At 56.6% G+C, this 47,227-nt stretch carries 43 protein-coding genes; 27 read left to right on the top strand and 16 right to left on the bottom strand.

Translation table 11 applies throughout. The features are described from left to right. Positions 1-192: 192 nt before the first annotated feature. Complete coding sequence (locus tag E4M07_RS26640) at positions 193-420, bottom strand: TraC family protein (RefSeq protein WP_136661459.1); 228 nt, start codon at positions 418-420, stop codon at positions 193-195. Between the two features lie 156 nt (positions 421-576). Here E4M07_RS26640 and traA point away from each other — a divergent pair, with 156 nt between their 5' ends. Next, the gene (traA, locus tag E4M07_RS26645; protein ID WP_169054418.1) at positions 577-4,314 is read left to right on the top strand and encodes a Ti-type conjugative transfer relaxase TraA; all 3,738 of its coding nucleotides are present in this window, start codon (positions 577-579) and stop codon (positions 4,312-4,314) included. Between the two features lie 53 nt (positions 4,315-4,367). Here the strand turns inward: traA and E4M07_RS26650 are convergent, their stop codons facing one another. Further along, the gene (locus tag E4M07_RS26650) at positions 4,368-5,540 is read right to left on the bottom strand and encodes an ATP-binding protein (protein ID WP_136661461.1); all 1,173 of its coding nucleotides are present in this window, start codon (positions 5,538-5,540) and stop codon (positions 4,368-4,370) included. A 210-nt stretch (positions 5,541-5,750) separates the two neighbouring features. Here E4M07_RS26650 and E4M07_RS26655 point away from each other — a divergent pair, with 210 nt between their 5' ends. The 4 genes from E4M07_RS26655 (at position 5,751) to E4M07_RS26675 (ending at position 9,133) form a co-directional block, all read left to right on the top strand. After that, complete coding sequence (locus tag E4M07_RS26655) at positions 5,751-6,377, top strand: DotD/TraH family lipoprotein (RefSeq protein WP_136661462.1); 627 nt, start codon at positions 5,751-5,753, stop codon at positions 6,375-6,377. Then, positions 6,374-7,264, top strand: a complete 891-nt coding sequence (locus E4M07_RS26660; protein ID WP_136661463.1) for a type IV secretory system conjugative DNA transfer family protein — start codon at positions 6,374-6,376, stop codon at positions 7,262-7,264. The genes E4M07_RS26655 and E4M07_RS26660 overlap by 4 nt, the downstream gene beginning before the upstream one ends. A 128-nt stretch (positions 7,265-7,392) precedes the next feature. Then, on the top strand, positions 7,393-8,463 hold the full coding sequence (locus tag E4M07_RS26665) for an ATPase, T2SS/T4P/T4SS family (RefSeq protein WP_169054419.1): 1,071 nt from the start codon (positions 7,393-7,395) through the stop codon (positions 8,461-8,463). Positions 8,464-8,782: 319 nt separating this feature from the next. Continuing rightward, positions 8,783-9,133, top strand: a complete 351-nt coding sequence (locus E4M07_RS26675) for a hypothetical protein (protein ID WP_136661465.1) — start codon at positions 8,783-8,785, stop codon at positions 9,131-9,133. Positions 9,134-9,156: 23 nt separating this feature from the next. Here E4M07_RS26675 and E4M07_RS26680 read toward each other — a convergent pair whose 3' ends face one another. The 11 genes from E4M07_RS26680 to E4M07_RS26730 form a co-directional block, all read right to left on the bottom strand. Beyond that, on the bottom strand, positions 9,157-11,445 hold the full coding sequence (locus E4M07_RS26680; RefSeq protein WP_136661466.1) for a DotA/TraY family protein: 2,289 nt from the start codon (positions 11,443-11,445) through the stop codon (positions 9,157-9,159). Next, positions 11,442-11,999 (bottom strand): hypothetical protein, encoded by a 558-nt coding sequence (locus E4M07_RS26685; protein ID WP_136661467.1) that lies wholly within the window; start codon positions 11,997-11,999, stop codon positions 11,442-11,444. Before E4M07_RS26685 ends, E4M07_RS26680 begins: the two co-directional genes overlap by 4 nt. 7 nt (positions 12,000-12,006) lie before the next feature. Continuing rightward, positions 12,007-13,110 (bottom strand): hypothetical protein, encoded by a 1,104-nt coding sequence (locus tag E4M07_RS26690; RefSeq protein ID WP_246660632.1) that lies wholly within the window; start codon positions 13,108-13,110, stop codon positions 12,007-12,009. 31 nt (positions 13,111-13,141) lie between these two features. Then, on the bottom strand, positions 13,142-13,423 hold the full coding sequence (locus E4M07_RS26695) for a hypothetical protein (RefSeq protein ID WP_136661468.1): 282 nt from the start codon (positions 13,421-13,423) through the stop codon (positions 13,142-13,144). Beyond that, on the bottom strand, positions 13,410-13,907 hold the full coding sequence (locus tag E4M07_RS26700; protein ID WP_136661469.1) for a hypothetical protein: 498 nt from the start codon (positions 13,905-13,907) through the stop codon (positions 13,410-13,412). Before E4M07_RS26700 ends, E4M07_RS26695 begins: the two co-directional genes overlap by 14 nt. 77 nt (positions 13,908-13,984) lie before the next feature. After that, the gene (locus E4M07_RS26705) at positions 13,985-14,665 is read right to left on the bottom strand and encodes a hypothetical protein (protein WP_136661470.1); all 681 of its coding nucleotides are present in this window, start codon (positions 14,663-14,665) and stop codon (positions 13,985-13,987) included. A 62-nt stretch (positions 14,666-14,727) separates the two neighbouring features. Then, on the bottom strand, positions 14,728-15,585 hold the full coding sequence (locus E4M07_RS26710) for a hypothetical protein (RefSeq protein ID WP_136661471.1): 858 nt from the start codon (positions 15,583-15,585) through the stop codon (positions 14,728-14,730). Further along, on the bottom strand, positions 15,585-18,605 hold the full coding sequence (locus tag E4M07_RS26715) for a hypothetical protein (protein ID WP_136661472.1): 3,021 nt from the start codon (positions 18,603-18,605) through the stop codon (positions 15,585-15,587). Before E4M07_RS26715 ends, E4M07_RS26710 begins: the two co-directional genes overlap by 1 nt. Positions 18,606-18,615: 10 nt before the next feature. Further along, on the bottom strand, positions 18,616-18,990 hold the full coding sequence (locus E4M07_RS26720) for a hypothetical protein (protein ID WP_136661473.1): 375 nt from the start codon (positions 18,988-18,990) through the stop codon (positions 18,616-18,618). A gap of 16 nt (positions 18,991-19,006) precedes the next feature. Further along, complete coding sequence (locus E4M07_RS26725; RefSeq protein ID WP_136661474.1) at positions 19,007-19,555, bottom strand: hypothetical protein; 549 nt, start codon at positions 19,553-19,555, stop codon at positions 19,007-19,009. A gap of 5 nt (positions 19,556-19,560) precedes the next feature. After that, positions 19,561-20,106: a hypothetical protein gene (locus tag E4M07_RS26730; RefSeq protein WP_136661475.1), complete on the bottom strand. Its 546-nt coding sequence runs from the start codon at positions 20,104-20,106 to the stop codon at positions 19,561-19,563. A gap of 267 nt (positions 20,107-20,373) precedes the next feature. On the opposite strand from E4M07_RS26730, the gene E4M07_RS26735 reads away from it, so the two are divergent. From E4M07_RS26735 to E4M07_RS26800, 14 genes are all read left to right on the top strand, one after another. Beyond that, complete coding sequence (locus tag E4M07_RS26735) at positions 20,374-21,516, top strand: hypothetical protein (RefSeq protein WP_136661476.1); 1,143 nt, start codon at positions 20,374-20,376, stop codon at positions 21,514-21,516. Positions 21,517-21,518: 2 nt separating this feature from the next. Next, positions 21,519-22,163: a type IVB secretion system apparatus protein IcmL/DotI gene (locus E4M07_RS26740; protein ID WP_136661477.1), complete on the top strand. Its 645-nt coding sequence runs from the start codon at positions 21,519-21,521 to the stop codon at positions 22,161-22,163. Next, on the top strand, positions 22,163-23,326 hold the full coding sequence (locus tag E4M07_RS29385) for a DotH/IcmK family type IV secretion protein (RefSeq protein WP_206057407.1): 1,164 nt from the start codon (positions 22,163-22,165) through the stop codon (positions 23,324-23,326). Before E4M07_RS26740 ends, E4M07_RS29385 begins: the two co-directional genes overlap by 1 nt. Then, positions 23,323-24,561, top strand: a complete 1,239-nt coding sequence (locus tag E4M07_RS26750) for a DotG/IcmE/VirB10 family protein (RefSeq protein WP_136661478.1) — start codon at positions 23,323-23,325, stop codon at positions 24,559-24,561. Before E4M07_RS29385 ends, E4M07_RS26750 begins: the two co-directional genes overlap by 4 nt. Beyond that, positions 24,558-24,908 (top strand): IcmT/TraK family protein, encoded by a 351-nt coding sequence (gene icmT / locus E4M07_RS26755; RefSeq protein ID WP_136661479.1) that lies wholly within the window; start codon positions 24,558-24,560, stop codon positions 24,906-24,908. Before E4M07_RS26750 ends, icmT begins: the two co-directional genes overlap by 4 nt. Before the next feature lie 69 nt (positions 24,909-24,977). Further along, positions 24,978-25,709 carry an autoinducer binding domain-containing protein gene (locus tag E4M07_RS29390; protein ID WP_206057408.1) on the top strand — a complete coding sequence of 244 codons (732 nt, stop codon included), beginning with the start codon at positions 24,978-24,980 and terminating at the stop codon, positions 25,707-25,709. 96 nt (positions 25,710-25,805) lie between these two features. Beyond that, positions 25,806-26,462, top strand: coding sequence for an acyl-homoserine-lactone synthase (locus tag E4M07_RS26765; RefSeq protein ID WP_136661481.1), 657 nt, complete (start codon positions 25,806-25,808; stop codon positions 26,460-26,462). A gap of 927 nt (positions 26,463-27,389) precedes the next feature. Continuing rightward, entirely contained in the window at positions 27,390-28,748 is a 1,359-nt protein-coding gene (locus E4M07_RS26770) for an AAA family ATPase (RefSeq protein ID WP_206057409.1), read from the top strand. Then, entirely contained in the window at positions 28,745-29,770 is a 1,026-nt protein-coding gene (locus E4M07_RS26775) for a hypothetical protein (protein ID WP_136661482.1), read from the top strand. The genes E4M07_RS26770 and E4M07_RS26775 overlap by 4 nt, the downstream gene beginning before the upstream one ends. Positions 29,771-29,996: 226 nt before the next feature. Further along, the gene (gene repC / locus E4M07_RS26780; protein WP_136661483.1) at positions 29,997-31,319 is read left to right on the top strand and encodes a plasmid replication protein RepC; all 1,323 of its coding nucleotides are present in this window, start codon (positions 29,997-29,999) and stop codon (positions 31,317-31,319) included. Beyond that, positions 31,316-31,657 (top strand): DUF123 domain-containing protein, encoded by a 342-nt coding sequence (locus E4M07_RS29735; RefSeq protein ID WP_246660633.1) that lies wholly within the window; start codon positions 31,316-31,318, stop codon positions 31,655-31,657. Before repC ends, E4M07_RS29735 begins: the two co-directional genes overlap by 4 nt. A 266-nt stretch (positions 31,658-31,923) precedes the next feature. Further along, the gene (locus tag E4M07_RS26790) at positions 31,924-32,157 is read left to right on the top strand and encodes an AbrB/MazE/SpoVT family DNA-binding domain-containing protein (protein ID WP_136661484.1); all 234 of its coding nucleotides are present in this window, start codon (positions 31,924-31,926) and stop codon (positions 32,155-32,157) included. Beyond that, positions 32,154-32,570 carry a type II toxin-antitoxin system VapC family toxin gene (locus E4M07_RS26795; protein WP_136661485.1) on the top strand — a complete coding sequence of 139 codons (417 nt, stop codon included), beginning with the start codon at positions 32,154-32,156 and terminating at the stop codon, positions 32,568-32,570. The genes E4M07_RS26790 and E4M07_RS26795 overlap by 4 nt, the downstream gene beginning before the upstream one ends. 11 nt (positions 32,571-32,581) lie before the next feature. Beyond that, entirely contained in the window at positions 32,582-34,156 is a 1,575-nt protein-coding gene (locus tag E4M07_RS26800) for a hypothetical protein (protein WP_136661486.1), read from the top strand. A 247-nt stretch (positions 34,157-34,403) separates the two neighbouring features. On the opposite strand, the gene E4M07_RS26805 is transcribed toward E4M07_RS26800, so the two are convergent. Then, the gene (locus E4M07_RS26805) at positions 34,404-35,171 is read right to left on the bottom strand and encodes a DUF2971 domain-containing protein (protein WP_136661487.1); all 768 of its coding nucleotides are present in this window, start codon (positions 35,169-35,171) and stop codon (positions 34,404-34,406) included. A 16-nt stretch (positions 35,172-35,187) separates the two neighbouring features. Further along, the gene (locus E4M07_RS26810; protein ID WP_246660634.1) at positions 35,188-36,156 is read right to left on the bottom strand and encodes a tyrosine-type recombinase/integrase; all 969 of its coding nucleotides are present in this window, start codon (positions 36,154-36,156) and stop codon (positions 35,188-35,190) included. 319 nt (positions 36,157-36,475) lie between these two features. Between E4M07_RS26810 and E4M07_RS26815 the strand changes: the two genes are divergently transcribed. The 8 genes from E4M07_RS26815 to E4M07_RS26850 all read left to right on the top strand — a co-directional run bounded on the left by E4M07_RS26815 (position 36,476) and on the right by E4M07_RS26850 (position 45,376). Next, positions 36,476-37,438 carry a DUF1403 family protein gene (locus E4M07_RS26815; protein WP_136661489.1) on the top strand — a complete coding sequence of 321 codons (963 nt, stop codon included), beginning with the start codon at positions 36,476-36,478 and terminating at the stop codon, positions 37,436-37,438. Further along, the gene (locus E4M07_RS26820) at positions 37,435-38,034 is read left to right on the top strand and encodes an SMC-Scp complex subunit ScpB (RefSeq protein ID WP_136661490.1); all 600 of its coding nucleotides are present in this window, start codon (positions 37,435-37,437) and stop codon (positions 38,032-38,034) included. Before E4M07_RS26815 ends, E4M07_RS26820 begins: the two co-directional genes overlap by 4 nt. Continuing rightward, positions 38,031-39,953 (top strand): TIR domain-containing protein, encoded by a 1,923-nt coding sequence (locus E4M07_RS26825; RefSeq protein WP_136661491.1) that lies wholly within the window; start codon positions 38,031-38,033, stop codon positions 39,951-39,953. The genes E4M07_RS26820 and E4M07_RS26825 overlap by 4 nt, the downstream gene beginning before the upstream one ends. Then, on the top strand, positions 39,950-41,509 hold the full coding sequence (locus E4M07_RS26830; protein ID WP_136661492.1) for a hypothetical protein: 1,560 nt from the start codon (positions 39,950-39,952) through the stop codon (positions 41,507-41,509). Before E4M07_RS26825 ends, E4M07_RS26830 begins: the two co-directional genes overlap by 4 nt. Positions 41,510-41,720: 211 nt before the next feature. Further along, positions 41,721-42,386 (top strand): hypothetical protein, encoded by a 666-nt coding sequence (locus E4M07_RS26835; RefSeq protein ID WP_136661493.1) that lies wholly within the window; start codon positions 41,721-41,723, stop codon positions 42,384-42,386. Positions 42,387-42,749: 363 nt separating this feature from the next. Continuing rightward, on the top strand, positions 42,750-43,592 hold the full coding sequence (locus E4M07_RS26840) for a type IV toxin-antitoxin system AbiEi family antitoxin domain-containing protein (RefSeq protein ID WP_136661494.1): 843 nt from the start codon (positions 42,750-42,752) through the stop codon (positions 43,590-43,592). Beyond that, entirely contained in the window at positions 43,579-44,499 is a 921-nt protein-coding gene (locus tag E4M07_RS26845; protein ID WP_136661495.1) for a nucleotidyl transferase AbiEii/AbiGii toxin family protein, read from the top strand. Before E4M07_RS26840 ends, E4M07_RS26845 begins: the two co-directional genes overlap by 14 nt. A 253-nt stretch (positions 44,500-44,752) precedes the next feature. After that, positions 44,753-45,376 carry a hypothetical protein gene (locus E4M07_RS26850; RefSeq protein WP_136661496.1) on the top strand — a complete coding sequence of 208 codons (624 nt, stop codon included), beginning with the start codon at positions 44,753-44,755 and terminating at the stop codon, positions 45,374-45,376. A gap of 842 nt (positions 45,377-46,218) precedes the next feature. Here the strand turns inward: E4M07_RS26850 and E4M07_RS26855 are convergent. Further along, positions 46,219-47,118 carry a hypothetical protein gene (locus E4M07_RS26855; RefSeq protein WP_136661497.1) on the bottom strand — a complete coding sequence of 300 codons (900 nt, stop codon included), beginning with the start codon at positions 47,116-47,118 and terminating at the stop codon, positions 46,219-46,221. Positions 47,119-47,227 lie beyond the last annotated feature (109 nt).

Raw genomic sequence — 47,227 nt, forward strand, 5'->3', positions numbered from 1 at the left:
TCTCCACAGACATGGCGCAGGATCGGGCGACAGCAACCAGGTTGACGACATGGCGCAGGCCGCCTAATCATGAAACCGCAACGCTGCCCGTTCCTTTTTCAACAGAGAACGGGACATCCCCTGCGTGTTTCCATGCGCCGGCTTGCGTGCTTTACCCGCTGCATGGCCTGGTCCTGGCGCGCGATCTTCTGATCAATACGTTTCAGTTTTGGGAACTTCGGCTGTTCGGTGAAATCGTGCGGCCACGGTTTCGAACGCCTCCAGCAACTCGACGTCGGACACATTGAGATCGGCCAGGCCTGCGCGTTTAGCGATCCGGGCAATATGGTTCGCGCGCGCATCCACCACGGCCGCGCGCTGTTGCTTCAATTTGACGATCTCCGTGTTGATATCGGCGACGGTTCGGATTTGGCGGACCATGACAGCCTCACTGCGGTTTGATTTTCGGTCTACGGCCACGATAGCGCAGCGGCGAACACAGGGCAAGGGTGTGATGGGAATAAATTGACAACGGCGCACTTATACGTCATGACTGACATGTGCGGCGCAAGCGCCGCTTCTTTTTGGGCCTTCGGCATGGCGATTTATCATTTGTCGGCACAGATCATCGGAAAGGCGGGCGGCCGCAGTGCAGTCGCGGCGGCCGCCTATCGGCATTGTGCGAAGATGAGCCGCGACGAGACGGGTGAGGAGATCGATTACAGCCGCAAGGCAGGTAATGCGCACAGCGAGTTTGCGCTGCCGGCGGACGCACCGGACTGGATTGCGAAATTCGCGGGCGGCCACAGCGTCGAGGAAACGAGTGCCTATTTCTGGAACGCGGTCGAGGCCAATGAGAAGCGCCATGACGCGCAGCTCGCGCGGGAGATCGTGCTGGCGCTGCCGGTCGAACTGACGGTGGAACAGAATATCGAGTTGATCCGGGATTTCGTTTCGCTTGAGTTGGCGGGGAGGGGGATCGTCGCCGATTGGGCCTATCACGACATGCCCGGCAACCCGCACGTGCACATCATGACGACCTTGCGTCCGCTCACTGACACTGGGTTCGGACCAAAGCGTGTTGCGATTGTCGGCGAGGACGGCAAGCCTCTTCGCGATAAAGACGGGAAGATCAGGTACGAGCAGTTTTCGGGCGGGCTGGAGCGGCTGCGGGACATGCGCAAGTCCTGGGCGGAGATCCACAACTCGCATCTTGCCAAACACGGCTACGAGGTGTGGATCGATCACCGGTCATTCGAGGCCATGGGGATCGACGCGGTTCCGACGACGCATCGCGGGCCCGCGGCCGACAATATCGACGAGCGCGGCGAGATGTCGGAACGGATGGAAACGGCGCAGGAGGCTGCACGCGCCAATTATCGGAAATATGCGGCCGACCCTTCGCTTGTGTTGAAGAAGATCACGATACAGAAGGCGGTGTTTACGCGTCACGATATCGCCCGGGAGATCAACAGGACGGAGTGCAGCGCGCAAGAGTTCCGTGCGCTCTATTATCGGGTTGGTGCGTGTGACGAACTGGTCGCCGTCGAGGCGCCGGGCTTTGATCCGTTCACCGGGGAAGAGAGTTCGGAGGCGCTTTTGTCGACACGCACCGTGGTGCAGCTCGAGCATGAAATGCTTCTCGACATCGAGGCGTTGAAGGATGCTTCCTTCCAATCGCTGAGCGACAAACATCTTGCCGCGGCCTATGAGCGGTTCGAGAAGGAACGCGGATTTGCGCTCAACGACGAACAGAAGAATGTCGTTCGTCACCTGACACGGGACAATGCCTGTGCGGTCGTTGTCGGATATGCCGGTGCCGGCAAGTCGACAACCATGGATGCCCTGCGCGTCGCCTTCGACCGCAAACAGGTCCGTGTGATCGGTGGCGCGCTCGCCGGAATCGCGTCGGACAATCTGCGTGAAGAAGCAGGAATTGCAAGCCGTACGCTGGCGTCCTGGGAGTATCAGTGGAGCCAGGGTCGGATGCTTCCGGACAGCGATACGGTGTTCGTGATGGACGAGGCCGGCATGGTGTCGTCCGATCAGATGGGGCGCATTACACGGGTTCTTCGCGAGCGTGGCGCGAAGATGATCGTCCTTGGCGATGCCAGGCAGTTGCAGCCGATCCGGGCCGGTGCGGCCTTCAGGGCATTCGCCGATGTCGCAGGTTATGTCGAGCTCAACAACGTTGTCCGGCAGACCGAGGACTGGATGCGGGATGCATCCATCCGGTTCGGGCGCGGGGAGTATGAGGCGGCGGTTGATGCCTATCTTTCTCGCGATCGCGTGACCTGGGCCGGTGACGAGCAAAAGGCGATGTCACAATTGATCGATGATTGGGCCGGTTATCACCGGGCCGGCGCGGATGTGGTCATCATGGCGCATCGCAACAAGGACGTCATCGCGCTGAACCATCAGGCGCGTGCCGCGTTGAAGGCGGACGGCGCGCTTCAGGACGAAACGTCATTCGGCACAGCGCGCGGCGAACGAATGTTTGCCGAGGGCGACACGGTGCTTTTCCTGCAGAACGAACGCAGTCTGGACGTCTTCAACGGGTCTGTCGGCACCGTGACGGAGGTGGCCAGAAACCGCCTGACGGTTCTGGTCGAGGGACACGGTGAGCCGGTCGTGGTGCGCGCCAATGAATACAATCAGATCGACTACGGTTATGCGCGAACGATCCACAAGGAGCAGGGGTGCACCGTCGATCGGAGCTTCGTTTACGCGTCGCCGACCATGGATGCGCAGCTGTCCTATGTCGCCTTGACGCGACATCGCGAGGACGTTCAGGTCTATGCGGCCCGGACTGTGTTCAAGGACGATCGGCGGCTCAAGCAGGTCATGAGCAGAGACCGTCTCAAGGATACGACGGTCCTGCATCGCGGTACCGAGGATTATCAGGATACCATTCGTGGGTTTGCCGAGCGGCGTGGTTTTCCGACAACGGAATCGATCCGGGAGTTTGTCGCTGCCAATGTCCAGAACATGCGCGAGCGGTTCAATCGGGTCAGTGCGGCTTTCACCAGGATCCGCGCGCCCAGGCGGTTCGATCCGGGTCAATCCCGCGATGCCAGAGTTACGTCTCGGCCTGTCCCTGACCGGGCCCAAGCAGTGCAATCGAATCCGGTTCGGATTCCGGAAGTGTCAGAAGGCCTCGCCCATTCGCTCAACCGGCTCGCTCACAATGCCAAGCCGATTGTGGTGGGTGCGGTTCGCCGGCGCGGCTTTGTTCGATCGGCCGACTACGAGTTGCACCTTGCGGGCAGCGGGCCCAAACTCCAATCGTTCAACGAGACGATCAGAGGCGTCCTGCCGGCGTCGCAGATCATCGCGCAGGGTCTGGAACGGCCGGATACGGATGATGCGCTGTTGCAGCCTTTGTCCGACGACTGGAAAGACTTCATGGTCGAGAACTGGCCGCAGGTGTTCGCAGCGCAGCGGGCTGAGAGGGACCATGCGATGATTGAGGAGCTGAAAGAGCGCGTTGCCGGGCAGAAGATCGAGAATTGGTATGAAAGCCATCTGCAACAGACCAGGGAGCGTTTCGTGCCGGAAAAACCATTGATCCCGGCCGCGGAGATCGATCCGGTTCCGACGGCCGCAGAAGTTCGCGCGGCTGTCTTCGACGATCCGAACATGCGGCAGACCCGCGCGGTCGCCCGTGACGTCATCGCACAGGTCTATGGGGCGAACTGCAGGGCATTGGAGACCATTTCCAGGCGATATCTTGACACGGGTGACAAGGCATCGATCCTCGCCGACGTGAAAGCGAACCCGGAAATGTTCGGTGATGTGCGGGGCAGCGTTCGGCTCGGGTTCGCCAACGCCGAGCGCAAGGAGGCCCTTTCCCATATAGGCACACTGGAATATGTCGTCGGCAATTATCTCGATCAGGCGGAACGGTTGGCACCAAGGATTGAAGCCAGGATCGTGGAGCACAGATCCGTGCTGAGAGAACCGGTTGCAGACCTTTCGCCGGCGGCGGAACGGTTCGTCCAAAGGGCCGCCCGGATCGGTCGGATGGACGCCGGGCCGGACAAGTACACCGCCCTGGACAGTCTTCTGGAGGACAAGGCCTCCGTGAAGGAATTGCAGCGCCTGCAGGATGCGTTAACCGCTCGGTACGGTCTCGGCGAGCGTGCTTTCGCGCGGGGCATGAAGGACGACGACGGTCTGCGAAATCTGCCGGCCGTCGATCGCAGCCGAATACAGGAGAAGGCAGTGCTCGTCATGGGGTCCTGGACAAGCATTGTCGGCACCGTGCAGGACAGGCGCCGGATTGAGCAGAACCTGGAGCGTGGCAAAGACCAATATAAGGGTTATGAACGATAGCGCCGTCCTTCAGTACGCGTGTTCATGCCGGTGTCATGCATATATGTCGAATGTCATGATTGGGTTCGCTTCATGAATTCATCGAATAGCGGCACTGTAAACGCGGCGAGGCCGTATCGGGGACTGTAAATCATGCCGTTGTTGATGAGGGCGTCACGGGTCGGCCCGAGCTGTGAAGAACTCTTTCCCATCGCCTTGGCAATCTCGCCTGTGCGGTGTGGGCCCGGGCCAAGACCGGCCATGGCCATCAGATAGGCTTTTTGGGGTTCGGACAGGCGCTCATAACGTGATCGAAAGAAATTCTGATCAAGCCGGCGTATGGCCGACTTGCTGGCGGCATCAATATGGGACCGATCAATGGGCGAGCCCTCTGCAATGTTCCAGGCCTGGTAGCCCCATTCCTGCAAAAAATACGGATAGCCCTTGGTTTGCTCAACGACAGCGTTTACCGCGCCCTCTGTGTATTCGACATCCGCTTCGGAAGCAGGGCCAACAATTGCCCGCCGCGCTTCAGCCGCATCCAGCGGCCCGATGTCTGGATATTCGAAGAGCCTTTCAGAATAAGACTTGGCTTCGCCGGTCAGTCTGACAAGAAGGGGCAGGCCCGCGCCGACAACCAGGAACGGAAGCCTCTTTTGATCGGTGCGATGGATCGCCATGATCAACGCTTCGAACTCTTCGGCCTGCAGATTCTGGATTTCGTCAATCAGCATCACGATTGAAGTGTTTCTGACCCTGGCCGCCTCGCCGGCGGCAACAAACAGCTCCGCCAGATCCCTGGTCAGCGTTCCACTATCGGCAGTTCCCGGTTCTGCATCGACATCCACCGAGAATTCGACATCCTCATATTTCACCTTGATGGCGCCGACGAAGCTTTTCAGGACCCGAAGCGCATGTTTGACTTTCTCACTGACACCCTTGATCCGGTCCAGTTTCAGCAGCGCCGCCCTTAAGGTGGCGACAATTGTTTTCGACAGAGGTTCATTGGTGCTGACTTCGATGAAGTCGGTTATCGCCCCGTGCTCTTCCGCAATTGCCTGGACTTCATTGAGAAGAACTGTTTTGCCGACACCCCGCAAGCCGACGAACATGAAGCTGCGGGCTGACTTGCCGCTCATGTTGCGCTGGATGGCAATGCGAGCTTCGCCCGGTATGGCGTCGCGTCCGGCCAGCTCAGGAGGCGGTGTTCCGGCACCAGGAGCGTAGGGGTTTGTCTCGGGGTTCATTCTGTCCTTATAGCGAGTTTATCAATAGCGGGCATAAACTCGCTATAACTGATTCCGGACCGGAACATAGACGGTTTATCCAGGGTTGGCATAAACCAACCAAACGGGCATCCTTCTGCGGCGATCGTCGGTCCGGGTTTTGACGCGCTCGCATTATTCAGTTTTTCACCTTTACGTTCCGAATGGAAATGCATTTTTGCGTGTGCAATCATGCAACTTACCGGCATAAAACAGGAAAAGTTAAAGCCAGATATTGCATTAAGCGTGGAGTTGGATATTGCATGTTGTATTGAATTTCTTTCCTGCCGGAGATCCTTGCAATTGCGTATCCTCACCATGCCGTTCTTGTCGGCGATTCAACTGGGAATAGTGGGATGTGCAACCTCCGACGATCCATCCGCCGGCAGTGTGAGCAGCCTGATAAATAGCGAAATATCGATCGTTGACCGGGAGATTGCCGATGCGGGCCTCTATCCCGGTGTTCTTGAAGGCTATGCCAGAGAGTCCACGAGAATCATCAACCCCGACCATGTGGTGGACGAAGCCTTGCTGGTTCCTGTCAACGGCGAATTTACCGGCACCGTGGAGGACCTCGTCAAGACGATCGCCGCGTCGATCGGCTACAGCACCGCAGCCGAGGGCGAAAAGCCCGGCGCTCCCATCATCGTCGTTGTCGTTCAATACGAGCTGCCGGCAATCGGGATCCTGAGAGAGGGGTTCCTTCAGGCCAAAGGCCGCGCCCGGCTTGTGATCGACCAGACAAGTAAGACGATGACGATCGTCTACCGGCGGCCCGAGCGCAGTCCCGTGCCAAATCTGGAGGACTGGGTCATATGAACCGCTGCAGTGCCTTACTCATATGCAGCGTCCCGTTGTTTTTGGCTCTGTCGGGCTGTCAAACAACCAGCGAATCCGAGCTGGAGGAACCGGCTCCGATCGCGATTGGCGGGCCCGACCGTTACAAATCCAAGTCAACGCCAGCAAGTTTCTCAGAATTCAAGAGCAAAACACGCAGAGGCGACTTTGACGCGGAAATGGATCAGGAGCGATATGGATTGCTGCGGGAAGCGGCGGTCTCATATGCCGCCCAGGCCGGATATCAGCGCCGTGTGTGGCAAATCATGCGGGAACTGGAGCGCGATAGCGCGAAGCTCTCGCAGTCCTTCGATTTCAATCGCGTGGCTTATCGGGCGCCGCGCGAGACGGGCTATCTCCTTCCACCGGTGGTCAGCCACGCGACGGCCGCCATCAATGTCGCCGAAACCGGCCGGTCCGCCGTTGCCACTGACGAATATTATCGGATCGAGATTCCCGGACGTCTTGTATCGGTCGTTCCGACGTGGCGCGATTACCTGATCATACCACTGGAAGAGGCGACGGAACCGGGTGATGATTTCCTTCCGCAGAACCGCGAAGAAAGAAGAGTGTTCGACCAGTTTGCAGCCAAGGGCTGGCAGGCCGGCGTCGATCAGGCCAATGAGGCGCTCGAACTAAACCTCGCTCGGCTGAAACGCGATTATCTCGGAATGGTCGAATACCGGAAAATGGTCCAGGCAGGTCTGGTCGAGGAAATGGTTGTCCGGTCGAGCGAGCAGCGTTCGGCCGGCGAGGGCGACGAACTGTTCATTGGGGAGAGGCGTGTGAAGATCGTGAGTGCTGCGCGTCTCGTGCGCAATCCAAACCATTGGAAGCCGCTGGAGCGTCGCTATTCGGTCGCCAAATGATCGATGTCGACCGCATTGATCTCTCGGCCGTCGATCCGGACAGCATGGAAACGACGGTCCTGAAATCCGAGCCCAGCAGTTACGACATCGATCTTGACGCCTTTGACCATTTCCTCGTCGGCGCCGCGATGAAAGGCGCTTCCGACATCAATATCGGCGGCGACATGCGGATCCGCATCCAGGTCAACAGTCACCAAAAACTGGCATCGAAGCGCGAGCTCCAGTTCAAGGAAGTCCAGGCGATGTTGGCCCACCTCTACAAGGGCAACGACGCGTTTTCGTTGATCAGCGCCGGAAGACAGCTCGACTTTTCCTATGAGAAGAAGATCGATCGCGGCAAGTCACAACGCTTCCGCGTCAACGCCACCGGTGAACAACGCATTGGAACCAACGGCGTACAGATCACGCTCCGCGCGCTCCCCGATAAAACGCCGACACTCGATGATGTCGGTATGGAGCAGGACCTGCGCGACAAGCTGGAACCGCCGGCCGGCATCATCGTCGTCGCAGGCGCTACGGGGCACGGCAAATCCACGACGATGGCCGCGATGACACGGTGCCACCTCGAGAACATGGCCCAGTCCCGCAAGATCATCGATTTGCAGGCGCCGATCGAATACACGTTCAGGGACATCAATACTGACAGACGAGGGATGGCATCGTTCATCAGTCAGTCAGAGATTGGAATCGGGCGCAATATTCCGACATTCGCGGCAGGAATCCGCGCTGCTATGCGGCGAGCGCCGGCGGTCATCAATGTCGGCGAAACCCGGGACACCGAAAGCATGCAGGCCTGCATTGAAGCCTGCCTGACCGGCCACCTTGTCAACACCACCACGCATGCCGGGTCGATCGCCGAGGCTCTGCGGCGAATGGCGTTTCTGTTTCCACCTGACGAGCAGGAAGCGCGTTCGTTCGATCTGATCACGTCGCTGAACCTGATCATATGGCAACGGCTGGTCCGGATAGCGGGAGGTCAAGGCCGCGTTGCGCTTCGGGAATACATGGTCTTCAACGACCAGGTTCGTGAGCGCTTCCTGGATGTGAAGCCGCTTGAGTGGTCCCGGATTGTTCGCAACGTGTTCACAGACGCTGAGAGCGATAAGAACATAACGGCCCGGACGATGGCGCAATCGGCAGAGCGCCTGGTCGAATCCGGCGAGGTGGACCGAGAAGAGCTGAAGGCATTCTTGAGATGATGGCATTAAGGTCGTGCACAACGAGCTGCAGGTGGTCGATGAGATGGCCACGATGCAGTTGTTGAGTTTCCATGGTCGGTCTCCGTTTAGGTTTTGTTTTTGGATTCTTTTGCGGAGTATCTACCTCACGGACTATGGTCGAAAAACTCCCGAAGTCTACGAGAACGCTCCTGAAACGGAACATCAGGAGCGGTAATTTTTTGGGCGCGTTTCCCCAACTGTTCGATCAGCTTTACCAATGGGTCAGGCGTTCAGCAAAACAGGATTCACAATCGAGAATCGAACGTTTAAGATACCATTCAAGCGAAAGGTACTGTTGATGCTGAGATGGCTGAAAAAGACGCGTGAAGGACATGGTTGTAAGACCTACTGGCTGCATCGTATCGGCACCCTTACCGCTATTGGTTTGCTCATCTATTGGTGGCGCGCAGCGAAACATTTCATCGACAGCCTAAATGCCGGGCTGGAAGGTTGGGTGAAAAGCGGCTCCTTTTTCCTGGGCTGGATCGAGGGTCTTTGGAGTGCAGTGGAGTTTGCGCTCGCGCAACCAATCTATCTTATTCAAGTCGCTGTCTGTTGCGCGATCGTCACGGGCAAGGAGGCTCCAAGGTCAAATTCACCCGGACTGATAAAGACAATGCTGGTCACGCATTTTCTTCTTCGCAAATGAGTCCGGAGGAAGACAGCTCGGTTCTAACCCTTCGTGTCGGTCTTTTGGGCTTTGTTGGCTAGATACCGTTGGTATTTTTCCTTTCCCCTTGCTCCCAGTTTTTGAGTGCCTCCACTCCCGGCAGAACCAAGCTGAAAGCTGCCCCCGGCTCCAAGAACGGTTGTCCGAGCGGCGGTGGCGGCGGCCAGATCGTCGCCGATCCCATCAATCCACTTAAACACACGAGCCGGGAACAGATTGATCAGGCTGAACGACCAGTCGATGATCACGACGTAGATCACGCAGACGAAAACAGTCAGCACGATCATCGTAAAGATCTGAGTTATCGTACCGAAAGAGCCCGGGTCGGCAGCCATTTGCGAGCTTAGTGCCGCGAACAGCATACCGTTGAGTGCAAAGGCACCGATCCGGAAAAGGATCATACCGATCAGGAAGCCGAACACCATCAGCATCGGGGTTAAAAACAACATCAACAGCAATGACCAGCCTTTGCGCGATATGTTCGATGAAATTCCATGGCCATCCATGGATAGCATGGCGACCGCCCAAAGCGGGGCGGCAAAAACAGCTTCGACGACCAACAGCATGAACGCCAGGATCGCCAGCAACCAAATTATTGCGGGCAGATATGGCAGGATAAAACCAATGAACACAGCTGCGAATATCCCGATCTGAAACAGAAAGCTCGTCAGGCTCGCGAAGGTACTGGCAGCGGCACCCGCAACCGGAATGGAGGATGCCAGTGCCAGTCCACCAATCGCCCAGGCGATGTAAAACATCACCGTCGAGGAATAGGCCATCAAGCCAATCATCGGGTCGGACGTGATCGAATCCGGTGAAAGAAGGTTGACCCCCTTCAGCAGATTTGTCGGAGGAGGCAGAAAATTTTCCGGGGAAGAGGAATCATCTCCGGCATATGCGCGTTCTGTAATAAATTCTCGCATCCCAGCCTTTGCCGCGGCTTCATTCCACGCCGAAACGCCGGCGTTATAGGATGCTCCGATACTTGCGAGGATTTTTTGGGCGTACCTGTCTGCGTTGCTTTGAAACCAATATGTTCGACCAAGTTCGTTAGCGAGGGTGTTTTGAACGCCTCCGTTTATTGACGTTGATATGAGTGTTCCAGGTGTTGCGCTCGGGAACATCGATGCCACGGCATTTGCATCACCAGATATCTTGCTGATGAGCATGTAGTAAGAGCCCGCCATCATCCAACCGCCGGTCTTCAGATCGCCTGAAATAGCTGTTGGCGCGGATAAAGCTCCACCGCTATCCGAACCGATGGATTGGATACGTTGGGTAATGGGGGTTCCGCTTTCGGTTTGAACCAACTGCCCCAACGCATCAGGGTTGACGATTGAGTTCACGATCCAAGAGTGTTGCTGTCTCAGCAGAGCGAGCATTGCGCCCAGGTCAGGAATATCATCGGCTGACACCGGCTCGCGGTTCGAAATCTTGGCGACAACAGCTTCTGCGGATGGCCGCATGATGTTCTTGAGCTCGTTGATGAGCCGCTCGAAATTGGCATTTATGGATGCCATGTTCGAGGTCGGGCTGACACGTTTGAGGGCTGCGGTCGCGGCCGGCAAAGTGACGGATCCGCAAGCGCCCGTAATACCGGGCGTTGAATAGGTCATGATCCGCGGCGTGTATTCATCGATCAGCGGTGTTTCCGGCGCCGTCCGCAGGTTGCCCCAATCACCGTCACTGACCTTGTTCAGTGCGCCTCCCTTGTCGGCCTCGTGGTTATAGGCCGCCCGGCAGAACTCCATCCGCCACATTTGCTGTAAGAACCGTGCTTCTGCGCTGGCGTAGTCGGTGCCAACAATCGGGACTTCATCGGCAATTATGAGATCAGCAGTTTGGTTCCAGAAAAACGAGCCAGTGCTGGTTCCAGCGCGTACAACATAGGAAATACCGTGTTGAATACCGTTATAGCCGTTTCCAAGCGGAATCAGGAGAGCAAAGGCGGTGAGGACGCGGATCGGAACCCAGATCGTTGATTTCTGCCCGAGAATGACGCCTTCATGCGCTGAATCGAGTGTCCCCTGGAAAATATTGTAGAGCAGAAAGATCGCGCCGATCGCGAGAAACAGGATGTTGAAGGACAGTATCAGGAGCGAAATCAACGTTCGATTGTTCGCTTCCGGGCCGGGGAACAAACTACCGAAGATCAGATTGAAAAAGGTGTTCGACCTGTCATCCCCTTCGCCTCTGAAAATGTCAGGTACACTGATCTCTTGCGCCACTCCGACATCGGAAAGGGCAAGTGTGAGCAATCCCACGCAGGACCAGAATAGGCAGCGGTTCATTTGCCGTCGTCCCTCTTGTCCGGAGGCAGGATGATCTGCACGTTTCGTGGCAGCCGCGTCGACAGGTAATCGTAGAACCCGCCAAAACGCTTCTGTTCGATGATCCAGGCGAAATAGTCCGCGCGAATTGCCCGAAACAGAGAAAACAGGAATAGCGCGATCAGCCCTATCGCAAGGAAGGCGGAGATCCGAAAAAAGACAATCCCCAACGGAACAGCGAGAATGGAAAGCAACGACGCATACTGAAACACGAACCTTTGCTGCTGCCAGCCATGGAGTTGTTGTTCAAGATCGGTTCGCGACATGTTTTGCGACAGGTCCCTGAAACGCTCCACACCACCGTCGCGATATCGTCCACCAAATCCCTTCCAGTCGATCGGCTTTGGCTTCTGTTTGCCGGCTATATCTCCGATCCAGTCGGCTCCTGCAGTAGCAGTGGAGAAGGCTCTGTCGATCCGGCCGCGACGAAACATCCAACCTGCCGCGCGTTGTGCTCGCCCGTGCTCTTCAGGTTTCGGTTCATTATCTCCGGTATTGGGATTATTGGATATCACGGCGCACCTAATCAGCCACGGGTGCGCCGGTGCCCGCCCCTTCCGTTCCATCAATCTTTGTCGACAGAATTGCTGCACTGACTGTGGCGTCACGGCGCTCGAGATTAAACCGCTCCCAGTTGACATAGAGATTGAGTGCCTGTGTCAGAGCCAATTCTCTCATGACCGCATCCGGCGACATCTTTGCCAGCTGCTGATGCCAGTCAGGATTCGGAAAACGTGAATGGACAAAAATGTCCATCGCCTGCAACTTCGACACCTTGTCTCCAACGTTGTTCGGATAAGCCGGACCGGCTGCCTTCTTTGCCCAATCCGCAAGCGCACCGCCGCCCGTGGGTGCCGCCAGATCGCCGAGATAGGTGAACACGGCATGAGAGGCCGAGCGCCGGGTCGCATCAACTTGCCGAGAGGCAATATGCGCGAGTCCGACTGTTGTTTTTGCCTCCTCTTCGGTGATGGGCTTCGGCGGTAGCGGATCGACCATATTATTCACCATGCGTGCGAAGGCCTGAGCGACTTGCTGGTTAGAAGTATCGAGCGTCATGGCTTCCGTAAGGAGGCGAACGTCCGAAGTCGGATCCGCGAATCCGCCAACATTGCGTAACGCATCTCGATCCACCACGATCTCCTGGGAGACCGCGAGGAGGCCTGCGCGCACGCCGGCGCCGGCCGCACCATTCCCGTACGATCGATTGCGAGAAAGGTTCGAAATGTCGATGCCGCCGACACCCTGGCTCGTCTGCCCGCCGCCGAAATTGAGAATGCCGGAGAGGTCGATACAACCGGACGCAGAGGGGTCGTACCGGCCGCCCTCCGCCAGCGCGCGAATTTTCTGACGTTCCCGCAGAACGGCGTTTTGATCCCGTCCTTCAGCAATCCGTCGTGCTGCCTCCGTCTCGCGCTTGGAGTATGCTGAGAGCTGCGCCACACCTTTCAAAATGCTGTCGACAATGTAGTTCCCAACGTCGGTCGTATGGTTGTTGATGTCGATGCGGGCGCGGGTGACAATGTTCTGGACACCGGCACATGAACAACGTGCCAAGGCGTCAGGCACTGAGGTCACATGGAACAGTGCTGCTCCGGTGGCGACGATACAAAGTTTCCGGGCCATGCCCCTCCAAGGCAGTAAGCCGGAGCTTTCCTTATTGGTCCGCATGGCCGCCCTCCCCCGCCGACGTGCTTGGTCCGCCATCTATTTGTTTCCTGCCCTGCATAATATCGTTGAGTTCATCAAGGTTGTTCCGGGTGACACCGCTTCCCTTGACGTTCGTGAGCCCGCCACCAACTCTTGGCTCTCTGTCTTCCGAAAACAGGTTCTCCGGAACCTGGAACGTCGTGAATTGGAACAGGACGAATAGTGCTACGATGACGGCAGCCACAATCGCCACCAGTACCTTGGGCCAGGCGAGTTTATTGAGCGTCATTGGGGGCTCCATAAATGTAGCGGTAAACCGCGTCGAGATTATTTTCGGTGACGGTGGAGCCGTTGATCGTCAACCCACCGCCCACGCGGCCTCCTCCAGTGTTCAAATCGACCCCGCCGATGGCCGTCGTCGAACCGCCGCTCAATCCGCCGATCGGAAGGAAATCAAACGAAGGCAATTGCAGAAGAGAGCTAATTTGAGCGGTGAGTTCGTTGAGCTTGTCCTGTGCGAATGAGCATATTTGGTTCTCGGCTTGCGAAACCGCGCTCTGGAAGAGGCCGGCAAGGTTCGGAACCTGAATGGCGATATCGAGATTGAGGCTCATCAGATTGTCGAGACAGCCGAGCGCTGCTATGGGCTGAGGCGGTCTGAGCGCCTCTTCACCGCGCAGCACTTCCGATTCGATGCCGGATCGTATCGCCTCGGCAAGGCCTGTTTTGACGGTGTGGGAACACCCCTGCGCCTCGGCCGGAAAGAGCTGCAATATCTGATCGGCCGCGGCGGCCGGTGCCCCGGGTCCCGCCAGTATCAGCAATAGAGCAGCAGTGCGGACTGCCTTCATCACGAGCCTCCTAGAGTTTTTCTGTCGCCTTGAAACGGCGGTGTTTCGCGTATCAAAACCGGCCTTTTAGGGCCGAATCCCGGAAACCCTTGGGTCGCGCCATAGGTTCCCCCGGTACCGAAGGAATCTCCGAACCCGCCGGCATAGCTCGTGCCACTGGCACCTCCGATCCGGTTCATGATGTGCGCCTGAAGTTCCTCGTAAGAAGAAAAGCCGTTGGCCGACAAATAGCGGGACGGCAGGACAGTCGGGTCAAACCCGCTTGCCACCCAATCGTTCAAAGCGCCGGCGCCGAGAAAATGCGCGGCTGTCAACAGGCCGCTCTCGGTGAAGGTCACGCCGCCTACTGTTTGCCCGACGAGGCCCCTGGCGGCCGACGAGAGAGAGCTCCAGTTACGGGTTGTCAGCGTGCCGAAGGCCTGGTCCTGAAGCGCGTGACCACTCGAGGTATGCAGAAAATCGTTCAGTGAGCCCACACCTTGAGATACCGATTGCGACGTCCATGAATAGCTGGACCAGCTGCCGCGGCCACCGCCATTGTATTGCACGTATCCGAGGCTCTCGAGCGTGCCGGCCGTTATCTGATAGGCGCCGGCGGCGGTGCCACCCTGGTTGTTGAGCGCGCCGTAGTTTCCGCCCGATTCCCGGGAGCGAATGAGATCGGCATACTCATTGGCCAAAACGACAGTTGCGCAAAGCGCGAACGCGATGGCGGTTGTACCGGCAAAGAACCTGTGTCTCTTCACTTCACGGTCCCCGCGATTGAAACCGGCTGGGGTTCGATGGTTTCGAGAATGGCGCCGGTTGCGGGGGAAATCACCGCAACGCCGTTCCGGGATAGTGTCTCAATCCCGCGGTATCCGTGTTCGTCACGCAGGGTCTTTGACACGCCAATCGCTCCGTCGATGGAGTAAATCTTGCGAAACGACCGGCCGTCCTTGTTGACCACAAAGGCAGGACATGCGGCTTGGCCGCAATAGTATGGGGAGTTGACGACGATCACCTTCTCGCCGCCGGTCTTCAGGGTCATTTCATGGACATAAACGTCTGGCGGTCCAAAGGACGTGGCAGTCACAGCATCGATGTCCTCGCCGAGCTGTCTGTTGACCAGTTGGAGTTCCTCCTCATTGGCCCTTCGCTCTGTCACACCGTCCATGTTGACCGACGCGGCATAATTCGATCCGGTCCAATTCCATCGCCGGCCGTCTTCGACGATCGACTTCATTCCCATCGGACCGACCGTCGTCAGACCGAGATTGTCAGTGGCCGGCCGCCGGTAGATCTCCAGCCATTGCTCATTGAAGAAGAGCGCGATGTTGTAGCAGTCCCTCTCGCAATTGCGTCCAGTACCGACTTTCAGGAACAACTGCTCTGGGTCGTCATTCGGCTCTTCCAGCCAGACCCGGATCGCTTTCACATATGTGAAAGTGCGCCCGTACATGCGCCGGGCAATGTTGAGTGCCGCCGTGTCGCTCTTGTCGAACGAGAGCTTCTCAACCGCCAGGCCGGTCGTGTCGATCGGTTTGTCGTCGGCGAACGCGAAGGAGAAAAAGGCTCCGCTGATGAGGATGGCGAGAAGGCTGTGGCTCAGGATTTTCATCAATGAAATGCTCCTTTGACGAGTTCGTCCGCCATGCGGCTGATGACATTGGAACGTTCCGCATCGTCGACCATGCGGCCGGTGGCCATGACGGCTTCGAGCTGCATTTCGATCTCCGGTTTGGCCGATCCGCTGGGAAAGCGCCTGGCGAGGATCCGACGCGCCTCGGCGCTGCCGAGCCGCTCATAAAGGATCGAGCGCAGTGCCGTGTCTTCGGCCGTCGTCGATAGCGCCCACAATTCGATCGGTCCGAGCTGGTTGTAGAAATGCTGGACGTATGTCTGGTCCTTGAGTTTGAAAATGGCGACGATCGGAGCCCCCTCCCCCGCCTCCGGACCCGAAAGCCGTGAGATCACCGGTTTGAGTGTCGCCGGCAGATCGTATGTGTCCATCACGGTGCGCACGCTCTCGGCCGTAGGCACGTTGCACAGGAAGATGTTGGTCGCCAGCTCGCGGATCGAATGGTCGAAATCGCCGATCAGCTGGCTGGCGAGCGAAATCTGAACACCGGCCTTTCGGCCAACGCGCACATCCGCAACGACCTGGTCGCGGATGCCAAGGCCACCTGTCAGGTGGTACTCGTCAATGCAGATACGCTTGTGCATCTGGCGGTTGTTCTGGAAGCGCAGCAGGTGATACCGCATCACACCCTCGCTCAGACCGAAGTCCTTGATCTCGTCCTCGTCGAGCCAGAAGTCCGAGGTCACGGTTTGCCGGGCCATCATGTACATGACGGCGGTCTGCCGGCGGCCGCGCTTGCCGGTGGCCTCCGTGACGCCGGCGAGATCAAGAGCAATGATTCGTGCATTGGACACGTCAAACCGGGTCGGGCTGGCCAGGATGATGAACTGTTTGATGGCTGCGGTTATCTGCCGTTGGAACGCCGACACCATCAGCTCATTGGTCGATTTGACCCGCATTTCCAGAAAAGGCTCGCGAACCGTCTCGCTGTTGGAGAGCGCGACCAGGTCGCCGAGGACCGGCACCGCAAGACGCTGCGCGAGTGCCGCAGCGTGGTATTCCTTCACCGAAAAGAGGAAGTCGGTGATTTCCCACCAGGACGTATTGTCGTCGATACCGAAGCCGTATTTCTGCAGCGTCTCGTCGACGACCAGGTCTTGTGTCGGCGCGTAGCGTTTCGGGTTCTCTTCATCGGAATAGTAACGGTAAGCCTCATCGACGCAGGCTTCCGCCAACTGCGAGATGCCGTCATACGGCGCATCGGAATCCTCCGGCGTGCAGATCAGGCCGATCAGATTGACCAGGAATGCGCGTTCGTGGGCAAACGGGCGCCGGCAACACAGCTGCGTGTCGAACGGGTTGACCGCGTAGCGGGCTTCCATCTTGAGGCGGTGGAAGACAGCCTCATGACGCCGGCCTGGTGGAAGCGCATCGCGGATCAGGCTGATCAGGCCGGACGAAGACGGCCCGATGTCGATGATCGAAATGCGCGGCAGGATGGCCTTGCCATCGATGGTGGCGCCGGCTTGCGGGGAAAGAGCGACACCGAGGTTGATGGCATTCATGAGGACGGATTTGCCGGATCCGGGCGTTCCGACCATGATGTCGACCGAGGCGTTCTGTTTGGAGGACCCCGGTTGATAGGGAAATGACTTCCCGTCGGCCGTTCGAAACACGATCGATCCCCGTTCCCAGGGACAGGCAGGCCGAACGATCGGCGCCATCGCGAGGACGTCCAGCAGGTCAGCCGCGCAGCTTTCAGCTGTCGAGGAGGTCGACAGGGCAAGCGCACTCGACATGACGCAATCGAGCGGATCCCCGACCAGCGAGTTGGTGTGGGAATTGCCCCAGCTTTTGACCATTTCCTGGAGCGACGAAACCTGGGTGCGAAGCGTTGCCTCGTCGCCGGCCGGCGCCCAGGCACAGAACGAAGCACGCCACCGAACCACGGTATTGCCGTCTCCATCGGTCTTGCGCAGCCGGTCGAATGCCTCCTTGATCCGTCCGTTGTGCGTCGGGGCGGTCCACACGAGCAGCCGTGTGAGCTGCTCCTTCAGGACCTGCCCGCTGAAACCGCTGCTTTCGATGAGGAACGAGCAGCGCCACGAGATCTTTGTACCGTTGGCGATGACCCGCTTGATGAGGTCATTGAACTGGACGACGATTTCCGGCGGCAGCACAATGTCAAAGCCGGAAAACACCGTGTTGCCGATCCGCACGATCTTGCCGTCGACGACTTCGGCATTGTCCGGGAACAGTTGACCTGAGAGTTTTGGCCAGACGAGATTGGACAGATCGCCGCGCCTGAAATGCCGCTCGAGTGTCGGCATGCGGATGCGCAAATAGTCTGATGGCAGAACCACCCTCCAGTCCGATTTGAGACCAAGAGTGTCCGGAGAAATCACCCTGCGAACAACATCGAGCGCGTCGTGCGCATTCAGCAGATCGACAACGATACCGGCGGCACTGAACTCGCGACCCAAAGCATCGGTGAAACTCTCATGCCGAGTGGCAAGTCCCTGTAGAGCGCTGTCCGGTATCTGCCCTAGACTGAGCGGTGGTGCGCTGTTCAGCACATCCACACGCTTCTTCTGGCTCTGATTGCGGTCCTCTGTTGTCAATAGCGAGGGCCGCGTCCACAGGGCGAGATAACAGCGCTCTCCAAAGACACGGTGCGGCAACAGGTTGCGGCGCTCATTCAGCAGGTCATCGAGCGCAAGGTCGTTGTCTCGGGCAATCCGGGCCGTATCGTCGATGATCGCGCCCACTTCCCGCTCTCCCAGGTCGGGCGAATGGCCGAACCAGAACTGCAATGCCAGACCGTGTCGGGCAAAGAACGGGCTGAGGCCGACACGCAATCGGTCACAGGCCTCGGTGACATCCTGTTCGCCAGGCAGGGAGCGGAACCCGTCCAGACGAAAGACGGACACCATCGATCCGTCATCGGCGACAAGTGCATGTTTGCCCGATGACGTTTCCAGCCGGCAATAGGCGTCCAGCGTGTTCTTGAGCGCCGTCCTGCCGAAATAGCTTGCCGCCTGATGCCAGACCGAGACCATGGTTCCTTGCCTAGTTCAGCGAGCGAAGCTGCCCGTCGACGGACGATGTATCGGCGCCGGTTCCGAAAATCGACGCAACACCGACATTGAGGAATGTTGGGACCGCCACCATGCAGGCGGCGGCGATCGACAGCATGATGATGCGGCCGGTGTCGACCGAGTTGTCATTGTGGGTTCGCGAGCGCTTGATCATCGCGAAGACCGCCATGATGGCGAAGACAATCCCGAGCAGGAACGAGATCGTTCCGGCAATATCCGCCGCCGGACCCAATTGCGTGGTGCGCATGTCGGTGAAGATGTCGCCGAAGGTCTGCGCGTAAGCGACACCGCCGGAGAATGAGAGAAAGCCGAGGCTGACAAGAGAGCGTTTGATGGGGATCGACATGGCAATTCCTTTTGCTTTAGCCAAAGAGAAGGTTTTCGAAGAGGCCGACGGTTCTTGGCAGGTCGATGGCCATCACGCCGGCGATCATGTGGATGAAGCCTTTCCCGAGCAGGCCCTGCGCCGGCATGTCGGTTGATTTGATGCACAGGAAAAGGCCCCTCACGACGGCGAGCAGACCAATGAACTGGGCGATGCGCACGAGCGCGATCAGAATGGCCTCTCCCGGCGTTCCCGAGACCGGCGACAGCATTTCCGGCGCATAGGCCATGATTTCGGATGCCGCGCTCGCCGTTGTGTTTTCGGCTCCGAAAAGCGAGGCAACCCAGGCCGACAGCGTCAGATCGAGCGCAATCAGCAAAAGACCGAAAAAGATGTATCCAAAGGCCTGAAAGTAGCCATGGCGCCGGTGATGCGCATGCGCCCTCTCCTCCCCCACGAGCAACGCCAGACGAATGCCCCTCACAACGATAATAATGCCGGCGACAAAACAGAAGGCCGCCACGAAGGCTTGTGCCGGCGTCAGAATATCCGTTACACGGGTGAAGAAGGCGGTCAGTTCGTCCATCTACCTTAGCCGCCATCGGATTGTTGGTGTCCAGCTGTCAGTGGTGTGTTTTCTGACCTATCCGTTTGAGGTTTGGCATTGACCGGTGTGACCTGCACACGCTGCGGTCGATCCACAGCAAATGGCGAAGGTCCGTCTGCGGAGCCAGGGACAGGATTGCCAGTGAGGTTGCTGGAAGAGAACAGTTGATGGATGGCATTTGCATGAGAGGCGTTTACAGCCCTGTGGCGTTTGATCCGGTCGATCAACCGGGGCAGAACCCCTCCGGATTGTGTCAGCAACCGGATTTCGGCGCGAAGCGCCTGTTCCTGCTGGAGCAGATAAGCAACGTCGCTGCGCAGCCGGTTGATCTCGCTCGCCATTGAATCGGTGCCGGCACCTGCACAGGAAGCCGGATCCGGTTTATTGAATGCGTAGATACATCCAAAGCCAACAACCGTGAACACCGTCAGAGCCGCCACAATCCTGGCGATGCCGGAGTAAAAGTCACCCGAGCCGGGCGGCGGACTGCTCAGCAAGACGCTCGCGTGGGGAGCCGTTTCGCCAGGCATGCGAAATCCGTTGAGAGAGCTGCCGGTCGCGATGTCAACGAGCCCAGTTTTCCGCATCGGTTTTCCAGACTTTTGTTCAATACAAGGTTTACGGTTCGTTGAGAGATACGCTAAGGAGTTGAATATTGCAATGCAATATCCGGCGTTATGTAATGCATTATATAGCATTAAATAAATGCGTTTTCTGGCGTTAAGACTAGACGCGGGCACCACAGCGCATCCTGATGCCGGCCTACATGTATCGACACCGCGGAGGAATGAAGCGTGATGAACAACCACAAGAACCCCGAATGGGCAATGCTTGCCGCGGCCGCCTTGCTGTCGTTCTCCGCGCCAACCTTTGCGCAAGAAGCCATACACAATGACGAGACCGTGCTCTGCCAGGGCCAAACCAGCTGCGAACCAGGCCCGATTGCGGCAAGCCATCCGGCGCCGCGGCCGCTGATAAAGATCGGGACGATGCAGGCCTGGGCGATGATGGGCAAAAACGGTGACCCGGTCCTTGCGCTGACGACAGAAGACGGCCTGACCATCATAGGGAAAGTTCTCGGGCCTCAAGGGGAAGACATCTCGGGCGCTCTCTTGGCCGCGGTTCCGCGTTTTGCGCCGCAGGCTGTTTCGACGTCGCCTCCGGATCAACCAGGTCGTCCCAAGCTCTCCTTTCCCCTAGACAGCGAACCGCAAACGTTCGTCTCAAATGGACTGAGGCAGTTGGACACCACTCCGAAGGCGACAGTAACAACGACTGATACACCCACTTCACGTTCCACATCCCTACAGAATGTCAATCCAGTGTCGAACGAGTCGGCAGATCGGGTCTCCATCGACCCAAATGCCGATGTCACCTCACAGAATGAAGGTCCAGACGCCGCGGCGGGTCCTGCAGCGGTAACGGCCGTCGATATCCCAAGCCCTGAAATCCAGGCCGGTTTGAATAAGTTGCTTGAGGAAGCAACCTCCGAACGCATGTGGTTCCAGGCGGCAACACCACAATCCGGTGCGCCGGTGATCTACATGCTGGCAGATCCGGACTGTCCGCACTGCCAATGGTCAATTGATTCCATGCATTCGCTGATCCTTGGCGGACAAATTGATCTGCGGATCATTCCGGCTCCCATCACGGGGCCGCCCGCGCTCAGAACCACGTTGTCAATCCTGCACAGCAAGGATGTTGCCGGCACGTTTATGAACCACATGACATCGAAGAGCAGAGGAACTCCGGCTGTCACGCAAATGGATGCCAGAACGGCCGACAGGGACGTTGTTCAATCGGTCGGTGACAATGTTGCGTGGATGCGGCGCAACGGCATCGGGAGCGTTCCGTTCTTCCTTTACAAGGATGCCAAGGGAGCAACGTTTTCGCTAGCGAACCTGCCGCAAAACATACTCCAGATCGCCGAGAGCTTCTGACCATGAGCGATAATGAGCACTCGGCCGCCCTGGAATCTATCCTGCGCAATGCCCGGACCTTCGAAGCCTCGAACAGGGTCCTGCTCAGGGCCTGTACATTTCTCGGACTCGCAACGCTCGTCCTGGGCGTTGCCGTTGCCTGTCTCGCGACGAGCCGTCCGGAGCCCCGGTATTTTGCGACAACGACACAGGGACAGCTTTTGCCTTTGGTGCCGTTGGACAAACCACATCAATCAGCGGCCGAAGTCACGAATTTCGCAGTCAAAGCCGTCACGACCTCTTTCACATACGACTTTGCCAACTACCGGGCCGATTTCAACAACGCCTTGCAATTCTTCACCAAGCCGGATGGCTGGAACGAATTCGTCGATGCGGTGCACAAAAGTCAAATGCTCGAACTGGTTCAGGCGAAACGGTTGAACACGACCGCCGTGGCCAACAACGCGGTCATCGTTCGCGAAGGCATCAATGCCCGCGGCGTTTATGAATGGGTCGTGCAAATGCCGATCCGCGTTACCTACCAGAGCGCTTCGGAAGTTACGGGCCAGAACTTTCTCCTGACCGTCAATATCGAACGCCTGCAGACCTATGAGTCGCCCTACGCGATGGCGATCTCGAGATTCATTGCCGCTCCCGGAGGTGCGTGATGGCAGTCAAACACCTGGTCCCGATAATGGCGGCCATGATCATTCCGAGCGGTGTCTGCGGGCAGACAGTGATCCGTGACGCGCAGGGAAACGAGACCGTTCCGCCACCCACTGAAGTAGAAAGGCCCCTGCCCCGCCCGGCGGACCGGCCGGTTGCGACTTTGCCGTCCGCGACCGTAACGGTGCAGACCGGTGAAAATCAGTTGCCGCTTGCAGACCGGAACACAGGCGCCGGCGAACCGCTCACCCGGAACGAGATCAATCAGCGCCGGCAGGCTCAGCAGCCGGCCAATCAGACGGCGGCTGGCGATTTTCCGATCGTCGGCGCCCGGGATCTTCTGAAAAGCCTGGATGAGCTGGACAAACCGCTGACCCCGGAGGAAATCACCGCGTATGGCGCGGCCATCCAGAGCCAGTTTCCGATGTCCCCGGAAATGATCAGGGACTTTCGGCGGCGTGTCGATGAGAACCAGAAAGCCGCGGCGACGCCACCGTCCGGCCAGTTCCCCAACGCGATAAATGATGCGAAACGCATTTCGCTTGCCTCGGCCCAGGATCCGGAGATCCTTTTGACAGGCCCTGATACCGTCAGTGTGATGGCATTCTATGACAGAACCGGTGCAGCCTGGCCGATCGCCTCCTATGTCATCGGCAAACCGCGATCCTTTCAGACCTACGCCATGCAGGAGGGTTCCAACCAACTGGCGGTGACGCCGCTTGTGCCGCATGGCTTTTCCAACATCGTCGTCTCGCTGGTCGGCGAGGACCGACCATTGGTATTCGATGTCCGTACGAACAGCCTGAACACACACTACCGTCGTGACTTCATCGTCGACGGTTTGGGCCCGAATGCCAAACGCGATCCGATCGGCGATCCTTCAGCAAAATCCACGCCCCGGGCTTCCGACAACGTCATGATGGCGTTTGCGACTGCGGCGGATATTCCGGGTGACGCAATCAGGCTCAAAACCGATGATCGCGCGGTCCAGGCATGGAGATATGGCGGCGCCATCTACCTTCGTTCCGAGCACACGATCATTTCACCTCCCGCGATAAAGGTCCTTACCGGAGCAGGCCAGGTCAAGGCCTACAAGATCCGGCCAACATCGGTGGCACTGATTTCCGTGAACGGCCAGGTGTCCAAAGTGAGGATCGAGCAATGAGCGAGACCAATGACAGACAAAACAAAGGCCCCGACGCCTCCTCAGGTGAGGCCGGATCCGTCTCGCGCAGGAATTCGAGAGGGCTGCTGTCCTTCAGGAACATAGCAATTGCCGCCATTGTGGTTGTCGGCGGGGCTGTCGCCTATGAGGTCTGCAAGGATCCGGAGTCCTTCGGTTTCAGCCGATTTGCCAGGACACCGAACATTGACGACACGCCGGCGGGTCAACAGCTGGAGACATCGCAGCGCTACCGGGACAACCTCGACCGGCAGAACATCGAAGGCGCGCAAGAAGCGCGACGCGTGGGCGGGTCGTTCATCGCGACTGCCGATGAACCGCTCAGAAACATCGACGACAAACCGGCGCCGACCGAGGTCAATGCCTTTCGTCCCCTGCCCCCGGCAAACACGCCCCGGCCGGAGCCGCAAAAGACAATCGTCGTTCAACCCCGTCAACAGGCAGCACCACCGCCAAGCGCACCCCCTGCCCCGGACTACAACCGGATCAATCAGCTGGCGCAGATCATGGCAAGCCAGCAACAGGCCCTTCTTGGCGCCTGGCAGCCGGGCGCGTCGGCCGTCACCGTGGTCATCGAACAGCAGCTCCATGCTCCTGCGGAAGCAACAGGATCCGGTGACGGCACCGCGTCGCGGCCGACCAGCACCCTTCAAGGTGGAACGCCGCCGGCAATACGCGCCGGCGACGTTGTGCCGGCATCCACGATCATCACGAATGACAGTGATACGCCCGGCCCCGTTGTCGCGGAACTGCGCAGCGGCCCGCTCGAAGGCACACGCCTGATCGGCGGGTTCGAACCGAACCGGGCCAACACGCATATGCTCATTGAATTCAAGACCGCTGTGCTGCCTGACGCAAGCCAGGTCCCGGTCTCGGCCTATGCCGTCGATCCGCGCCAGAAATCTCTTGCAGTCCGATCGGACATCGAGCGCCGCTATGTTCAACGCTACGCGCCACGGCTCGCGGCCGCCTTTGTCCAGGGGCTTGGCGAGGTTCTCTCCAGGCCCGGATCGACGATCGTCGGAGCCGCGGACACTGTCACCGTCACAAGTCCGGCCGCCACGTTCGAGCAGGGCGTTTACGGAGGCCTTGCGGAGGTTGGCGGCAGCCTGGCCGATGAACTTGCTTCAAGCGCTCCCAGGGGCCCGCTCATCAGCCTGAAATCCCGGCAGATCATCGGTGTGCTCTTCACCGGCAATGTGGAACAGCCCAATTGAGCGATGAGCGCTACAACATCTTCCGCTCGACCGTACACTGGCGCTACACCATGAGCAGGCCGTTGCTCACCTTCTTCGACGCCCGCCTGATCGTGTTCATCGTGCTCTTTGCATTCCACATCCGTTGGTGGACGTTTGCCCTTTTGCTCCTATCCGTTGCATTGCTGAGTCTTGCCAATTACATGAGCTACACAGTCGAGAATGTGGTGCGTCTTATCCGGTCGAAGATCGCGGGCCCGATCAGGACGGCAGTTCCATCGACAAGACTGCGTCCGATGGCGGACTACGGGGCAGAGGCTTTGAGGGATAGCGCACACAAGAGCGCAGGAAGCAAGCTGGTCGAGTAGACCTGGCGCCACACCATTGTTCTCACGGCGGATACGGGGGCGAAGCGATCTGCAAAGGGCGGGCAATAAATGAGCAATCGGGATGCGAACCTGGATGAAATGACTGCACGAATTGATTCGCTGGAAAGGCGGACCGGGATCGAGTTGTTGCTCAGGGAGATTATCGAGAAATACGGCCTGAAGAACCTTGCCTACCTTGGCGTTAATCTGCGCGACGTCACAGACCAAACGCCCTGCCTTGCAGTGACCTGTTCAGATGCATGGGTTGCCCACTATAAACAAGGCAGATTTGCAAACATTGACCCCGCCATCAAACAGGGGCTGCGGAGCATTCTGCCGATCGACTGGCAAAATGTACGCGACACGTCGAAGGAAATTCGCAACTTCTTCGGCGAGGACCGTGCGTTTGACGTTGGGCGAAATGGCTTGACGATACCGATCCGGGGCCTGCACTCGGACCGTGCGCTCGTGACATTTACCAGCGACGAACCCGACCGGGAATGGCAAGTGACGCGTCGACACCTTGCGCATGACTTTCAGGAACGCGCGACGCGCCTTCAAATGACGACACTTCGCAGCGAGCGCATCGAAAGGCAGGACATTGCGCTTTCGAAGCAACAGATCATCTGTCTGAAATGGGCGACGCATGGCTACAAGACCCGGCAAATTGCCGACCTCATGGGCACCTCATGGGCTTGTCCGAAAACACCGTTAAACTCTACCTGCGGCGCGCCCGCACGAAACTCGGCGCGACCAACACGACGCAGGCCGTCGGGAAGGCAGTGGAATGTGGTTTGCTGACAATTGTCGAGTGACTGCACCTGAAAGGGCAGGTTTCGAAAAAAGCGCCATGGTCGTAAATCTTCTCCGAAACAACTCGTTCGATCGGAGAAGAAAATGATCCGCGTTATCAATGGATATGAAGCCGGCCGGCATTCGGACGTTGTCGATCAGATGCACCGCATCCGGGCTCAGGTCTTCAGTGATCGTCCGCAATGGGACGCGCGGGTCAACAACGGGCGGGAAATCGACCGGTTCGATAAGGAAGATCCATTGTATCTGGTGTCAATCGATGAAAGCAGCAAACAGGTGCAGGGATCGGTTAGACTCATGCCAACGACCGGCCCCAACATGCTGCGAGATGTCTTCCGCGAGCTCCTCGAGGACGGCCTTGCGGTGGAAAGCCCCGTCATATGGGAAAGCTCAAGATTCTCCGTCAATCCGGACCTTTCCCATCGCACGGACGACGGGACATCTAAACCACTGCCGAACCGCGTCACGACAGAATTGCTGCTCGGCATGGTCGAGGTGGCGCAACTCGCCGGGATCCGATTCGTCGTGTCGGTCTTCGACGCCAGAACGGTCCGCATGTTCAGAGCGGCCGATTGTCCTGCCGAAATCCTTGGTAAGGGAAAAAAGTTCGGACGGGTAATGACCTACGTAGGCCTCTTTGAAATCAACGACAATCTTCGATCGCGAATCGCAACAGCCGGATCGATTGATGGGTCCGTTCTTGAAAAGCAATTCCCAGAAAAACCAATTGAGGTGGCCTGAGCGGGCCTCAAATTCAAGGACCCTGGGAATCGGCTGCGTCGACTTCCACTGAAGTCGCTCCAGATCGTCGACGTACTGTTCATTGAAAACGTGGATGCCCTGCTCTGAGGTCGTTGTGGATGGCAGAAGAACGGGGCAACCTGTTTCCTACAACGCGGTGATGGCGTTACGCCATAGTGCGACCTCGGTGTCCTGTATGTAGATGCCCGTTTTGGCCTCTCATAGCCCGGTTTGCGCTCTACATTAGTTGCGTGGACGTTTATCCTTCTCATCATCGCAATCCGTATTGTTCACGCGCGTCAGGTCTGTGACTGTCGCGTTTTTTTGTTGGCACGGCTCCGTCGCGCCCTGCCCTATGCCCGTTTGGGGCCGTTGGTTGATTGCCGAGCAAATGCAATGCAATCCGCAACCGAAAAGACGGCAACTGGTGGAGAGACCTGAGCTGTCGATTCTTGAACGCGTTCAAGATCACCGATTGAGTCTTTGGGAATGCGTCCTAATTGATCTTATGACCGTCCGCCGCCGTGATCGACGATACACAAGGAGCGGGTTCATCTCGTTAAGCGATGCGCGCGGCCTCCCGAACCTGAAGCGGAAACAGTTCTTGGTTAGGGAGGCTACACCGTTATCGAACGGGTCTGGTGTGGTCTTGAGCGGGCTGCGCGGCTTTGCTTTTGTCGGCCATCTGTCCTTGCACGTAAGACGAGCTGGCTGACGGTATGGCCTCAGAATCATGTTATAGAACTCGAGGTCCCATTTCTTGAATGTGTTCGAGAAATGGTATCTGTCCCACATTTGATATCGGTATAGGCCAAAAAATTAGCCTGGATTGCCGTAGCACAACGATCTGTTCACATTTTATTCCAAATCATTATACTATGCGCGAGAATCGATTCTAACTCGCAGCACGCGACTACGGGAAAAAACATGAGCGGCAACCTTGAGCAATTCCTGACCGAGCTGTCACGCGGCTTGGACAAGACAATGGTCGCGGTCAACAAGGAAGTAACGCTTCGCCAGCGAATACACCGAAGCTGGTCGATGCGGCAATGCGCGCGGTTCCTGAATGTGGGCGTTCCCTACCTCAACAAGTTCGCCAAACAGAGCGAGGATTTCCCGACAGGCCAGTATGTCGGTCGGGAGCGGGTATTCACGATTGATGAACTGATGCACATGCGGGCCCTCCTTGCAGGCACCGCAAAACGCCCATATGACTACCTCGCGTGGCGAAAGCCAGACGAGCCGCTCCCGGTCATCTCATTCGCAAGCCAAAAAGGCGGAACAGCGAAGTCACTGACGGCTGCCCACTTCGCGCAATATCTGAGCCTTCACCATGGCATGCGTGTCGGCGTTATGGATGCCGATCCGCAAAGTACGCTGACCTTGTATTTTGTCGGTGGATCCGGTCTTCCATCCATGCCGACCGAAGAAACACCGACGATGGTCGATTTCGCTGGCCTTTTCGCATCTAACACCGAACCATACACGGACTACGATCCAGAGGACTTAGACAGCTTCTTCCTGAAGACTTCCTGGCCGGGTATTCGTCTTGTGCCAGCTCACGGGGAAACCTCCGAGGGCGAAATCCAGATTGCCCGGTTGGTCAGCGAACGTCCGAAAGGAAAGAACTTTTACCGGTTTCTTCGTGACTCGCTGGAGCGTTGGCGCGATGCCCATCCGCCACGTACGCCGCCCAATGAGCTCCTACAGGACGGTCGGGTTAATCGGGATAAGTTGTTTTCCGCGCTTACGGAGACGCTTGACTGCATCATCATCGACTATCAGCCAGCGTTGACCCTGTTTCAGCTCAATAATGTTGTTGCGTCGACATCGTTGGTGATTCCTCAGACGATGAAGGGCTTTGACATTGCTACATTGTCGACCTTCGTGAACGGACTGCTCGGCATGCTGCAACACATCCTGCGCAACGAGCGCATCGATATCGGATCAGGTCCGAACATGCTGCTTCCGACAATCGTACAGCGGACCAACAATCAGGATCTCAACCAGATTTCCAATCTGCTGGAACACTGTCCGGCAGAAGTGCTCCCGGTCTTTTACCTGCGCTCGGACTCGATTTCCAACGCCTCGGACGTTTACCAGTCCGTTTATGAGTTCCTGGCCGATACGCCGGGCAAACGAAAAGGCATCGACAGGTTCATTGAAAATGCCGATGCCGTAAACGACGCGGTCGTCGCACGGCTTTGGCCAGGCCGTGAACGCGGGTACGCGGATGCGTGGATCGAGAATTTCTACTATGACGATGAAGAGGACGCATTACGATGAGAGGTATTAAGCGTTCCCTGGTGCGAAAATCGGCGGCACCGGCAAAACCCGATGTTACCGAAGTGGACGACAGGCAAGAAGCGACTCCACCGGAGTTTCGACGTGCTACTGCCGGCGCCGGAAGCGCCTGGAAGGCCGGTGCAGTGGCCCAGGCTCAGGCCGGGCTCGACGAGGCGCGCCAGCAGCTCGCTTATGACATCCTGGCAGGGTACCATGTGCTGGAAATTGATCCGGCTGTGGTCACAGACAAGATTGGGTCCGACCGACGGAGTGACTGGATGGAACAGAGGGAGTTCCTCGAGTTCATCGACAGTATCCGGGATGACGGACAGGAAATGCCGGTACTTGTTTGGCCGGAGGACCCGGACTGGCAGCCCGATCCGATAGATCCGTTGAATCTTGAACGCATTCAATTTCTTCTCTTGGCGGGGCGCCGGCGAACGGAAGCAGCCCGGCGTCTCGGGCGTCCGGTCCGTGCTGTCCTTGCATCACAAAAACGCCGGACAGGCACCGATGACACCTTTGAGATGCTCGTTTTCCGGTTTCGCGAAAATGATGAGCGTGAGGATCTCAGCGCATTCGAACGTCTCCTGTCGATCGGGGAGATGTATGAAGAGCTGAGTCATGCCTCACCGGAAAAGGTGAAGGCGGTCGACTTTGCCAAACGGGTCGGCGTGCACGAGAGCATCGTATCCAGAGCCAGGGCAGTTCACGCGTCTAAGCACCAAATCTTGAACGCGTTCAAGAATGCCTACGAGCTCAGTTTTGGTGAGTTGCAGAAGGCGCTGGCCGAGCTTTCGACACAGTCCGGAGCAGAGCGCAAAAGTGCCAAACCAAAGCCCAAGAAACTGAAGGTCATACGCAAGGTCGGCTCGCGCAACCTGGCGGTGGAGACCGGCGGCGGAAAGCTATCGATCAAGACCACAGGCGTGAAACTGGGCCAAAGCGAACTGGAATCCCTTGGGGACCTGCTCGCGGAGTTTTTGGAGAAACACAGATCGAAGGATGAGGCGGAGAGATAGCTACCGCTGCAACGCCTTCAGACGTAACGAGGTCAGAAACAGGAACAAAATATGCGGTAATTTAACGGCAAAAGAAAAGCCCCCAAACCGGCGGTCTGAGAGCTAATCTAATTTCAAACGCAAGCCTTAGATAGCACTCCCCGCGAATCGTTGTCAACTTTAAACACCGATTCGGTGAGCAAAACTCTTTTGCCTTCTTTCCAGCGAAGGAGGTCAAAAACCTATCATGACACATCACGGTTGGCGCAAGCCAACGCCGGGTCTTGTCGTAGCTGAGCAGCACGCACAAGTCGGCGAACGGTTATCTGTACCCAAATCAAAGGCCATTGTTGCAGTCAAGAAGGTCGCGGCAGCGATCGGACTCAAAGCACCCGATATGCTTTTGATCGACACGCTGGCAGCCGTAACGCAACCCCAGGACTGGAAAGAAGGGCAGCGGCCGATTGTATGGCCATCCAATGCCTATCTGATGGAACAGTGCGGGTTTTCATTGCCGGCGCTGAAGCGACATCTCAGGCGCCTGGCAGAGGCAGGTGTGATGTCCTTCATCGACAGTCCGAACGGCAAACGCTGGGGCAAGCGGGACGATGAGGGAAACATCCTGGAGGCCTACGGCCTTGACCTTGCGCCTTTGGCCGCTCGCACGGCCGAGTTCGAGGCCCTACATGCCGAAATGGTCGAAGAGAGGGCGTTATGCCAGTCCTTGCGCAATAGCATCACGATCTCGCGCCGTGTCATCCGCGCCAAGATCGAAAAGGCGCTTGAGAATTGCCTGAGGGGGCCGTGGAGGGATCTGCAGGCCGAGTTCGAACTGGCGTTGGAACGGCTTCCCCGGCGCTCTGAGACGTCCCACATGCTCATGGACTTGGCTGATTGGTTCGGGGCTCTGAAGGAAAAGGTCGAACAAGCCTTCACGGCCGCGTTCGGTTGGCCCGAAGAATCCGATGTCAGGCCGGCCGATCGCACCTCTGATACACAAACCCAAAACGCTTCTTTTTCACAAAAAATGAACCCCACGGGGTTCGCAGCCGATCCTCATATACAAACTACAAACGAACTTTATTCCGTAACAAGTAATAGCTTTGAAAACAAAGCCGCGCGATCTGCTCCTCACGAGAAAGAAGTGCCACTATCGGTTGAAAACGATAGTGCAGATTTGGATGATATCCAGTGGTCGACCCATGAAAACAAACGAACGTCGGATGTTGAATTGACCACCGTGATGGCTGCCTGCCCGGAATTTGGAGATATGGCGCGTGCCATGGTCGGTGGTTACGTGAAAAACTGGGACGATCTACATCGCGCCGCCGGATTGTTACGGCCTTCCTGCGGAGTATCCGAGGACGCCTGGAACGTGGCTCAGCAAAAACTCGGCCCTTATGTTGCCGCGGCGGCCATTGCGCTGATCTACGACAAGCACGCAAAGGGTGAGGTGGTCTCGGCCGGCGGCTATCTGCGCGGGATTGTCGGCAAGGCGCTTGAGGGAGATCTCCATCTCGAACGGAGCTTCTATGGGCGACTGAGCCAGATACAAGGATCCCATTCATGAGGCTGGACCCGTCTGCCATCCAACGATTGCTGCCCGATACCCCATTGCATTGGTATGGGTTGGAAAGGGCGGGACAGTATCCGGCCGGCCCTGGCGCCTATCTCCTGACGATCTTATCCGACAAGACAGCCCCGTTTTGTGCGCCGAAAATCGGTTCGATCCACGTAATGGATGGTTTATACGTCTATGCCGGCAGTGCGCGCGGGCCCGGCGGGTTGCGAAGTCGGCTCAAGCGCCACTTTGCAAGGCAGAAGGCTATCCACTGGCATGTCGATCAGCTGACCGTGGCATCCCAAGAGATTGGAGCTTTTGGCGCCGTCTGGCATTTCGGAGTGTGAATTGGTCAATCTGCTCACCGCGACAGGTGCGTTTCATTCGGCGATCGATGGGTTTGGCAGTTCAGACTGCCGCCGGTGCACGTCCCATCTCCTGATGCCTTTGACAGACTGACATGGAGCCGGTCGCGTCGGCGCTAGCCAGCGCATCTCAACCACCTTCGGCCGCAAATAGAGGATGAATTAAGGATCGAGGAGGTCTTGGAAATCTTGAAAAAACCGGAACAAAGTAATACCTTTAAAATTCTAGTCCTTACCGAGGTGCTGTCATGAGTACAACCGTTACTGCCAAGGGGCAGGTCACCATCCCGAAGGCGGTCCGTGACCTGCTTGGCCTGAAGCCTGGCAGCCAAGTCAGCTTTCGCCAAACGGCCGACGGCAGGATCGAGCTGCTGCTGGCGAGTAAGACGCGCAAGACGAGGCGTTTTCAGAAGTTGCGAGGACACGCGGGGCAGGGCCTGAGCACTGATGCGATCATGGCGCTGACCCGAGGTGAAAAGTGACCATTGTCGACACCAATGTTCTTCTCGATTTGGTGACTGACGACCCACAATTCGCGGAGTGGTCAATCGCGCAGCTGGAGGCTGCTTCGCTGAACGGTTCTCTGATCATCAACGATGTTATCTATGCCGAATTGTCTGTTCGTTACGATGCGAAAGAGGACCTGGATATGTTCATAAACGAGGCCGGCCTGAAGCATGAGCCTGTTCCGAGCTCGGCCTTGTTTCTGGCGGGTAAAGTGTTTCGGAAATATCGGAAATCCGGCGGCGTTCGAACCGGCGTCCTGCCGGATTTCTTTATCGGAGCCCACGCCGCGGTGTTGGAACTGCCGCTTTTAACGCGAGATACCGGTCGATATCGGACCTACTTTCCCACAGTCGATCTTGTTGTGCCTGAAAACAGAAAGCCGACTTAGAGGGACAAACGATGGGCCGGGTATCTCGCGCACTTTATAAGAGGAAGTACAAGAAGAGGCGAGCGGCGCTCGACGACATGCTCGCGCGGTGTGATGAGGTCGCTTTTTTGCAACTGGCATGGGCAGTCAATGCACTGCAATCCGATAAAGGCGTCGATGTTCGGCCCTATTTGCATTTTCCCCCGGAGGCGGCGACGACCTCTGTCCGGGACCAATATACTGTGCACAAATGGGATATCGAAACGCTCATCACACTCTTGTTCAGCAGTCGGAAGGCAGCGCGCCGACGAGGTGAATCGACGCAATATCGGTATGACGAATTCGCCACCTTGTCCAAGGCCGTGAATCTCCTTCGCGATGCCGAAAACTGTGAAAGCGGCGTTATCGTCGACGACAGCAACATTCTGATGGAGATGCACCGCATCGGTCACCGGCAGTTCGGCTGGCAGAGAGGATTTGCCACAACGGAAAGACTGTACCGCTTCGCATTCGTGTACACGCACGGCAGCTGTGCGGATTACTTCGAAGAAACCAACAATCTGAGTATGCAGGATTTCCTCAAGGTTGGGTTCCTGCTCTATGCGCAACTCCACCACTTTCCCTGGTCAGGTCCGGGTGCAGTCAACGAACTCGGCATAGATACGCCGCTCATTGAAAAATGTCTGCCATTGTTCTCAAGATCACTCACCGAAATCCGAAAAGAGGCGCTTGCCTTGATCGAAGCCCAAAGAAAAAAGGGGCATGCTCGTATCGCATATTTGCCAAGCGTATTGCGCCAGTTTCCCATCGTTACGGATCCGACCGGCAATACGTACATCGCTCCGCTGCCGCAACTGATCATCTTTCGAATGACGGCGGGGTTATACTACGACATAAGGAACGGTCCTCCCAATCTGATAGCCGAGGCCAACGATAGGTTTGAGCAATATGCCCGGCAGGCACTCCAGAACTTCTTCCCTCGGTTTACGGTTTTGCCAAGCCAGAAATACGGTCCCAAAAAAACACGCGTCGACTCTCCTGATATTCTCATAAAGGATGGCTCATCCATCAATGCGGTGGTGGAGTGCAAGGCCTCCAAATTGACCTATGAAGCGCAGTTTTCAGAGAACCCGATAGAGGACGCGCACCAGGGATACGCCCAACTCGTAAAGGGCATCACCCAAATTTGGAGGTTCTTTTCGCATGCTCGGCGAGGTGTTTTCTCCGAGATCCCGGTGGCCGATGACGCAGTTGGCATCGTGCTTACCATGGATTCGTGGATGCAGGCCTCCAAGGAACTGCAACAAGACGCCCTCGGTCTGGCTCGTGATGCGCTAAAGGAAACTCCGGATGTGATTGAAGCCGATATGCGGCCGATCATATTTTGCTCGATGCAAGATTTGTCGGATATCATGTTTGTATCAGATGAGGATCGGTTCGTTGCGACCCTGAAGAACGCCTCGCTGGAAGAATATCAAGGCTGGCCGCTGATGCAGGTGCGGCGTGAAACATGCGGAGAGCAGTTATCCCGCGAGTTTCCGTTTGATATCGGTGAATTGCTACCTTGGTGGGAACAGCTTCACAACAACTCTGAAAGGCGTGCCTAGACAGCGTAGCAGGCGTTTGATTGCCATCACTCCAGGATTTTCTTGCTGGCCGCCGTTTTCCTCTGTCAAATCGCGGGTCAGCGCGGCCTGAGCATAATATAATAGGCTGATTGTTCCTCGGAGATGGAAACCTTTACCGCCACGCTGCGACCTGCGACTGAATTGAAGCCAACCCGACATGTAGAGACAGTTTTTCAACAAGCTGGCAGAGCACAGCGGGGAACGCGAAACCGTCCCTTGCGCGGCTTCAGCTGTGCCTCTTCAGATCGATCGAAAACCGATGCTGGTGCAGCTGGGCACTATAGCAATCGACACTTGGGTGCTCGGCGATCGTCTCTTTAACCTGCGCATCGGTCACGCGAGCACCAAAATAGATCTCAGTAATGCTGCCCGCCGGCAGATGGAAGCAGTGGAGCGGGCGCCCATTCGAATCGATAACACTCCAAGAGCCACTTTCATTTTCGCTGTCGCCAGATTTGAGACCCTCGATGCATTTGGCGACACGCACTTCCTCCTCATAGGCCCACTCCAGTGGTTTGATCAGAAACAACCGTTGCCATTTCTCATAGTGCTCTAGCACGAACTGGTGTGTTCCACCGACCTGAACGGCCGTCCCGAATTCTGAACCATAGGCTCCGCTTGGTCGATGGCGGGAATAGACTACACTTCCGAAATGGGCTGGGATCATATTGGTATCAGAATCCAAGAACCCTGCTTTCGCCGTATCAATTGCCAGAACCGCGCCACGATGACTATCAGCATAATGTGCCCACATCAGTGCGTTTTTCGCTGTCCGGGTCAGCGGAAGGAGCGCGGTTTTTTTCTCCCAAACAGAGCTTTTTACTTGCGCACGGATATCGGCGAACAACCCATCAATGGGGTTCTCAGTAAGGACGGGCGTCGCGACCGGTGTGTCGAACGGGTCGTTGAAGAAGCTCGCCCGCGAAAATCCAATCTTGTTGGTGGCAAGGACTTTCTGTGCGGTTTCCACCGTCATGTATTTGTAAAGGATCATCGCCTACTTCTCCGTATCACAATCCGGCCGCTTTGGTCAGATTGACGCGGAACCGGTCACGGCGACGCTGATAGCGCCTGGTCATCTGAGGGGAGGCGTGTCCAAGCTGCTTCTGCACGTGACGCTCATCAACCTCGGCATAGGAAGCCAGACCGGCACGAAGAGAGTGGCCTGAGAACAGTTTGAGGCGCTCTGCGTCAGGTACGTCGGACCGCAGGCCGGCTCCCAACATGGTTCTCTTGATCAACCGCGCGACGTGTTTGTCTGACAGCCGATCAGCCTGCACGCCTCCATTGTCTCTTGTTACCCGCCGGAAGATCGGGCCGTGATCGATCCTGGCAAAGTGCAGCCATTGCTTGAGCGCACGAACGGGGCAGGTCTGATCCGAACTTCCACGCGCGACTTCGGCCTCTTTCCAACCGGTCTTCGTTTTCTGGATGATCACTGCGCCGCCATCTTCGATCTCGACCCAGCCTTTGCCGTCTTCCGTGTCGTCTCGATTGACGTCCAGGCCCACAATCTCAGAGCGGCGTAGTCCGGCCGCATAGCCAAGAAGCAGGATCGCGCGATCGCGCATGTCCCGAAGGCCGAAAGAGAGAAGGGATACCATCTCCAAGAGTTCCTCCGGTGAAATCGGTTCCTTCTGTTCGGGCGGCTTCCCATGTTTGTTGCGGATGCCGGCAAGGACGGTGGCGATGTGCCGATCTTGGCGATCGAGACGCTGGCCGCGTTGCTGATAGTTCCAGGAGAGACCGGAAAGGCGGCGCTCGATCGTCGAAACGGCGAGGGGAGGGGACCCGTCCTGCGGCGCGGCCATCTCGGTGATGTAGAGGCCGATCAGTTGCGGATCCGGCGTGAACCGGTCGGCGCCGCGGCGCCGGCACCAGCTGGCGAAATGCGCCCAGTCCCGGGCGTAGGCTGTGTTGGTGTTGTCGGCAGTCGCCCGGGCGGCATAATCGCGGGCCGTTTCGACCAGGCGCTCCAATGTACCCGACCCGGCGATACCTTCCGGAACTGCGATATCCCGGCCGGGCAGGGGGGGCTCTTGCGGGACACTACGTGTCCTCTCGTTGCGCTGAGCGTCGATTGACGGGCTATGGGACGCTGCGGACGAAATCTCAGCCTCGGGAATATCTGGATTGGGCTTTGAAGGCCTGTTTTTGTCGGATTCCTGCATGTTTCAGGAGGGTATTCTTTTACGTCCGATAATGCAAGATTATTGGACATAAAAATAGTGTTTAAGGCGGGGCGGTTTGTACTCTATTTGGTGGACAAAAGCGCCGTCTTCGACGAGACTTCGTGGCATGCCCTATGAGTCGCCACACATCGTTTCGGACCAAACCAGCCTAGTGAGAATGCCCGCCTGGGTCACCTCCCGCGCCGGTGAAAGCGCTCAGAACGTTGCCTTTTTGTCCGGCGCGACCTTCGCTTTTCTGGACATGATCCTGCAGCAGAAAGATAAATGCGTGCCTAAGGCTCTTCTGGCGAATACGCTGGCGCTTCAAGCGTCTGTGGCAACGTCTCGGCTTGAGGGCCGGTTGGCCAGTGAGCAGGATATCCGCGATGCCTTTTATCTGACACCTGCCGGTGACGCGCTCGGGCCGGATGGTGACATGCTCGCGTTCTGGCGCAGCGTCGTTCACCGTCCCCTCCGTGGACGTGACTGGAGCGGCAGGATTGTCGAGCAAGCGGTCGAAAAACTGGATCAGGACGTCGCGCACCGGATTGCGAAGGTGGTGGAGGATGCAGGCCAGATCGGGCCGTTGGCAGCGGCGTGCGGTGCCATCAAAGCCGTCATTCAATCCAATGACCGCGCTGAGCGGTTGGCCTGTTTTCTCTCAGATACCGTGCTTGCGAAATCCTTCGGCTGGGATCATCCACTGCCGCTAACCGCGTTGCACTTGAAGAAAGCGATGCTTCGGGATCTGCGCGACGGCAAGACCGGTTCAGATATAGCCGTTCAGGATGTTATAACGAAGGGGGCGCAAACTGCGTATCGAGTGGCGCTCAGCCTCACGCGGCGTGCCGATGTCCTGAAAACAGTGGCCCCCAAACTGCGGACGCGCGGCTCAGCCGATGCGGTCGCCCTGTTCCTGCGTGAAGATGCGGTGGCACCATCCAGCATGCTCGCCCCGCACATACAGGGCACCAACATTCCGATGACTGGGCGGGCAGCGCGTCGGCTTTGCGACCGTTTGGTCGAACTGGGTGCTATCAAGGAACTCACTGGCCGGTCCACGTTTCGGCTCTTTGGGATCGCACCATGAGTTTTTCAGCTGCCAAACGATCACCGCCTGAAGAGAGCAAGGCGCTTTTCGATCGGGAGCTCGAGGATCTGCCGGCAGAGCTCCGTTGGCGCGAGTGGATGGGTCGCATCGAAGCCACCTTGTTCGCCAGCGCATCCCCAATTGGACGCGATGAACTGGCATGCTTGGTGGGACAGGGGGTCTCTGTGGAGATGCTGATCAACGACATCCAGGCTGAGCTGACGGTACGCCCCTATGAGCTGATCCAGGTTACTGGAGGCTGGATGTTCCGGACCAAGGCGCATTTCGCCGAGGTGATCAAAGCCGCTGCTGATCTCGGTGACCAATCATCCGAGTTCAACGAGATGGAAATGGCGGTGCTCTGTGCAGTCGCCTATCACCAACCCATCGACCGATCAGGCCTCGCCGACATCTTTGGCAAGGAAGTTAGTCGCGATCTGTTGTCTAGGCTCAAGTATCGCAATCTTATCACCAATGGCCCCCGTGCGCCGCGGCCAGGTGCGCCACATACGTTCGTGACGACAAACGATTTCTTAGTAATGTTTGATTTGCAGAGCCTACGGGATTTGCCGGAGCTCGGGATACACACTGAATGAACTACGACTTTGCAAAACTTTCGTTCACCGACTTTGAAGCGCTTTCGAGAGATCTGCTTGGCCGCGAACTTGGGTTAAGATTTGAGGCCTTCCCTGAAGGTGCTGATGACGGCATGGATGGTCGACATGCGACTGCCGAAGGTGACGTCATCCTGCAAGCGAAACATTATCTACGCTCCGGCGCCTCCAAGCTGAAATCAAAGATGAAAGCTGAGCGGGCAGCTATCAATACGTTGGCGCCGCAACGTTACTTGCTGACTACCTCTGCCCCATTGACGCCAATGGCCAAGACGGAACTGGCACGAATCATCGGACCCTCTCTCAATTCACCCGGAGATATTTTTGGCCCCGACGACCTAAACGCGCTACTGCGAAAGTATTCTGATATCGAGCGGGCGCATCCGAAACTCTGGCAACAAAGCACTGGTGTCATGAGGGCCGTGATGGAAGATGCAGTCAGAGACGCCCTCAAGCCTTCAAGTGGCACACCGGAGGCTATTGTCACGCTTCTGCCCAAGCCTCATCCCACAGAACCGACGTTTACAGACTCAGAGCGAAACGTGGTTTTCATCATCAAGTCGTCCCCGGTCGATGAGGACTTTGTACTTTGGCTCGGCCCGAAACTGGAAGCACAGGGATACCAGGTATTCGCTGATATTCTAACCCTACAACCGGGTGACCGTTGGCGCAGGCAGGTGAACACGGCGCTGGAAACCCGTGCCGCAAAAGTCCTGCTCATCAATCGGGCTGAAACGCTGAAAGACCCTGCCGTGCAAGACGATATCGACATCGCAATTGATCTTGGCGAGCGGCTCCAGGACCCTCGTTTCATTATACCTCTGAGGTTAGAGGACAGTCAGAAAGTCAAAGGCATTGGCGATGCTCTGCCTGTCGATTTCGTGCGCGGCTGGGGCGAAGGTCTTCAGCTCCTGGTGAAAGCGCTGCAGCGACAAAAAGTGCCCAAGCGGGATGCTGAAACTGGCATCAACCCGAACTGGGAAGTCTTCCGTCGCCGCAGTGCCATACCGCTAATCGCAGAGCCAGAACGGCTGACATCAAATTGGCTTCGCGTTGAGGAGGCGCCAGACCACATCAACTTCTATCTGCCGTCCGGAGCAACCGATGACCAAACAGTGAAACTGGCTCTGGAGACTTCAAAGTTTCCGGTTGCCGAGCAGGGAAGGGGATTTCTTACATTCGCAGCGGAAGCCGAGGTACAGGATGCCCTGTCGGAATTCGGACGGTTTAAACTGGACCGCCAACTTCCTTTGGACGAATTCGTCTCGGCTGGATCAGAAGATCTCGGACTTTGGAACCAGCCGGCAGCAAACAAGGTCAATGCCATGTTGAAGGAAGCATGGTTCAACTTTTGCCGCGAGAAAGGGCTTATCCAGTATCTCTACTCCAATGCTACCGGCTTTCATGCCTCTGCGGAATTGGCGTTAATCGGCCAACGCTTTCCTTGGGGCCGGCAGGGTAACAGACACTCATCCATGCTGCGCAATGTTGCAAAGGGACATGTGTGGCAGTTTGGGGTGACAGCCCTTCCAGCGTTCTGGCCATTCTGGCACTTCAAACTGAAGTCACGAGTGTTGTTTGCAGTGGACAATCAAACACAAGAAGGCGAGACGATCGAGGATCCAAAAAAAATGCACCGCCTGCGCAGATCGGTGTGTAAGGGCTGGCGAAACAAGCAGTGGTACGGGCGAATGCTCGCCTTTCTGGATCTGCTCTCGGGGGACTCTGCGTTCATTCGGCTCAATATGTCGCCGAGTCAACATATCCTCCTGGACGCATCCCCAATGCTCTTTAAATCACCCGTGAGCACAATCCTTCCAGATGAACTTGGTGGCGATGAGGAAGAAACCGATGAATCAACACTCGGCCGACCTGAGGTCGAGGAGGAACCAAACGAATGAGATTTACGGAGACCTCCCTCACGGTTGAGCACCTTCAAGAACCGCTGCTCGAATTTGCCTACGGTCAACCTAGCGCGCACCCCAAGGATGGGCTCTATCTCTATGGACCTTGGTCAAAGAGTAAAAAGACGCGTGAAGTCAGGATTGGGATTGTCGGCACACCGGACGGTCTGGCTCATTTCCGCGACTGGGCCCGCAAGTTAAAGAAGACAGTTAAGGTCCCGCCGCCTGGAAAAGGAGAAAAGAAGGATCGTTTGCACCTCGCTGATTTTCCAGGTCTCGAGGAAGCTTTTGGGATCACGTTTGAGCCCGATGAGTGCAGTGCGCTCGCGATTCCCCTTGCCGATATCGACCGCGCAACGCGCATCGTCAATCTGCATGAGTCGGTCGACCGGGTAGCGACGCTGTTCATTGATCGCGTCCGAAAGTATCTGCGGAACGACGAACGCGTCGTCGATGTATGGCTCATGGTGCTGCCGGAGATTGTCTTTGAGAGGTGCCGTCCGAAATCACAGCGTACAGGCTTACCGATGGTCGTCGGTGATTTTGCGAAAAAACAGCAGACCAAGGCAGATTTACCACTCCTATCTGAAGCAGACGTAATTGATCAGAGTGACGAAGACATCTTCTTTGATGTCCCTGATTTCAGGCGTCGCATTAAAGCTGAATTTCTCAATATTGCTCCAACTCAACTGGTCCGAGAGACCACGCTTGCGCCGGAAGCTTTTCTGAACAAAGCGAACTTTCCAAAGAGAAAAACGCAGGACCAGGCGACAGTCGCCTGGAACTTGGCCGCTGGCCTCTACTACAAGACGCAGGATAGGCCACCCTGGCGCCTGGCCACTGTTCGGCCTGGCGTATGCTATATAGGTATGGTCTATAAGAGCTTGCCCCAGGATCCGGAAGGGCACAGCTGTTGTGCTGCGCAGATGTTCCTAAATGAAGGCGATGGGGTCGTGTTCCGAGGTGCCAACGGGCCCTGGAAAACAGGTGACTATGAGTACCATCTAAAGCGGGATGCGGCGAAAAACCTCCTGAGTCTTGTCCTTGAAACATACCAAGACATGCATGATGAGTGGCCAAAGGAACTGTTCATTCACGGCCAGACATATTTTGAAGACGAGGAGTGGGATGCCTTTTGTGAGGTCGCGCCAAAAGACACAAATGTCATAGGTGTAAGAATTCGTAGAACCGGAGGAGAAACCAAGCTCTTTCGGGACGGTGACTATCCGGTCCTGCGGGGTACCGCACTGTTTCTTGATCAGCAAACGGCCTATCTTTGGACCACGGGCTATGTGCCGCAACTCGACACATACATCGGACCGGAAACGCCGAACCCCCTGCATATAACGGTTTTGCGGAGCAAGAGCAGGAAGAAGCCGGAGATAATGTCAGTCCTTGAGGACATCATGGGGCTGACAAAAATCAACTACAACTCGTGCAACTTCAACGATGGATTGCCGGTAACTGTCAGATTTGCGCAAATGGTCGGCGGTGTGCTGACCATGGGATCCGCGAAGGGGCAAGAAAAGCAACCCTTCAAATTTTACGTTTAGATGAGCGTGCCCCTCGCCTCCCTCCTGATTGTTATCAGATCCGTATTGGTATATACTATCGACACGGAGCCGATCGCCAGGGCTGCAAGCGACCCAAAAGGCGGCAGTGAATTCGATTTGAAAACCTGAACGGCAACCATTCAGCCGGCGCAGGGTGTTCATGAAGCGCTTGCGACCACCCCTCACAGACGCCGGTGAGAAATGAGTTGCTATGCCTATCCAGAAAGAATGCGCAGATCGTTTGCGCGAGACCTATCGCAACCTGACCGGAGCCAAACTGAAATCCGGTCATGCCCATGAACTCGTTGCTGCCTATTTCGGCTACGGGACTGTGGCGGCCCTTCAAGCCGAGGCCGTGTATCCAATTGAAGACATAGGGGCTGCAGCGGTTCTTATTCCCGACCTCACCCTGATGGATCGACGGCGAAATGAGCTCAACCAGCTCCCTGCTGACGATCTCCAATCGGTCGACGACCTCGCAAAGGACATCTCCTCGTTCCTGGTTGATGAAGGCTACTTCACCGGTAAGGTCTGGCACAACAGAGACCTCGCAGAGGAAATCAACATACGTGTCGTGGAAGACCCGATGATCATCGAAGATGCTTTGTCGGGTGAGATTGCCTCGACGAACGCTTTCTTCGATGAACTTTATATCGATGAAGTCGAAGTCGATTTGGCTGACGACGCGCTCGTTGCGACGCTCTCGGGCGAATTGAACGGCCAGCAGGATTGGGATCGTGCATTTCACGGGAACAAGATCAACTTCACCAGCGAAATGATAATGCATCGCGTCGCAGGCCGTGTCGCATATTTACGGCCCGATTTCGAAACCAGTGGCAGCGTAGACCAATCGCACTATGATGAGGAGCCGGCCTAAGTTAAGCCGGACCGACCTGGCGACCGAATAAGGTCGCCGGTTGACCTCTTTGTTGAAGGAGGTTGGTTGCTCAAAGCTCTCAGAGACGGCGCGACGGAGACACGGGTTAACGACGGCTGTTGCTCTGCAGGTTTGCAAGCCGGTTGAGGAACTCGACTTACTCCGGTTCTTCTCTTGTCGAGCGTTCGCTACAGTGGCAGCCGTTTCCGGTTCGAACGGTTCGCCTGGATAGCACGAAGTTTGACTGTATGGCTTCATTTGGAGAGGTATTTTGAAAAATGTTGAAAATAATGGTAGTAAGCCACTTATTGGACTGTTCGGTGAAATTTCTCCGAACAGTGATTTTGAGAGTTTCGTGAATAAATGGCTCAAAGCCAACAAAGAGAAGAAAAATTAAAACCGCTGCTAAACGACCTGCCACCGGGCTACCTGGTCGATGCAGCATGGCTTGTGGCGCGCAATATAGATCGGAAATCTATCTTCAACTACGTTGAAAACGGCTGGTTGGAGAAGGTCGCTCGTGGGGTCTACCGACGCCCGGATCCGGAGATATTCGCTGTTGAAGACCAGAATGAATGGCGTCGCACAGTTCTATCGATTCAACACCTTTTACAGTGGCATTGTCATGTCGGTGGTCAGACTGCGATGGCTTTAGCCGGCTTTGAACACTATGTACGCTTCGACGATGCGGCTCCCATCTATCTTTACGGAAAGACACCCTCATGGATGAAGCGCTTGCCGAACGCGGATAGGTTCCGGCTTCGGACAAACGCTCTCTTCGGCACGAGGGTTGGCATAAGTGGCGCGACGGAAAGCGCAGAAGACAGCCCGGCTCAGACTTCAGCGCCGCGGCGCCTTATCCAATCAACGCCCGAAAGAGCCATCTTGGAATGGCTCAACGAACTACCGAACAAGACCACGTTCCACGCCGTTGACGTCGTCTTTGAGGGTTTGGCGACCTTGCGCCCAAAACTCCTCATGAGTCTCTTGCAGGACTGCAGCAGCATCAAAGTGAAGCGGTTGTTTTTCGTGTTTGCAGATCGTCACAACCACGCCTGGCGCAAGCACATCGCAAAGGATCAGATCGAAATGGGCGTCGGTCCTAGGGCCCTAGTCAAAGGAGGAAAGATACACCCAGCACATTTAATCTATGTGCCAAGCGAGTACCTGCCGCTCAGCGAAGGAGATGCTGATGACGGCCCGTGAACCGTTTGCCAGGCAAGTCGCCTTGCTCGTTCGTCTGCTCCCGAGCATCTACAGGTACAAAGAGGTCTTTGCCCTCAAGGGCGGCACAGCCATCAACCTCTTTCACCGCAATTTGCCACGCCTATCGGTTGATATCGACCTGACCTATTTGCCGGTAAAAGATCGCAATGCTTCTCTCGCTGAAATCGACGAAACGCTGTCAGCCATCATGGACGATGCAAAGTCCCTCAGGGGCGTGACGGCAAGACGCATCGCAGGAGGAGGTGGCGGCGCGACCCGCATTCTTGCAGATGATGGCAAGGCTATGATCAAAGTCGAAACCTCGCCGGTGACGCGCGGCATTGTCGGAAACACACAAACCTTGCCGGCCTGTGACTTGGTTATGGACGAGTTTGGATTCGCGGAAGCAGAGGTTGTCTCGTTCGAGGACCTTTATGGCGGCAAGATCCATGCAGCACTCGACCGTCAACACCCGCGCGACCTTTTTGACATTGCCCAACTCTATGAAAACGAAGGCCTAACCGACGAGTTGTTGCGCACATTCATGGTCTATCTAGCCAGCTCATCACGCCCGGTGCACGAATTGCTCGATCCTAACGGCATCAATATCGAGCAAGCATTCAAGAACGAGTTTGTCGGTATGACGCAAGAACCGGTCGACCTTGCAGACCTAATTGCAGCTCGCCAAATGCTCATTGAAGACATACAAGGTCGACTACATGGGCCAGTTGCTGAGTTTTTGCGCAGTCTTCAGGCCGGCGACCCGGATTTCGACGTTCTCGGTTATCCGGAAGCAGCAAAGCTGCCAGCGATCCGTTGGAAACTTCAAAATTTGCGCAGGCTGATCGACACGGATCCTAATAAACATGTCGATCAAACAGAACAGTTACACCGCCTATTGTCGTAAGTTCGCTGCCGACACCAGCGCTGCCTGTAACACCTTTTTGATGCTTTCGGGTGACGAATTGAACCGGTTCAAAAATCAGATGATCAGGTTCCAATGCGTGGCGATAGCAAATCCTCGAACGGATACTAATCCGTGCTTATTATATGGCTCCAAGCTCCGTAAATGGCCTTCGCTTGCGATTTTGACTGATACTGCGAAGATCCCCCTAGGTTCGCGCAGCATAGTCAGAACAAGAATTTGAGGATGTTGGCAAATGAGCATCGCCGCTGTTATTGCAATTACATTAACAGTCGTATTTTTCATCCTCATTGCAATTGGCGGTCGCGCTCGCCGAAAGGCCGAGAACGCTGCCGATCGCTCGCGGGGTACTGGAGCGGACTCGATAAGTGAGGTTGAGGGTCCGCGTGACCTCATGGTCGGCGGCTCTGCCAAACTGTACGAAGGACACGTCCCGGAAATGTGTTTTGTATGCGCACCATTTGGCGGCTCTGTGCCGAGTGATCTAGGAGAATGGCCGAAAAACACGCGAGACTTGGCTGCTGCCTCATTGCTGGGTATCACAGACGGATTGGAATTCGATCAGTTGCAGGCGAAGTTTTCCAGCACAAAGACAATTCTTGTCCCTGACATTTCGGCTGCTGGAGCAGGCTTTGACAACACCGTTCAAGGATCGATGGCTCACCTTGCGTCTTTGGTGATGCAACACAAACTTGGACTGACACCGTCTGAGTGGGAATGCCTCCCAATGGCCTGCAAGAAAGATGCTTTTGGCCGCTGCAGCCCTGTTGGTGTCCTCTTTGTATATGAAAGAGACTGCAATAGTCCTTTTGATAATGGGCAGTCTGGCGCATCGGCAGAACCGATCGGGCTGTCGTGAACCGAACCCGCAATCGCGGTTTCGGCCCTGGCGGGCATCCATCCCTTGCGCACCAATGCGGTGGTTAATCCGGCGACGCACTCGGTCCCGGTCCGTATCCGGACCTCTTGCGGGTGCGTTTGTTAACGCCGGATTGACCTAACACTCGGTCCCGCCACGTCGCCGGCGACAGACCCGGCCTGGCGGCCGCCGGCTTGGGCTCCCGCGGGTGTCCATTTCTCAGAACAGGACCATTTGACCAGAGCCTGCACTCAAAAACGATTGGAAGTGGATGACCGCTTTCAAGCTGTGCGCAACAAAACAAGCTCTTTCTGCGGCGTGTGAATGACAGCTGTAAGAAAAGGTCAATCTGCTTAAGAGCTCAACTGGCGTGATTAAACGGTGTCGTTTGCTTTTGCAAAGCGAAGCACGTATCGGCCGCGTGCCGACAACGTGTATCTGGTTTGTCACGGTGTCTTTAATTCCCGGACGGTCTGCCTGCAAACCACCTACGTTGCAGTCTGCATCAAATGCATGATCCTTATACATTCTTGTTCAGTTGGGGACTTAGGACGTCCGACAATTAAGAGCACAGAATCTCGGAAACGTGCAACGAATGCCTCTCCGTCCAGGAAATAAAGGCACAGCGACACCGTGTCTGGTTCGGGCTAAATCCGTTATGTCCCTTCCGACAAGGGCAAGCAGGCTTCACGGCTCGCAACTGCGATTGGGATCAACAGGTTTGCTGGCATCGCAGCTTTTTGTAACGCCCGTTCGGCACCGGCTGGATCCACCCTCGCTACCCACCTCTTTGACGCAGAAAGATCGTGTCAATTACTTCCATTTGAAGTACACAGCAACTGCTACGCAACACCCTCAGAATCCTGAAGCCGAGTTGCGACAAATGATCCAATTTTTCCTTCCTTCGTTGAATCGTCGGGACGAACTGATCGCGACACAGTTCCGGTAAAGGTGCGGACCTGTCCTTTGCCGTTGGGCCAAACTGGAGCGAGATGGCCCCGGTAGTCATACACATGACCTTCGGTTGCCGGCGTGGTGCCAGTGGCTTGCATCACAATGATAGAGCGGTCTTCATACCAGTCGGGTTCAGTATCATATCGGACATGACGGTGATCAATGTGTCCTGCGATTTTATAGTTGTAGTCAGGATGACCAGGATCCAGCTCCCCGGTGATACTCCCGTCAGGCTGCTCTACAATAGTGAGATTTGCCGCGAACCAGAGCGCTTCTTTGTCATCGCCATCAGGCACATTGTGATAGCTGCGATACCGCCAAGTTCCTGTCAATGGCAATCGGGCTTCAGGTGTTGGTGAAAACTTGGTTGCATCGACAATCTCTTCCATTTTGTCGTCATAGGACGTCCCTTCCTTAATCAAGGGGCGGCCGAGGTGTTTGATACGGGAATAGATATCGTCGATCCACTGATGCCAATGGAAAAATCTGAGACTGTAGTTGTTTAGGTACTGATCTCTGAAATCACAGTGTTCCACATGTCCGAAGCCGTGGATACTCCGAAAACCCTCGAAAAAATACCCAAGCTCGGCTACCGTTGCGAACTTCGTCAACTCTGGGTCAAATAAGTCCTTCCCCCAGATATAGTATTTCAAACCCTTGCCATCAGAATGTCCCCGTCCCCATGGATTGCCGGGAGAAGATGGTGAGAACGCGGTTCGTAAAATGTAGCCAGAGTTGTGTACTCCAGGCACGAATGGCTGATCGCCATCACGCCATTCACTTTCCACTCTTTGGTTTGAAGCCTCCGACTTCCAGTCGGAACCCGCTTCAGCAAAAACGAATCGTGTTATGACTCTGGCCTTCCAAAAATGAGCCGCCCGTTAAGGGCAAAGGCTC

Source organism: Nitratireductor sp. XY-223 (genome assembly GCF_004959855.1).
Taxonomy (GTDB): domain Bacteria; phylum Pseudomonadota; class Alphaproteobacteria; order Rhizobiales; family Rhizobiaceae; genus Hoeflea_A.

Excerpts from the sequence above, each read along its gene's own strand:
- E4M07_RS26640 (WP_136661459.1), bottom strand. The coding sequence starts at position 420 with ATGGTCCGCCAAATCCGAACCGTCGCCGATATCAACACGGAGATCGTC.
- traA (WP_169054418.1), top strand. The coding sequence starts at position 577 with ATGGCGATTTATCATTTGTCGGCACAGATCATCGGAAAGGCGGGCGGC.
- E4M07_RS26650 (WP_136661461.1), bottom strand. The coding sequence starts at position 5,540 with ATGAACCCCGAGACAAACCCCTACGCTCCTGGTGCCGGAACACCGCCT.
- E4M07_RS26655 (WP_136661462.1), top strand. The coding sequence starts at position 5,751 with ATGCAACTTACCGGCATAAAACAGGAAAAGTTAAAGCCAGATATTGCA.
- E4M07_RS26660 (WP_136661463.1), top strand. The coding sequence starts at position 6,374 with ATGAACCGCTGCAGTGCCTTACTCATATGCAGCGTCCCGTTGTTTTTG.
- E4M07_RS26665 (WP_169054419.1), top strand. The coding sequence starts at position 7,393 with ATGAAAGGCGCTTCCGACATCAATATCGGCGGCGACATGCGGATCCGC.
- E4M07_RS26675 (WP_136661465.1), top strand. The coding sequence starts at position 8,783 with ATGCTGAGATGGCTGAAAAAGACGCGTGAAGGACATGGTTGTAAGACC.
- E4M07_RS26680 (WP_136661466.1), bottom strand. The coding sequence starts at position 11,445 with ATGAACCGCTGCCTATTCTGGTCCTGCGTGGGATTGCTCACACTTGCC.
- E4M07_RS26690 (WP_246660632.1), bottom strand. The coding sequence starts at position 13,110 with ATGGCCCGGAAACTTTGTATCGTCGCCACCGGAGCAGCACTGTTCCAT.
- E4M07_RS26695 (WP_136661468.1), bottom strand. The coding sequence starts at position 13,423 with ATGACGCTCAATAAACTCGCCTGGCCCAAGGTACTGGTGGCGATTGTG.
- E4M07_RS26710 (WP_136661471.1), bottom strand. The coding sequence starts at position 15,585 with ATGAAAATCCTGAGCCACAGCCTTCTCGCCATCCTCATCAGCGGAGCC.
- E4M07_RS26715 (WP_136661472.1), bottom strand. The coding sequence starts at position 18,605 with ATGGTCTCGGTCTGGCATCAGGCGGCAAGCTATTTCGGCAGGACGGCG.
- E4M07_RS26720 (WP_136661473.1), bottom strand. The coding sequence starts at position 18,990 with ATGTCGATCCCCATCAAACGCTCTCTTGTCAGCCTCGGCTTTCTCTCA.
- E4M07_RS26725 (WP_136661474.1), bottom strand. The coding sequence starts at position 19,555 with ATGGACGAACTGACCGCCTTCTTCACCCGTGTAACGGATATTCTGACG.
- E4M07_RS26730 (WP_136661475.1), bottom strand. The coding sequence starts at position 20,106 with ATGCCTGGCGAAACGGCTCCCCACGCGAGCGTCTTGCTGAGCAGTCCG.
- E4M07_RS26735 (WP_136661476.1), top strand. The coding sequence starts at position 20,374 with ATGAACAACCACAAGAACCCCGAATGGGCAATGCTTGCCGCGGCCGCC.
- E4M07_RS26740 (WP_136661477.1), top strand. The coding sequence starts at position 21,519 with ATGAGCGATAATGAGCACTCGGCCGCCCTGGAATCTATCCTGCGCAAT.
- E4M07_RS29385 (WP_206057407.1), top strand. The coding sequence starts at position 22,163 with ATGGCAGTCAAACACCTGGTCCCGATAATGGCGGCCATGATCATTCCG.
- E4M07_RS26750 (WP_136661478.1), top strand. The coding sequence starts at position 23,323 with ATGAGCGAGACCAATGACAGACAAAACAAAGGCCCCGACGCCTCCTCA.
- E4M07_RS29390 (WP_206057408.1), top strand. The coding sequence starts at position 24,978 with ATGAGCAATCGGGATGCGAACCTGGATGAAATGACTGCACGAATTGAT.
- E4M07_RS26765 (WP_136661481.1), top strand. The coding sequence starts at position 25,806 with ATGATCCGCGTTATCAATGGATATGAAGCCGGCCGGCATTCGGACGTT.
- E4M07_RS26770 (WP_206057409.1), top strand. The coding sequence starts at position 27,390 with ATGAGCGGCAACCTTGAGCAATTCCTGACCGAGCTGTCACGCGGCTTG.
- E4M07_RS26775 (WP_136661482.1), top strand. The coding sequence starts at position 28,745 with ATGAGAGGTATTAAGCGTTCCCTGGTGCGAAAATCGGCGGCACCGGCA.
- repC (WP_136661483.1), top strand. The coding sequence starts at position 29,997 with ATGACACATCACGGTTGGCGCAAGCCAACGCCGGGTCTTGTCGTAGCT.
- E4M07_RS29735 (WP_246660633.1), top strand. The coding sequence starts at position 31,316 with ATGAGGCTGGACCCGTCTGCCATCCAACGATTGCTGCCCGATACCCCA.
- E4M07_RS26790 (WP_136661484.1), top strand. The coding sequence starts at position 31,924 with ATGAGTACAACCGTTACTGCCAAGGGGCAGGTCACCATCCCGAAGGCG.
- E4M07_RS26800 (WP_136661486.1), top strand. The coding sequence starts at position 32,582 with ATGGGCCGGGTATCTCGCGCACTTTATAAGAGGAAGTACAAGAAGAGG.
- E4M07_RS26805 (WP_136661487.1), bottom strand. The coding sequence starts at position 35,171 with ATGATCCTTTACAAATACATGACGGTGGAAACCGCACAGAAAGTCCTT.
- E4M07_RS26815 (WP_136661489.1), top strand. The coding sequence starts at position 36,476 with ATGCCCTATGAGTCGCCACACATCGTTTCGGACCAAACCAGCCTAGTG.
- E4M07_RS26820 (WP_136661490.1), top strand. The coding sequence starts at position 37,435 with ATGAGTTTTTCAGCTGCCAAACGATCACCGCCTGAAGAGAGCAAGGCG.
- E4M07_RS26825 (WP_136661491.1), top strand. The coding sequence starts at position 38,031 with ATGAACTACGACTTTGCAAAACTTTCGTTCACCGACTTTGAAGCGCTT.
- E4M07_RS26830 (WP_136661492.1), top strand. The coding sequence starts at position 39,950 with ATGAGATTTACGGAGACCTCCCTCACGGTTGAGCACCTTCAAGAACCG.
- E4M07_RS26835 (WP_136661493.1), top strand. The coding sequence starts at position 41,721 with ATGCCTATCCAGAAAGAATGCGCAGATCGTTTGCGCGAGACCTATCGC.
- E4M07_RS26840 (WP_136661494.1), top strand. The coding sequence starts at position 42,750 with ATGGCTCAAAGCCAACAAAGAGAAGAAAAATTAAAACCGCTGCTAAAC.
- E4M07_RS26845 (WP_136661495.1), top strand. The coding sequence starts at position 43,579 with ATGACGGCCCGTGAACCGTTTGCCAGGCAAGTCGCCTTGCTCGTTCGT.
- E4M07_RS26850 (WP_136661496.1), top strand. The coding sequence starts at position 44,753 with ATGAGCATCGCCGCTGTTATTGCAATTACATTAACAGTCGTATTTTTC.